This is a genomic window from Streptomyces sp. NPDC006332 (assembly GCF_040612855.1).
GTDB lineage: Bacteria > Actinomycetota > Actinomycetes > Streptomycetales > Streptomycetaceae > Streptomyces.
Genome location: NZ_JBEXRA010000052.1, coordinates 1 through 55,395, shown reverse-complemented (window position 1 = coordinate 55,395; position 55,395 = coordinate 1). Strand labels below are relative to the sequence as shown.

At 70.5% G+C, this 55,395-nt stretch carries 53 protein-coding genes and 2 pseudogenes (1 of these 55 only partly in view); 25 read left to right on the top strand and 30 right to left on the bottom strand.

The window, feature by feature from the left end; genetic code table 11:
• Positions 1 to 1,986 carry the 5' portion of a bifunctional FO biosynthesis protein CofGH gene (locus ABZ027_RS34440; RefSeq protein ID WP_356775310.1) on the bottom strand. Its footprint begins 600 nt before the window's first position, so only the first 1,986 of its 2,586 coding nucleotides appear in the window; its start codon is at positions 1,984 to 1,986; its stop codon lies beyond the left edge, outside the window.
• A 230-nt stretch (positions 1,987 to 2,216) separates the two neighbouring features.
• On the opposite strand from ABZ027_RS34440, the gene ABZ027_RS34435 reads away from it, so the two are divergent.
• On the top strand, positions 2,217 to 2,768 hold the full coding sequence (locus ABZ027_RS34435) for a hypothetical protein (protein ID WP_356775308.1): 552 nt from the start codon (positions 2,217 to 2,219) through the stop codon (positions 2,766 to 2,768).
• Positions 2,769 to 2,804: 36 nt separating this feature from the next.
• Here ABZ027_RS34435 and ABZ027_RS34430 read toward each other — a convergent pair whose 3' ends face one another.
• Positions 2,805 to 3,650: an LLM class F420-dependent oxidoreductase gene (locus tag ABZ027_RS34430; protein WP_356775306.1), complete on the bottom strand. Its 846-nt coding sequence runs from the start codon at positions 3,648 to 3,650 to the stop codon at positions 2,805 to 2,807.
• Between the two features lie 168 nt (positions 3,651 to 3,818).
• Between ABZ027_RS34430 and ABZ027_RS34425 the strand changes: the two genes are divergently transcribed.
• On the top strand, positions 3,819 to 5,363 hold the full coding sequence (locus tag ABZ027_RS34425) for a CehA/McbA family metallohydrolase (protein ID WP_356775304.1): 1,545 nt from the start codon (positions 3,819 to 3,821) through the stop codon (positions 5,361 to 5,363).
• A gap of 14 nt (positions 5,364 to 5,377) precedes the next feature.
• On the opposite strand, the gene ABZ027_RS34420 is transcribed toward ABZ027_RS34425, so the two are convergent.
• The 6 genes from ABZ027_RS34420 to ABZ027_RS34395 all read right to left on the bottom strand — a co-directional run bounded on the left by ABZ027_RS34420 (position 5,378) and on the right by ABZ027_RS34395 (position 10,054).
• Positions 5,378 to 5,788 carry a hypothetical protein gene (locus ABZ027_RS34420; protein ID WP_356775302.1) on the bottom strand — a complete coding sequence of 137 codons (411 nt, stop codon included), beginning with the start codon at positions 5,786 to 5,788 and terminating at the stop codon, positions 5,378 to 5,380.
• 13 nt (positions 5,789 to 5,801) lie between these two features.
• Positions 5,802 to 6,365, bottom strand: a complete 564-nt coding sequence (locus tag ABZ027_RS34415) for a protease inhibitor I42 family protein (RefSeq protein ID WP_356775300.1) — start codon at positions 6,363 to 6,365, stop codon at positions 5,802 to 5,804.
• An 11-nt stretch (positions 6,366 to 6,376) separates the two neighbouring features.
• The gene (locus ABZ027_RS34410; RefSeq protein ID WP_356775298.1) at positions 6,377 to 6,775 is read right to left on the bottom strand and encodes a type VII secretion target; all 399 of its coding nucleotides are present in this window, start codon (positions 6,773 to 6,775) and stop codon (positions 6,377 to 6,379) included.
• Between the two features lie 126 nt (positions 6,776 to 6,901).
• Positions 6,902 to 8,494 (bottom strand): peptidoglycan-binding protein, encoded by a 1,593-nt coding sequence (locus ABZ027_RS34405; protein WP_356775296.1) that lies wholly within the window; start codon positions 8,492 to 8,494, stop codon positions 6,902 to 6,904.
• 190 nt (positions 8,495 to 8,684) lie between these two features.
• Positions 8,685 to 9,443, bottom strand: coding sequence for a DUF2182 domain-containing protein (locus tag ABZ027_RS34400; protein ID WP_356775294.1), 759 nt, complete (start codon positions 9,441 to 9,443; stop codon positions 8,685 to 8,687).
• Positions 9,440 to 10,054, bottom strand: coding sequence for a DUF1326 domain-containing protein (locus tag ABZ027_RS34395; protein ID WP_356775292.1), 615 nt, complete (start codon positions 10,052 to 10,054; stop codon positions 9,440 to 9,442). Before ABZ027_RS34395 ends, ABZ027_RS34400 begins: the two co-directional genes overlap by 4 nt.
• Before the next feature lie 448 nt (positions 10,055 to 10,502).
• Between ABZ027_RS34395 and ABZ027_RS34390 the strand changes: the two genes are divergently transcribed.
• Positions 10,503 to 11,609, top strand: a complete 1,107-nt coding sequence (locus ABZ027_RS34390; protein ID WP_356775290.1) for an amidase domain-containing protein — start codon at positions 10,503 to 10,505, stop codon at positions 11,607 to 11,609.
• A 78-nt stretch (positions 11,610 to 11,687) separates the two neighbouring features.
• A complete protein-coding gene (locus ABZ027_RS34385; RefSeq protein ID WP_356775288.1) occupies positions 11,688 to 12,077 on the top strand; it encodes a hypothetical protein in 390 nt (129 codons plus the stop codon).
• A gap of 168 nt (positions 12,078 to 12,245) precedes the next feature.
• Here the strand turns inward: ABZ027_RS34385 and ABZ027_RS34380 are convergent.
• The 4 genes and pseudogenes from ABZ027_RS34380 to ABZ027_RS34365 form a co-directional block, all read right to left on the bottom strand.
• Positions 12,246 to 12,971, bottom strand: a pseudogene (locus ABZ027_RS34380) (transposase); the annotation flags it as partial.
• 104 nt (positions 12,972 to 13,075) lie between these two features.
• The gene (locus tag ABZ027_RS34375) at positions 13,076 to 13,357 is read right to left on the bottom strand and encodes a hypothetical protein (protein WP_356775286.1); all 282 of its coding nucleotides are present in this window, start codon (positions 13,355 to 13,357) and stop codon (positions 13,076 to 13,078) included.
• Entirely contained in the window at positions 13,354 to 13,629 is a 276-nt protein-coding gene (locus ABZ027_RS34370; protein WP_356775284.1) for a hypothetical protein, read from the bottom strand. The genes ABZ027_RS34375 and ABZ027_RS34370 overlap by 4 nt, the downstream gene beginning before the upstream one ends.
• Positions 13,630 to 13,679: 50 nt before the next feature.
• Positions 13,680 to 14,120 carry an ATP-binding protein gene (locus ABZ027_RS34365; protein WP_356775282.1) on the bottom strand — a complete coding sequence of 147 codons (441 nt, stop codon included), beginning with the start codon at positions 14,118 to 14,120 and terminating at the stop codon, positions 13,680 to 13,682.
• A 201-nt stretch (positions 14,121 to 14,321) separates the two neighbouring features.
• Between ABZ027_RS34365 and ABZ027_RS34360 the strand changes: the two genes are divergently transcribed.
• From ABZ027_RS34360 to ABZ027_RS34340, 5 genes are all read left to right on the top strand, one after another.
• Positions 14,322 to 15,173, top strand: a complete 852-nt coding sequence (locus tag ABZ027_RS34360; RefSeq protein WP_356775280.1) for a helix-turn-helix transcriptional regulator — start codon at positions 14,322 to 14,324, stop codon at positions 15,171 to 15,173.
• Positions 15,174 to 15,183: 10 nt separating this feature from the next.
• Complete coding sequence (locus ABZ027_RS34355; protein WP_356775278.1) at positions 15,184 to 15,372, top strand: DUF397 domain-containing protein; 189 nt, start codon at positions 15,184 to 15,186, stop codon at positions 15,370 to 15,372.
• 32 nt (positions 15,373 to 15,404) lie between these two features.
• Positions 15,405 to 15,800, top strand: a complete 396-nt coding sequence (locus ABZ027_RS34350; protein ID WP_356775276.1) for a nitroreductase family deazaflavin-dependent oxidoreductase — start codon at positions 15,405 to 15,407, stop codon at positions 15,798 to 15,800.
• A gap of 140 nt (positions 15,801 to 15,940) precedes the next feature.
• On the top strand, positions 15,941 to 16,621 hold the full coding sequence (locus ABZ027_RS34345; protein WP_356775274.1) for a DUF6313 family protein: 681 nt from the start codon (positions 15,941 to 15,943) through the stop codon (positions 16,619 to 16,621).
• Between the two features lie 17 nt (positions 16,622 to 16,638).
• On the top strand, positions 16,639 to 16,956 hold the full coding sequence (locus ABZ027_RS34340; RefSeq protein WP_356775272.1) for a hypothetical protein: 318 nt from the start codon (positions 16,639 to 16,641) through the stop codon (positions 16,954 to 16,956).
• A gap of 63 nt (positions 16,957 to 17,019) precedes the next feature.
• Here the strand turns inward: ABZ027_RS34340 and ABZ027_RS34335 are convergent, their stop codons facing one another.
• The gene (locus ABZ027_RS34335) at positions 17,020 to 17,463 is read right to left on the bottom strand and encodes a MarR family transcriptional regulator (RefSeq protein ID WP_356775270.1); all 444 of its coding nucleotides are present in this window, start codon (positions 17,461 to 17,463) and stop codon (positions 17,020 to 17,022) included.
• Positions 17,464 to 17,573: 110 nt separating this feature from the next.
• Here ABZ027_RS34335 and ABZ027_RS34330 point away from each other — a divergent pair, with 110 nt between their 5' ends.
• The gene (locus tag ABZ027_RS34330; protein WP_356775268.1) at positions 17,574 to 18,497 is read left to right on the top strand and encodes a zinc-binding dehydrogenase; all 924 of its coding nucleotides are present in this window, start codon (positions 17,574 to 17,576) and stop codon (positions 18,495 to 18,497) included.
• Positions 18,498 to 18,894: 397 nt separating this feature from the next.
• The gene (locus ABZ027_RS34325; RefSeq protein ID WP_356775266.1) at positions 18,895 to 19,488 is read left to right on the top strand and encodes a hypothetical protein; all 594 of its coding nucleotides are present in this window, start codon (positions 18,895 to 18,897) and stop codon (positions 19,486 to 19,488) included.
• Positions 19,489 to 19,618: 130 nt separating this feature from the next.
• Here ABZ027_RS34325 and ABZ027_RS34320 read toward each other — a convergent pair whose 3' ends face one another.
• From ABZ027_RS34320 to ABZ027_RS34305, 4 genes and pseudogenes are all read right to left on the bottom strand, one after another.
• Complete coding sequence (locus tag ABZ027_RS34320; RefSeq protein ID WP_356775264.1) at positions 19,619 to 21,070, bottom strand: aldehyde dehydrogenase family protein; 1,452 nt, start codon at positions 21,068 to 21,070, stop codon at positions 19,619 to 19,621.
• Positions 21,067 to 22,800 (bottom strand): annotated as a pseudogene (locus ABZ027_RS34315) (D-aminoacylase); the annotation flags it as partial. The pseudogene ABZ027_RS34315 and the gene ABZ027_RS34320, both read right to left, overlap by 4 nt.
• A 127-nt stretch (positions 22,801 to 22,927) precedes the next feature.
• The gene (locus ABZ027_RS34310) at positions 22,928 to 24,046 is read right to left on the bottom strand and encodes an LLM class flavin-dependent oxidoreductase (protein ID WP_356775326.1); all 1,119 of its coding nucleotides are present in this window, start codon (positions 24,044 to 24,046) and stop codon (positions 22,928 to 22,930) included.
• Positions 24,047 to 24,156: 110 nt separating this feature from the next.
• Entirely contained in the window at positions 24,157 to 24,933 is a 777-nt protein-coding gene (locus tag ABZ027_RS34305; protein ID WP_356775262.1) for a glucose 1-dehydrogenase, read from the bottom strand.
• A 202-nt stretch (positions 24,934 to 25,135) separates the two neighbouring features.
• Between ABZ027_RS34305 and ABZ027_RS34300 the strand changes: the two genes are divergently transcribed.
• Entirely contained in the window at positions 25,136 to 25,870 is a 735-nt protein-coding gene (locus ABZ027_RS34300) for a hypothetical protein (RefSeq protein ID WP_356775260.1), read from the top strand.
• Positions 25,871 to 25,994: 124 nt separating this feature from the next.
• Positions 25,995 to 26,789 carry a hypothetical protein gene (locus ABZ027_RS34295; RefSeq protein WP_356775258.1) on the top strand — a complete coding sequence of 265 codons (795 nt, stop codon included), beginning with the start codon at positions 25,995 to 25,997 and terminating at the stop codon, positions 26,787 to 26,789.
• A gap of 18 nt (positions 26,790 to 26,807) precedes the next feature.
• Here the strand turns inward: ABZ027_RS34295 and ABZ027_RS34290 are convergent, their stop codons facing one another.
• The 3 genes from ABZ027_RS34290 to ABZ027_RS34280 form a co-directional block, all read right to left on the bottom strand.
• Positions 26,808 to 27,458 carry a response regulator transcription factor gene (locus ABZ027_RS34290; RefSeq protein ID WP_356775256.1) on the bottom strand — a complete coding sequence of 217 codons (651 nt, stop codon included), beginning with the start codon at positions 27,456 to 27,458 and terminating at the stop codon, positions 26,808 to 26,810.
• Between the two features lie 165 nt (positions 27,459 to 27,623).
• Entirely contained in the window at positions 27,624 to 28,589 is a 966-nt protein-coding gene (locus ABZ027_RS34285; RefSeq protein ID WP_356775254.1) for a TIGR03619 family F420-dependent LLM class oxidoreductase, read from the bottom strand.
• Positions 28,586 to 29,842: an amidohydrolase family protein gene (locus tag ABZ027_RS34280; protein WP_356775252.1), complete on the bottom strand. Its 1,257-nt coding sequence runs from the start codon at positions 29,840 to 29,842 to the stop codon at positions 28,586 to 28,588. Before ABZ027_RS34280 ends, ABZ027_RS34285 begins: the two co-directional genes overlap by 4 nt.
• Before the next feature lie 210 nt (positions 29,843 to 30,052).
• Between ABZ027_RS34280 and ABZ027_RS34275 the strand changes: the two genes are divergently transcribed.
• Positions 30,053 to 33,040 carry a BTAD domain-containing putative transcriptional regulator gene (locus ABZ027_RS34275; protein ID WP_356775250.1) on the top strand — a complete coding sequence of 996 codons (2,988 nt, stop codon included), beginning with the start codon at positions 30,053 to 30,055 and terminating at the stop codon, positions 33,038 to 33,040.
• A 222-nt stretch (positions 33,041 to 33,262) separates the two neighbouring features.
• The gene (locus ABZ027_RS34270) at positions 33,263 to 33,445 is read left to right on the top strand and encodes a hypothetical protein (protein WP_356775249.1); all 183 of its coding nucleotides are present in this window, start codon (positions 33,263 to 33,265) and stop codon (positions 33,443 to 33,445) included.
• A gap of 109 nt (positions 33,446 to 33,554) precedes the next feature.
• Here the strand turns inward: ABZ027_RS34270 and ABZ027_RS34265 are convergent, their stop codons facing one another.
• Positions 33,555 to 35,147: a FadD3 family acyl-CoA ligase gene (locus tag ABZ027_RS34265; protein ID WP_356775324.1), complete on the bottom strand. Its 1,593-nt coding sequence runs from the start codon at positions 35,145 to 35,147 to the stop codon at positions 33,555 to 33,557.
• 109 nt (positions 35,148 to 35,256) lie between these two features.
• Here ABZ027_RS34265 and ABZ027_RS34260 point away from each other — a divergent pair, with 109 nt between their 5' ends.
• The 4 genes from ABZ027_RS34260 to ABZ027_RS34245 are packed head-to-tail and all read left to right on the top strand — an operon-like array spanning position 35,257 to position 38,658.
• Positions 35,257 to 36,414, top strand: a complete 1,158-nt coding sequence (locus tag ABZ027_RS34260; RefSeq protein WP_356775248.1) for a lipid-transfer protein — start codon at positions 35,257 to 35,259, stop codon at positions 36,412 to 36,414.
• Positions 36,415 to 36,468: 54 nt separating this feature from the next.
• The gene (locus tag ABZ027_RS34255; protein ID WP_356775246.1) at positions 36,469 to 36,888 is read left to right on the top strand and encodes an OB-fold domain-containing protein; all 420 of its coding nucleotides are present in this window, start codon (positions 36,469 to 36,471) and stop codon (positions 36,886 to 36,888) included.
• The gene (locus ABZ027_RS34250) at positions 36,885 to 37,655 is read left to right on the top strand and encodes an enoyl-CoA hydratase/isomerase family protein (RefSeq protein ID WP_356775244.1); all 771 of its coding nucleotides are present in this window, start codon (positions 36,885 to 36,887) and stop codon (positions 37,653 to 37,655) included. The genes ABZ027_RS34255 and ABZ027_RS34250 overlap by 4 nt, the downstream gene beginning before the upstream one ends.
• A gap of 37 nt (positions 37,656 to 37,692) precedes the next feature.
• Entirely contained in the window at positions 37,693 to 38,658 is a 966-nt protein-coding gene (locus tag ABZ027_RS34245; protein ID WP_356775242.1) for an alpha/beta hydrolase, read from the top strand.
• Positions 38,659 to 38,662: 4 nt separating this feature from the next.
• Here ABZ027_RS34245 and ABZ027_RS34240 read toward each other — a convergent pair whose 3' ends face one another.
• From ABZ027_RS34240 to ABZ027_RS34230, 3 genes are all read right to left on the bottom strand, one after another.
• Positions 38,663 to 39,280 carry a hypothetical protein gene (locus tag ABZ027_RS34240; protein ID WP_356775240.1) on the bottom strand — a complete coding sequence of 206 codons (618 nt, stop codon included), beginning with the start codon at positions 39,278 to 39,280 and terminating at the stop codon, positions 38,663 to 38,665.
• 51 nt (positions 39,281 to 39,331) lie between these two features.
• Entirely contained in the window at positions 39,332 to 41,725 is a 2,394-nt protein-coding gene (locus tag ABZ027_RS34235) for a PQQ-binding-like beta-propeller repeat protein (protein ID WP_356775238.1), read from the bottom strand.
• A 194-nt stretch (positions 41,726 to 41,919) separates the two neighbouring features.
• Positions 41,920 to 42,666 (bottom strand): VOC family protein, encoded by a 747-nt coding sequence (locus tag ABZ027_RS34230; RefSeq protein ID WP_356775236.1) that lies wholly within the window; start codon positions 42,664 to 42,666, stop codon positions 41,920 to 41,922.
• Between the two features lie 134 nt (positions 42,667 to 42,800).
• Between ABZ027_RS34230 and ABZ027_RS34225 the strand changes: the two genes are divergently transcribed.
• Complete coding sequence (locus tag ABZ027_RS34225; RefSeq protein WP_356775322.1) at positions 42,801 to 43,436, top strand: TetR family transcriptional regulator; 636 nt, start codon at positions 42,801 to 42,803, stop codon at positions 43,434 to 43,436.
• Between the two features lie 110 nt (positions 43,437 to 43,546).
• Here ABZ027_RS34225 and ABZ027_RS34220 read toward each other — a convergent pair whose 3' ends face one another.
• On the bottom strand, positions 43,547 to 44,026 hold the full coding sequence (locus ABZ027_RS34220) for a nitroreductase/quinone reductase family protein (RefSeq protein WP_356775233.1): 480 nt from the start codon (positions 44,024 to 44,026) through the stop codon (positions 43,547 to 43,549).
• A complete protein-coding gene (locus ABZ027_RS34215) occupies positions 44,023 to 45,228 on the bottom strand; it encodes an acyl-CoA dehydrogenase family protein (protein WP_356775231.1) in 1,206 nt (401 codons plus the stop codon). The genes ABZ027_RS34220 and ABZ027_RS34215 overlap by 4 nt, the downstream gene beginning before the upstream one ends.
• A 154-nt stretch (positions 45,229 to 45,382) precedes the next feature.
• On the opposite strand from ABZ027_RS34215, the gene ABZ027_RS34210 reads away from it, so the two are divergent.
• The 3 genes from ABZ027_RS34210 (at position 45,383) to ABZ027_RS34200 (ending at position 47,897) form a co-directional block, all read left to right on the top strand.
• Positions 45,383 to 46,552: an acetyl-CoA acetyltransferase gene (locus tag ABZ027_RS34210; protein ID WP_356775229.1), complete on the top strand. Its 1,170-nt coding sequence runs from the start codon at positions 45,383 to 45,385 to the stop codon at positions 46,550 to 46,552.
• A gap of 142 nt (positions 46,553 to 46,694) precedes the next feature.
• Positions 46,695 to 47,120 carry a pyridoxamine 5'-phosphate oxidase family protein gene (locus ABZ027_RS34205; RefSeq protein WP_356775227.1) on the top strand — a complete coding sequence of 142 codons (426 nt, stop codon included), beginning with the start codon at positions 46,695 to 46,697 and terminating at the stop codon, positions 47,118 to 47,120.
• Between the two features lie 96 nt (positions 47,121 to 47,216).
• The gene (locus ABZ027_RS34200) at positions 47,217 to 47,897 is read left to right on the top strand and encodes a pyridoxal 5'-phosphate synthase (protein ID WP_356775225.1); all 681 of its coding nucleotides are present in this window, start codon (positions 47,217 to 47,219) and stop codon (positions 47,895 to 47,897) included.
• Positions 47,898 to 47,915: 18 nt separating this feature from the next.
• Here ABZ027_RS34200 and ABZ027_RS34195 read toward each other — a convergent pair whose 3' ends face one another.
• The 4 genes from ABZ027_RS34195 to ABZ027_RS34180 form a co-directional block, all read right to left on the bottom strand.
• Positions 47,916 to 48,818, bottom strand: a complete 903-nt coding sequence (locus ABZ027_RS34195; RefSeq protein WP_356775223.1) for a GNAT family N-acetyltransferase — start codon at positions 48,816 to 48,818, stop codon at positions 47,916 to 47,918.
• 82 nt (positions 48,819 to 48,900) lie between these two features.
• Positions 48,901 to 49,581, bottom strand: coding sequence for a GNAT family N-acetyltransferase (locus tag ABZ027_RS34190; protein ID WP_356775221.1), 681 nt, complete (start codon positions 49,579 to 49,581; stop codon positions 48,901 to 48,903).
• Between the two features lie 24 nt (positions 49,582 to 49,605).
• Positions 49,606 to 50,049 carry a Zn-ribbon domain-containing OB-fold protein gene (locus ABZ027_RS34185; RefSeq protein WP_356775320.1) on the bottom strand — a complete coding sequence of 148 codons (444 nt, stop codon included), beginning with the start codon at positions 50,047 to 50,049 and terminating at the stop codon, positions 49,606 to 49,608.
• A gap of 56 nt (positions 50,050 to 50,105) precedes the next feature.
• Positions 50,106 to 50,555 carry a DoxX family protein gene (locus ABZ027_RS34180; protein ID WP_356775219.1) on the bottom strand — a complete coding sequence of 150 codons (450 nt, stop codon included), beginning with the start codon at positions 50,553 to 50,555 and terminating at the stop codon, positions 50,106 to 50,108.
• Positions 50,556 to 50,735: 180 nt separating this feature from the next.
• On the opposite strand from ABZ027_RS34180, the gene ABZ027_RS34175 reads away from it, so the two are divergent.
• Both ABZ027_RS34175 and rph read left to right on the top strand, forming a co-directional pair.
• The gene (locus tag ABZ027_RS34175) at positions 50,736 to 52,364 is read left to right on the top strand and encodes a subtype B tannase (RefSeq protein ID WP_356775217.1); all 1,629 of its coding nucleotides are present in this window, start codon (positions 50,736 to 50,738) and stop codon (positions 52,362 to 52,364) included.
• A 234-nt stretch (positions 52,365 to 52,598) separates the two neighbouring features.
• The gene (rph, locus tag ABZ027_RS34170; RefSeq protein WP_356775215.1) at positions 52,599 to 55,220 is read left to right on the top strand and encodes a rifamycin-inactivating phosphotransferase; all 2,622 of its coding nucleotides are present in this window, start codon (positions 52,599 to 52,601) and stop codon (positions 55,218 to 55,220) included.
• Positions 55,221 to 55,395 lie beyond the last annotated feature (175 nt).

Here is a 55,395-nt window from a genome sequence, read left to right as displayed (position 1 = left end):
CCAGCGGACCTCGTCGTCGAGGATCTCGGCGGCGGTGCCGGGGATCGAGTCGAGACCGGCCTCCTTCGCCGCCGTCAGCCACTCGCGGACCGACATCCCGGTGCGGGTCGCGCCGTTGACGACCTCCATGGGTGAGAAGGCGTGCACATGCATGCCGGGGACGCGCTCCTTGACCGCCTTCGCGATGTCGAAGTACGCGGTGCCGGGCAGGTCCGGGTGGATGCCGCCCTGCATGCAGACCTCCACCGCGCCCACCTCCCAGGCCTGTTGGGCTCGGTCGGCGACCTGGTCCAGGGAGAGCGTGTAGGCGTCGGCGTCGGTGCGGCGTTGCGCGAAGGCGCAGAAACGGCAGCCGGTGTAGCAGACGTTGGTGAAGTTGATGTTCCGGGTGACGATGTACGTCACGTCGTCGCCGACCACGGACCTGCGCACGTCGTCCGCCACCTGGCACAGCGCGTCCAGCGCCGGGCCGTCCGCGTGCAGCAGGGCGAGGGCCTCGTCGTCGGTCAGCCGCGTCGGGTCGTCGGCCGCGGTGGCCAGTGCCTGTCGTACGTCGGTGTCGATGCGCTCGGGTGCCATGCCGGGGGCGGCCGCCTCGCGCAGGGCGCCCCAGTCGCCGTACACCTCGTCGAAGTCGTCGCGGCGGTCGGTGGTGCGGCCGTCGGTGTCGATGGTGCGGTGCAGGTCGGTGCGGCCCGTCGACTCGAAGACCTCCTCGGGCTCCTGCCAGGGGTGGCCCGCCACCACCGCGTCCTCGCGGGCCAGGCCCGTCTCCGGGTCGGCGAGGGCCCTGACGTGCGGCAGCAGCCGCGGGTCCAGCCAGGGCTCGCCTCGCCGGACGAACTCCGGGTACGCACAGAGCCGTTCCCGCAGGGTGAAACCGGCCGCCTCCGAACGCCGCGCGAGTTCCTCGATCTGCGGCCAGGGGCGTTCGGGGTTGACGTGGTCGATGGTGAGCGGGGAGACCCCGCCCCAGTCGTCGATGCCGGCGCCGATCAGACGCTCGTACTCGGAGTCCACCAGGTTGGGCGGAGCCTGGAGGCAGGCGCTCGGGCCCATGATGTGCCGGGCGACGGCCACCGTGGCGACCAGTTCGTCGAGTTCCGCGTCCGGCATGCCGCGCATCGCGGTGTCCGGCTTGGCGCGGAAGTTCTGGATGATCAGTTCCTGGATGCCGTGGTAGGCCCGCGACACCTTGCGCAGGGCGAACAGGGAGTCCGCGCGCTCCTCGTAGGTCTCACCGATGCCGATGAGGATCCCCGAGGTGAAGGGCACGGAGGAACGGCCGGCGTCCTCCAGGACGCGGAGGCGTACGGCGGGTTCCTTGTCCGGGGAGCCGTAGTGCGGGCCGCCGGGCTCGGACCACAGCCGGGTCGCGGTGGTCTCCAGCATCATGCCCATGGAGGGGGCGACGGGCTTGAGGCGCTGGAAGTCGGTCCAGCTCAGCACGCCCGGGTTGAGGTGCGGCAGCAGGCCCGTCTCCTCCAGGATCCGGATGGAGATGGCGCGGACGTAGGCGATGGTGTCGTCGTAGCCGTGCGCGTCGAGCCACTCGCGCGCCTCCGGCCAGCGGTCCTCGGGCTTGTCGCCGAGGGTGATCAGGGCTTCCTTGCAGCCGAGGGCGGCGCCGCGGCGGGCCACGTCGAGCACCTCGTCCGGCGACATGAACATGCCGTGGCCGTCGCGGCGCAGCTTGCCCGGCACGGTGACGAAGGTGCAGTAGTGGCACTTGTCCCGGCACAGCCGGGTGAGCGGGATGAAGACGCTCTTCGAGTACGTGATGACGCCTGCCCGGCCGGCCGCCTCCAGGCCCGCGTCCCGCACCCGGGCGGCGGACGCGGTGAGGTCGTCGAGGGCCTCGCCGCGGGCCTGGAGCAGTACCGCCGCCTCGGACACGTCGAGGGCTACGCCGTCCCGGGCGCGTTTGAGGGCGCGACGCATGGAGTTGTCGGTGGGTCCGGTTCCGGGGGTCGCGGTGCTCGTCATCCTTCGAGCATACGATCACGCATTCGCCGCGAGGGGCCTGCCCGGCGAGGCAGCGGCACGCGGTTCCCCCCACTTCACAGGATGCGATCTGTCCCCAGGAGTACGATCCGCCCCCAGAATCTTAATTGTCCGAATCGTTACCGTCGTCGCCTCCAACCGTTTCGCTCTCCCCTTTGTCTCACCTGGCAAAGACGCGCAACACGTGTGAAACGGAAGGGAGTTGCTCGCCGATGAGACGACGCTGGGCAATGGTGCCGGCAGTGCTGGCGCTGGTACTGACGGGAGCGGGCACGATGTCGGCTGCCGCCGCCGCGCCGCAGGCCACCGTGTGCGAGACGGGCTGGGGCAGCATGGGGAAGTCCGAGCCGGGATCGATGGCGATGACCGGTTCCCTGACGAATGTCAGGACCGGCCGGCACGACTGTTACGACCGGATGGTCATCGACATCCCGGGCATGACGACGGCCGACCCGGCCCTGTACTGGGTCCAGTACGTTCCCGGTTTCGCCCATCCCCCGTCCCAGACCGGTATCCCGGTCGCGGGAGGGGCGGTCATCGAGATCGAGTTCACCGCGCCGGTCGACACCTCGCGGTACCACGTCGAGCTCGCGGATCCGCTGCCCGGACTCACCTTCGACGGCTACCGGACCTTCCGGGACGCGAAGTTCGGCGGCACCTACGACGGAGGGACCCACCTCGGACTCGGCGTCCGGGCCAAGCTGCCGTTCCGGGTGCTGGTGCTGCCCGGCCGACTGGTGGTGGACGTGGCGCACACCTGGTAGCCACCGAGGCCGACACCGCCAATGCCGCGACGGGCCCTACAGATACGACGCGTAGGCGTCCAGCGCCTTGAGGATCTCCGCCTCCCCCTCGGGCGGCAGCTGCACCACGACCTCCTCGATGCCCAGGTCGGCGTAGTGCGCGAGCTTGCCCGGGCTCGGGAGGACGGCGTACGGGACGATCTGGAGGCCGGACGGGTCCCGTCCGGCGTCCGCCCAGGCCGTCCGCAGCAGGGGCAGGGACTCGGACAGGCCCCGCCCGCCGATCGGCAGCCACCCGTCGGCGTACTCGCAGATGTGTGCGAACAATTTCGGACCGGCGGCCCCGCCGACCAGCGTGCGCGGGCCGACGACCGGTCCGCGCGGCCCCTGCACGGGCTTGGGGTACGCGAGGCTGGCCCGCACGCTCCCGAACTCGCCCTCGTAGGCGGTCGGCGTCTCGCTCCACAGGGCCCGCATCAGCGCCATCCGGTCCCGGACCAGCTCACGCCGGGTGCGCCACTCGACCCCGTGGTCGGCGGCCTCCTCGACGTTCCAGCCGAAGCCGAGGCCCAGGGTGAACCGCCCGCCGGAGAGGTGGTCGAGTGTCGCGACCTGTTTGGCGAGGTCGATCGGGTCGTGCTGGGCGACCAGCGTGATGCCGGTGCCCAGGCCCAGCCGCTCGGTCACCGCCGCCGCCTGGGCGAGCCCGACGAAGGGGTCGAGGGTACGGCCGTACTCGGGCGGCAACTCCCCGCCCGCCGGGTACGGGCTGGTCCGCTCGACGGGGATGTGCGTGTGCTCGGGCAGGTACAGCCCGGCGAACCCGCGGTGCTCCAGCTCGCGGGCGAGCCGGGTCGGGGCGATCGTCTCGTCGGTGAGGAAGACCGTCACGGAGATGCGCATGGCACATCTGTACCGGCTGCCGGCCGAGCTGTCCATACCGACCGGTCGGCATTGTGCGGACGCCCGCCTGGCGTACGGCATTCGGGTCCCAGGGGGCGCCATGGACCGAGACGCGCCAATTCCCCTGTCTTTCCACGGCAGTTCACCCATGTCGGGCACGGTGGAGGCATGTGTGACGACATCGACGACACCCCTGACAACGACGTCCGGCACGGCGTCGCGAGACGCGCGCTGTTCGTGACGGGAGCCGCCGCCGCGCTTACGTTGGGAAGCGTGAGCTTCGCTTCAGCGGCCGGGGCGGCCGACGCGGCACCGGAGACCAGGACCGTGCTCGGCACGCTGCCGCCCGGCTCCCCCGACTTCGTGTACGTCCCCGTCGAGGTCCCCTCGGGCGTACGGGAGATCAAGGTCGCGTACAGCTACGACCGGCCCTCGGTTCCGGCCGGCACCCCGGGCAACGCCCTCGACATCGGCATCTTCGACGAGCGCGGCACCGAACTGGGCGGCCGGGGTTTCCGGGGCTGGTCGGGCGGGGCCCGCACGGAGTTCTTCCTGCGCGCGGACGACGCGACGCCGGGCTATCTCCCGGGCCCCGTGCGGGAGGGCACCTGGCACATCGCGCTCGGACCGTACACGGTCGCCCCGCAGGGCCTGGCGTACGAGATCACCGTCACCCTGACCTACGGCGAGCCGGGCGAGACGGTGGCGCCGACGTATCCGCCGTCCCGGGCGAAGGGCCGGGGCCGCGCCTGGTACCGCGGGGACTGCCATCTGCACTCCTGGCACTCGGACGGCCGCCGCACCCCCGCCGAGATCGCGGCGCTGGCCCGGGCGGCGGGCCTGGACTTCATCAACTCCTCGGACCACAACACGCACACGGCGCATCCGCACTGGGCGTCCGCGGCCGGTGACGACCTGCTGGTCATGCTGGGCGAGGAGATCACGACGAGGAACGGCCACGTGGTCGCCCTCGGCACCGACCCCGGGACCTTCGTCGACTGGCGTTACCGGGCCCGCGACAACCGCTTCGGCCGCTTCGCCCGCCAGATCCGCCGCGCGGGCGGCCTGGTCGTCCCGGCCCACCCGCACGCCACCTGCGTCGGCTGCAACTGGAAGTTCGGGTTCGGGGACGCGGACGCGATCGAGGTGTGGAACGGCCCGTACACGCCCGACGACGAGATGGCCCTCGCGGACTGGGACAGCATGCTGGTCGCGTCGACGCGCTCCGGCGACCGTTCGTGGATCCCGGCGATGGGCAGCAGCGACGCCCACCGCGACCCGGACCCGGTCGGCTCCCCCCAGACGGTGGTGCTCGCCGACGACCTGACCCGCGAGGCGATCCAGGAGGGCATCCGGGCGGGCCGCTCGTACGTGGCCGAGTCGAAGAAGGTGTCCCTCGCCTTCTCGGTGTCCGGCGGCCGGGGCGAACACGCGGGCATCGGGGAGCGGCTGCGGGCCGGCCGCGACACCCCGGTGACGGTCCGGCTGGAGGTGACGGGCGCCCCGCGCTGCGTCGTCCGCCTCGTCACCGACCAAGGCGTCCTGTTCACCGGCGAACCGCTGCCGGTGGCGGGGTCGGGGGTCGTGGAGTGGCGTACGACGCCCTCGTACGCGGCGTACGTCCGCGCGGAGCTGCGGCACGAGACGGCGGCGGGGCCGGTGCCGGGGGCGCTGGCGGCGTTCACCAATCCGATCTTCCTGGGGCGCGGGTAGGCGGCCGCCGGGCCTCAGCTCTGCTGGGCGCGGGCCCTCTCCAGGTGCTTCAGCTCGATGATCGTCGCGACGGCTCCCAGCCAGCGGGCCGTCGCCTCGTCGGCGGGGGCGCCGCCCGCGAGCTGGGTGGCGGTTTCCAGCCAGTCCCGTACGACCCGCGCCGCCTCGGGACGCGGCAACGGCTCGGGCAGCTCCGCTGCGTACGCGACGCCTCCGGCCCGGACCACCTCGGCGAGGAAGGCCACCGAGCGCGGCTGGGTGTGGAGCCGGTCGAGGGTCACGGCGGCGGCCGCGGCGCCGTCGCCGAAGAGGGCGGTACGGCGGGGGCCGGCGTCGGCGGTGAGGCCGTAGCGCAGGAGGACCGGGACGTCGAGCGCGGCCAGTTCGTCGTCGGTGCGGTCCGGGTGCTGCGGGCTGGCGTTCATGAGGGTCCTCGGCTCAGCTGACGGTGACGGTGTAGGTGACCCGCTCCGGCTCGGGCGGGGCGGCGGACCCGCTCGGTGACGGTGCCGGGGAAGTGGAGCCGGTCGGCGTCGGCGCCTGCGTCGAGGGGGTCGTGCCGCTGCCGTCGCCCTCGCAGGGGGCGTTGAACGTGCAGTGCATCAGCACGATCTCGGTGCTGCCCTTGCCCGTGGCCTCGAAGGTGAAGGTGAGGCTGCTGCCGGCGCCGGGCACCGGTTGGTCGCCGGATTTCGACTCGCTCTCGCGGCCCTGGCTGCGGACCACCGAGGTGTCGGGCTTCGGATCGACGAGATACCAGTGTTCGCGGGTGGAGGCGTTCTCCTCGACGGTGAGCGTGAAGCGCTCCCCGACCTTGGCGGAGATGCTGCGGTCCCCGGTGGGGTGGCTGATCGGCTTCTCCGTATTCGTACTCTTACCCGTACCCGTACCCGTGTCCTTCCCCCCGCACCCCGTGGCGAGGGCGAGGAACGCGACCGCGGTGACCACCGCCCAACTCCGGGAGGTGGGCGCCGTACGCCTCGTCGTATTCGCTGGTGCCACCGGACAACCTCTCAGTACTGGGACAGAGCAGAGGGCCGCTCGGCGTAGGTCGGCATCGTGGTCAGGGCGCTGTCGCCCACCTCGACGCCACTGGCCTGGGTCTCGACGAGGCCGTCGCTGTCGGAGTACGCGCCCTTGGCGAGGCTCACCTTGTCGGCGAGCTCGTGCAGCGCGTCCTCGATGGTTCGGGCCTCCGCCGCCCAAGCCCCGGCGTAGGAGTTGAACGCCGCCGCGGAGTCGGCGCCGCCCAGCGTGTCCGTGTCGTAGCAGGCCCTGGAGTCGATCGCCATACGGATGGTGCCGGCGTCGTCACCCGCGTCGTTCAGCTGTTTCGCCTGGCCGGTGAGCCCGCTCTTCTTCACGCCGAAGTCCGGTGCGGACGTGGAGTCCTGCGCGGCGGTCATCGTCATCCCCCCGTTTCCCCCGTTGATCACATCGGCGGGAGGCTAACACGCGTCGCGAACGCGAACCTCCACAGATCACACGCCCCGCACGCGGCTCCCACACGATCCCCGCGGCCCTGGGCGCGCCGCCCCCTACTGCGGGACGTAGACGCTGTACGCGTCGTTGAGTTTGCCGTCCGACGCCTTGCCCATGTGGCCGTTGATGAAGTCGTCCTCGCTGACCCAGGTGGTGGTGCCCCAGGGGTTGTAGATCTGGAGCATGTCGCCCTCCTGGCCGATGATGGTCATCGCGTGGGCGCCGTCGGCGCTCCTGACGTCGACCGGGACCGGCTTCCCCTCGGCGACCGACTTCTCGACGTCGGTCAGGACCTCCCGGCGCTGGTCGGCGTTGTTCATGTCGTGGCGCTGGTAGTCGTCGCCGGTGGCGCCGCCGATCGCGTCGTCGGCTATGCGTTCCTGGCCCTCGGGGCCCATGCCGCCCCAGTTGGCGCCGCCGTCGCCTTCGGTGTGCAGCCGGTGCTGTTCCTCCACCAGGCGCTGCCGGAAGGCTCCGGGGTCGTCCTCCTGGCCGCTGGGTCCGCCGGTGAGTTCGAGGGCGTAGAGGGGGTCGACCATGGCGCGCGCGGTGACGGTGGACGAGGCGACGCAGGTGCCCTCCGAGCCGTCGCCGCCCTGGATCCACTTCTGGCCGTCGAAGGTCTGGTCGTCGGTGTTGGCGTTGGACCCGTTGGCGTTCGTGCCCTCGTTCTTGAGGCTGTCCCCCTGGGTGTTGATCGGCGACAGGTGCCGTTGCAGCCACGCCGGGTCCTTGCCCTGGATCTTGTAGGCGAACTCGTCGATCTCGTCGACGCTGTTGCCCGCGGCGAGGGCCTTCATGAGATAGGCCTTCTCCTGCGGCGACTTCGTGTTCGTCATGAGGAGTTCCATCCGGTCCCGGTCGGCCGGTGAAAGGTTGTCCATGGCCCGGCCCGAGCGCTCCAGCTCGTTGGCCGTGAGGATCTCGTTGTACTCGGCGGCGGCGCCCTTCGCACCGCTGGCGTCGGCGAGCATGAGCCGGTCGACCGGGGACAGCTCGTCGGAGTCCATCTTCCCGGCGCGGGCCTCGGAGGCCCACTTGTTCAGGTCCCGGGCGGCGACGCGGCGGGCCTCACCGGCGGCGAGGACGGCCTTGCGCATCTCACCGACACCGTAGGAGGCGAAGTGGGCGGCGTTCTTGCGGTCCCACTCCTCCTCGTCGTTCTCGTGCAGGTTGTCGAAGAAGCCCTCGCGGTCGCTGCCGATCTCGTTCAGCGCCTGCTGCAGCTTCCCGCGGCCGCCGCTGTCCTGGCTCTGGGCGTCCCCGATCGCGTCGGCCAGGGTGATCAGCGCCCGGGAACCGCCCGCGAACGCGTCCGCCATGTCCGACACCGCCCGCCCGACGGCACTCACCGCGTCCGAGGCGAGGACACTCGTGTCGCCGGCCCAGGCCTCCGGCAGCCCCTTGCGGGCCACCTTGTCCACCCGGTCGCGCAGGGTCATGACCTCGTCGAGCTGGTCCCGGTACCGCCTGCCCAGCGCTTCCAGCGTCCCCGGATCGCCCTCTATCGGGGGCTCGGAGAACGCCAGCTCGATCAGGTCCAGCAGATCGTTCTTGGTCCCGGCGTTCAGCATCCGCTCACTCAGCCCGGCCAGCCGCTCCGCACGCTCGGCCGCGGACTCGTTCGCACGCCGCAGGACTTCCGCCATCGCCGGCCCCGTTCCCCCGTTGTCGTCCCGGCGACACGGTGCACGGGACACTGAACATGATCATGCCCACGGGACGCTAACACGCGCCGGAAGCCCTCCCTCCGGCAATCACACGCTGCGCACACGGCTCCCACACCGTCCCCCTGAGGGGGCGGCGGCTGGTAGAGAGGAGCTGCGTTGCTGCCCGTCCTCACATCCCGTCCATACCGCCGCCGGTGAGGCCCGGGGCGAGCGCCGGGACCCAGAAGACGGCGACGGCCAGGACGATCGAGGCGATCCCCACGACACGGGCCAGCAGGCGACCGGGCGGAGCGAGTTTCTCGGCGGTGATCACGGCGGCCAGGGCCACCATGGCCCACAGGTTCATCACACCGAACGCCGCCAGCAGCAGCATCAGCGACCAGCAGCAGCCCAGGCAGAAGGCCCCGTGGTGGGCTCCGGCACGCAGATCGCGCGAGGCCCTCGGATACGAGGCGTAGCGCAGCATCAGGCCGAGCGGCGAACGGCACCTCGCCAGACAATGGTCTTTGAGAGGCGTGAGCTGGTAGAGGCCGCTGACCCCGAACACGGCCGCGGCCACCGCTGCCCCCGCCGCGGGTGGCAGGCGCGCCGCCTGGCCGAGGCCGACGGCCAGCGCATACGCCGGCAGCCCGGCCGCGGCCCAGACGAGCAGGTAGGCGACCGTGAAAACGACCATGCGCGATGCCCGGTGCACGGTGATGGTGCGTGCGTACAAGGCGGCGACGGGTGCCGTGGCGGGCAGCATCATCGCGGTCATCATCAGCGTCCACACGGCCAGGAAAGCGGCCAGGCCCAGGCCCATGGTGCCGGGCATCGCCGACATGCCGCCCCAGCGCGTCACCATCCAGACCCAGGCGGCGGCAGCCACGACCAGCAGCAGCCCGGCGGGCGCCACCCGGATGCGGACGGTGACCGGCCCACCGGTCATCCGGACCACGTGAAGGGCGCGTAGTGTCCGTTGCCGCCCGTGAAGTCCCAGGACCGGCCGTATACGCCATCGCCCGTCGCCCGAGTGTTCCGGGCGATCGTCAGTGTGCTGTTCACCGGGTGGAACATGCCGGTCAGGCGCATCACCGGACCGTCCTCGCCGTACTGCGGGGCGATCTGGTCCTCGATCTCGATGTCGATGGCGTCGCCCACCCGCGCGGCGTGCCGGCGGCCGTCGTCGCGGTAGTCGATGGGGACGCGCTCCACGCCGAGGACCTCGCCGATGAGGGGAGCGAGCCCCGCCATCGGCCCGCCCACCTGGCCCGAGAAGACCTTGCCCAGCGCCTCCGCCTGGCCGTCGTCGGCTGAGGCGTCGACGTACAGCGCCACCTGCCAGCCGCCCTCCGCCATCACTCGTGGCCCGTCGACGAAGACAGCCACGCTGCGGTCGGAAACGTCGACGTCGTCCACGTTCCCGCTGTCCACGTGGAACGCGAAGGTCACCTGGCAGCGCTCGTGGTCGGCCGGCGCGGTGAGGCCCGAGGTGGTGCAGGGGCACACCACGTCACAGTTACAGCTCTCCAGGTACGTGCCGTTCAGATTCCAGGGCATGACTCTTCCTCCCTGTGGTGCGGCCCCCGGGGTCCAGGGGATGCATCGACAGGGCCCGCTCCGCCCCGGAGCCGCTCCTCTCCAGGCTATTCCTGACGGCCCCTATCGCGCAGATCCGCTGTCTGTGCAGCTCAGCGGCCTGGCACCGAGCCGTGGGAGCACCCGCGACCTCGGATGCGTCACACCTGTTCATCGCGCCCGTCGCCGCCCTGGACACAGTCCACCGGCTCGGCTGGCCCGGCTGGCGACGCCGCCACCAAGCCCGATCCCAGACCAGCCACTCGGCGGCAAGCCGCTCAAGCATGAAGATCACAATCTACGGCCGGAATATTAGCTGAGAATCTGCCATTCCACAGTCAAAACCAGTCGAACGGGCCACTCCAGGCATCATCTGTCACTGTCTGGATGATAAACATCCCGGAGCAATTGCCTTGCTACGTCGCTAGTGATGCTCGGCACCTCGGCGACGGCAGCTCAAAACGGAAGAACGTCGGCAGCAACCGCCCTTTCTGCTGCTGAGACTGAAGATTTGACGCAAGCCGCAGAAGGTTATCTGCAGCTCCGGACAGACGCAGTAACGGTGAATCATGCTGGGGTGCGAAGATTTTCCCAGATTGCCGCGACTCAATCGATGATCGCTCGCACTGACTGGGAATTGGTTGAACTTGAGGAGAAGGGGGAGAGGTACGAGAAAGTTGACGGCGGATACACGAAGGCTGAGGTCGATGTCACTGTCAATGGTGTAGAGAGGGCTGGGGACAACGCCACTCTTAGCCTCACCGAGGATGGGCGTCTCTATATGCCCTTCACGGCTGAACAGATCGCAGAAGGGGCGCCAGAGTACGAAGAATACTCGCTGCCTCACACCCTGAAGTTCACCCTTGGCCCCGCTGGAAGCTGGCTCCTCGCGGAAGATAAGGCGGAAATCGGCTCAGGGCCAACCCCCAGCACACAACTCAGCGAACCCGAAGCGCTGGACGACGGCGGGGGCGTTCCGGAAGAAGAAGAGGGCGGCAAGGGATCAACTAGCTCCGCAACTGAGGCTTCTGGCAGCAGCGCGAAGGTTACGGCCGACTACAACTACTCGAAGATGATCGACTACGCCAATAAGTACTGGAAGAATCCCAACAACGATGACTACAGAACCTACGGCAATGACTGTACCAACTTTGTGTCGCAGATCATGAAGGCTGGCGGATGGAAGATCGTTGGACCAACCTACGCATCTCTAAGGAGGCAAAACACGAAGTGGTTTTACACCATCTATGTCGATAGAACTAGCTTTACATGGGCTGGCGCGGAGAACTGGTACTGGTTTGCAACTAAGCATTCGAAGCGCACTAAGATTCTCAGCAACGTATACCACATGGAGCCGTCCGACGTCCTTCAGGCGGATTGGGACCGAAACGGCAACATCAATCACACGATGTTCGTGACCAAGAAGTACGACGGTGTCCCCTATCTCACGTATCACACCACCAACACGCACAACAAGAGCTTCAAGAAAATCCACGCTGACCATAGAAACGCATGGTGGTACGCGCACCGGACGTGAGACTCTCCCCGGGGGCGGCGCGTCATGGTTCAAGGAGGCAGGATGCACCGGCGGTGCCTTGTAGTAGCGAGTCTGGCGGTGGCAGCCCTTCTGTCGGGCTGCAGTTCTGAAACCCCTAAAGACAGGGAACAGGACGCCCGCCATGCTGTCGAGTCCTATGTGAGTGCCTTGAATTCCCGAGACGAGGGCAAGCTGATCGCGGTGGGCGGTGTTCCTGACGACTCGCGCGCCCGCCGCGAGGCTCGCGAAATTCTCGCAGCCAAGGGCGGTCAGGAGCTGTCGATCACGAGCGTGAAGATCGACTTCGACATGGGGGATTCGGCCGGCTCGGCAAAAATCATTGCGAAGAGCAACTCAGGCAAGGCCATGCGCGATTCCTTCAGCGTAGTGAAGGAAGGTGGCGAGTGGCATCTTTCCATCTTCGCCGACCGGCCTGCGCCATCCGGTAAGTCCACGTCATCCGTGTAAGGCCCCTAACCTCAATCTTTCGTGACGGTCTGCCGAATCCGTCGGCAGACCGTTTCGCGTTCTGTGTCTTTGGCGGGCAGGCCGGTAGCCCGACTAACGTGTCGGGTGGGCGCGGGTTCCACTGCTCCGGAGACGTGGTCCTGCTCGCAGAGACGGGAAAGCTACTGGTCAGACTGGGTTGGGCAGTTGGTCAAGGTGTCCGAGGGCGCTGGTGACGACATGGGTCCATGGCCAGTGGTGAGCGAGGCGGAAGACCTGGCGCCAGTCGGTGGTGACGAGTTGGCCGGCCGAGCTGAACAGGCCGAGCCGCAGGCGTCGGGGCTCCCAGAGCCGGGCCTGGCCGTTCAGTGCAAGCATCAACATCCAGGCCAGCAGGTCGAGTGGGATCTGGACGATCTCCAGCTAGACCCTGTTTTGCGCGGTGTCGTGCAGGGGCAGGTTCCGCAGGCCGGTAGCGCGGGCAGCCCGAACGCGGTCCTCGGCCCGTGCCCGCAGGCGGTGGCGGAGTTCGGGCTCGGCGATGGGCTGGCCGGTGGTGTTGGTGGCGAAGCGCGTGATCCGCATGCCGTTGGCATCCGTGATCCTCAACTGGGCACCGAGGTGCAGTCGTTCCTTCCGGACGATCATCCGCATGCCCTTCGGCCAGCCGTCGTGCATGCCCTCGGTGAGTTCGGCGCCCCAGGCCCCGTCGCGGATCTATACGTCCGGCTCGACGGCCGGCGCCCATGCCGAGAGTGGCACCGTGAGTACGGCCTGGTGCACTGCGTCGGTGATGGTCGTGTCGACCGAATACGACAGCCACCGTCCGCGTTTCGCGAGCCAGACCACGAACTCGTGGGCGCCGCCCGCGGAGTCGGTGCGGATCAGCGTCCGGCGCCCGCGCCGAACACGTCTACCTCGCCACCTCGGCCCTCGCTGGAGTCGGAGGCGTCCGCGTTCGTGCCGTCTACCTCCAATACTTGTGATCCACGGTCTCGTGCCACATGGAGCACGTGAGTTCAGTCCACCATCTGTGGATCACGGAAGTAGTAGACGACCGTGACTCCCATGCCGTGCGTGTGCGTGTAAACGATCATGATCGCCTCGGCCGAGTCGTGGGCGAGGGAGGTCGTATATGTGTATTCCACGGACGGAGGCCGCCAGCCGGGGATCTCGCGGCCCGCCCTCGGATCGCGGCGGATCACCACGAGCGCCTCCCAGACGACTTCCCGCTCCCCCTCCGTCAGGTCGCCGAACGCCTTCCTCGCGGGCTCGGCCTCCTCCAACGGGCATTCATTCACGTGCCGCCGCCTCCGGTGCGGGCCTCTTCGAGAGCAGCCATGATCTCGGGCGAGTTTCTGATCATGACGCGGTGCCGGTACGCCCGGACCACAGCCGCGGCGCCCTCGAAGTCGTTGGTCGGAGAGTCTCCTATGGCAGTCGCCAGCTCCTCCTCGAAGTGTTCCCGGTCGCCCGGGAAGCCGTAGCGGCTGAGCGCACCGCGCAGGTCGTCCACGGTCCGGATCTCGGGCAGCGGCATCGCTCCCCAGCCGTGCTCGGGCTGTGCGCTCATGATCTGCTCCTGATGCAAAGGCATGGCTCCGCCTCCCAGTATGGCCCGCATCACCACGTCGTCGCCGGGCCTCCGCATTCGGCCCACAACAGCTTGCCGCCCTTCGACACGCCCAGGTCGCTGAGCACTGAGGCGCCCCACGCGTTCGCGCAGGCTCGGACGAGGTGCAGGCCGCGGCCGTCCTCCGCGTCCAGCGGGGGCGTGGGGCTGTCCCGGTCCGAGAAGCCCGGAGGCACCCGCGGGTCCGCGTCCCACACGGCCACCCGCAGGCGGCCGGGCTCCGCCGAGCGGACGCGGAGGGCGTACGGACCCTCGGTGTGGCGATGCGCGTTGGCCAGCAGTTCCGCCGCGAGCAGCTCTGCGGTGGGGGTGAGCTCCGGCATCTCGTGGGCAGCCAGGATCAGCCGGAGGGCACCTCGCGCGATACCCGGTGCGCGCGGATCTTGCGGGAGATGCAGGGTGTAGTTCCAGGACGGGGATACGGTGGCCATCGGAAGTCTCCGGCCACTGAGGGGAGTTGGACAGATGCCTGGTGTCTCCGCCGTGGCGTCCCACGGTGCGCTTCCAGGTGGGGCGCCTGGGAACGAAGATAGGGCCTCGCAAATGTAATTTGCCTATGTTCGAGATACTTCCCTTGCATTTCCCTCGTGTGAGTGACCCGCCGACGGAACACGCGTCCTAGAGGAGTTCACGTGCCTGCCAGACCCCCTCTGACGGCTCGCCGTCTCCGACTCGCTGTTGAGCTGCGCAAGATGCGCGAGCGCTCGGGCATGACGGCGACCGAGGCCGCGCGCACGCTCAGCACGAGCCAGGGGCAGCTCAGCAATGTGGAGTCGGGCCGGTTCGGCGTGAGTGCGGACCGCGTCAGAGCGCTGGCCCGGATTTACTCCTGTCCTGACCAGGCATTCATCGAGGCACTGGTCGGCATGGCAACCGACAGGACGCTCGGCTGGTGGGAGTCCTACCGTGAGGTGCTGCCGTCGGGACTTCTCGACCTCGCCGAGTTGGAGTACCACGCCACCGCCGTACGCACCGCGTACACCTCCCATATGCCGGGGCTGCTCCAGACTCCTGATCACGCGCGAGAGATCTTTCGGCACGTCATCCCCGCTCCCACACCGCCCGATGTTGAGCACCGCGTCTCGCACCGGATCAAACGTCAGGGCGTGTTGTACGGGCCGCACCCGACTCCGTACAACACCGTCGTGCACGAGGCAGCCCTGCACATGGGGGTCGGCGGCCAAAGTGTGGCTCGCGCCCAGCTCCGGCATCTGGTCGACATGAGCGAGCAGAAGCACATCACCATCCGCGTACTCCCGTTCGGCGTGGGCGCGTTCCCGGGCTCCGGTCAGTCCATCAACTACCTGCACGGGCCCGTGCCTCAGCTCGACACCGCGCAACTCGACCAGTTCCACGGCCCTGTTCTTCTCGACGCCGAAGCTCACCTGCAGAAGTACCGCCACCTCCTCGACAACGTGGAGGCCATCGCCCTCAGCCCCGAGAAGTCCCGGGATCTGATCCATTCCCTCGCCCAGAACCTCTGAAGGAGCCGACATGTCCCCGCAAAGCTGGCAGAAGTCGTCCTACTGCCAAGAAGGTGACGCGTGCGTCCATATATCGACCCCCGCGCCGACCTCAGTCCACCTCACCGAAAGCGCCGACCCCGCCAAGACCGTCCTCGCCACCGACCCCGCCGCATTCGGCGCCCTGCTCCAAACCCTCAAGGCGTCCAAGAGGCCTTGAGCAAGCACCACCACCCCAGGAGCCCCGCCATCGTGTCCCGCCCGTCCGAGCTGAAGTACCGCGGCGTCACCGCCTTCCAGCGCCGCATCGGCAACCCGATCCTCCGTCGCCTCGCGATCCAGACCCTCCTGGAGACCACCGGCCGCACATCCGGCCTGCCCCGCCGCACCCCGGTGGGCGGCCGACGGGTCGGGAACTCCTTCTGGCTGGTATCGGAGTTCGGCGAGCGATCGCAGTACGTCCGCAACATCAAGGCGGATCCGCGGGTACGGGTGCGAATCCGGGGCCGCTGGCACATCGGCACGGCCCACCTCCTGCCCGACGACGACCCCATCGCCCGCCTCCGCACCCTCCCCCGCTACAACAGCGCGGCGGTACGGGTGCTGGGGTCGGGGTTGCTGACCGTGCGGGTGGATCTGGAGGAGTGACCCGGTACGACCGCCCGTGGCCCAATGCTTACGCGTCCGAGCCGGCAATCCGGTCCAAATTTCCGACCTCCGTCGCGCATGAGACATGACGGTCACGGCGATATTCACGATACGTACGTAAACATCACCGGGGGGTGCCGTTGACGGTCAGCGTGATTCCGCCGAACGACCTGGATCCGCCGCCCGGCACAAACCCCTGGCGGTTGACGCGTCGGCTCTGGCGGTCCAGGAAGGCGCTGTCGGGCATCACCCAGTGGTTCATCGACCTGGGGGTGCCGGTCGTCGCGGTGCTCGCCCTCGTATGGATCCTCGCCGCGCGGGCGGAGACACCGCTGGACGTCTACAAGGCGGTGACTCTGATGGACTCACCCGAGCGCAACTGGCTCTGGTCCCTGTCGCTCATCGGCTGGCTCCTGGTACCCGCGATCATCGGTGGTGTGGCCGGTGAAGTGATCGCGAACCGCATCAAGAACGTGAAGTCGCTGCCCACCGGCAAGATGTACAAGCGGCGCACGCTCGGCCGGCGGATGCGTTTCCCGTACCCGATAGACGACCTCACCCGCTACCCGCGCGCCGACCCGACCACCGACGTCGGGAAGGGCAAGCGGGAATTCGCCTACATCTTCGTGCGCGTCGCCCACAACAACGACTGGCGACTCGCGCTGAACCACTGGGAGATCGCCGTCCGGGACGCCATGTGCACCGAGGAGTACGCGCAGTTGGACCGGCACGAGTGTCTGCGCGCGGCGCAGAGCTTCTCACTCATCCACCTCCGCGAGCCCGCCGTGCTCGGACTGTGCCTGGTGTGCAACGCTCGATGACAACGAGAAGGTGACTCATGCCCAACAAGAGTGCCGTGGAACTCGCCCGCGCCTCCCTTGCTCTTGCCTATCCCCAGGCGAGCGACGAGGAACTGACCAGGGCAGCCGAACTCGTCGTGCGCTGGGGGGCGGAGGGAGTGGGCCGACGGCTCGATCCCAGCCACGCGGAGCGCCTGCACCTAGACCTATTGGCCGCCCTCGGCGAGAACCCGGACGAAGTCGAGCGCCGGTACTACTCCGAGGCGCGTCCAGCCCGCACCCGCTTCTGGACCCGGCCCGACCGGGCCCCCCGTCTACCGGTCCGCGATCCGGATCCCGGCCCCGGACGTGGCTGAACAGCACCCGCACTCACCCGGCCAAACGATCTCGGTCTCCGGTGCCCTCAACGTGGAGCGGCGCTAAGCGTCGTACACCCGGGTCAGCAACTCCATCAGCTGCTGACCCTCCGCTGCACTCAGCGGCGCCAACAGCTCGGCATTGGCCCGCTCCGCCAACTCCGCGCAACGGTCCAGGGTCCGCACGCCCGCCGGCGTCACCGTCACCGCGTTCTTGCGGCGGTCCAGCGGATCGGGTGCCCGCAGCGCCAGCCCGGCTTCCTCCAGGTGATCGAGCAGGAGGACCATGTCCTTCGCATCGAAGCCCAGGCGGCGCACCAGATCCGCCTGGGCCACCGGCCCGTACTCGGACACTGCCGCGAGAACGGCGTGATGCGGAAGCTTCAGCCCTTCCTCGGCGATCGCCTCGGCGACCAGGCTCCGGCCGCGCTCCGCTACCCGGCCTGCCAGCCAACTCGGCTGGGACTGGATGTGCGCCAGGGCACGCAGGCGTTCGGTGGGAGGCATGGAAGCAGACTATCCCCAATTCATTGGACTTCCCAACGAGTTATTCCTACGCTTGCAGCCCATTGGGAATCCCAATGGTTTGGAGGCCCAGCTCACACCCGGAGGTGTTCATGCGTCGCGTCCGCTATGAGGTGAACGGCGGCCCCGAGGTCCTCTTCACCGAGGAGGCCCCTGTTCCAGAGCCCGGCCCGGGTGAGCTGCTCGTCTGTACCGAAGCGGTCGGCGTCACGCTGCCTGCCGTACGGAAAGTGCGCGAGGGCACCGAGCCAGGCCCTCTAGGTGGTGAGATAGCAGGCACCGTCGCCGCTGTCGGTGAAGGCGTCACCAACTTCTCCACGGGCGACCGCGTCACCGGTCTCTGCTTCTCCCACGCCTACGCCGAACTGGCCCTCATCCACAAGACAATGGCCTCCCGTATCCCCGACCGGGCGACCGCCACCGACGCCGTGGCCTTGGTCCGCAGCGGCCTGGTGGCGCGCGGCGCCTACGAGGCCGGCCGCCCCCAACCCGGCGACGCCGTCCTGGTTACCGCAGCCGCCAGCGCGGTCGGCACCCTCGCCCTGCAGTACGCGAAGGCAGGCGGGGCCTCCCGCGTAGTCGCGGCCATCAGTACCGCGGACAAGGCGGAGTTCGTTCGCGCCCTCGGCGCCGACGAGGTCGTGCTCTACAAGGACGGATCCTGGGGCGACCCGGTCGACATCGTCCTCGACGGGGTCGGCGGAGAACTCCTCGGCCCCGCGGTGCGAGCCCTGGCCCCCCGCGGCCGTTTGGTCGCCTTCAGCTCGGGCGGAGGCGCGATCGACGCGTACGAGTTGCTGGTCCGGGGCGCCTCGGCCACCGGCTTCCAGATGGCGGCCATCGCCCGAGGCGAGCCCGAGGTGTACGCGCGCTGGCTGGACGAACTGTGGGATCTCCACCGCGACAACACGCTATGCCCCCGCGTATCCGCTGAAATCCCGCTCACCGAAGCAGCTCGCGCCCACGAGATCATCGAGTCCCGTCGCAACCTCGGCAAGGTCGTCTTGGTCCCCTGAGGCTAGGCAGGACCGCGACACACGGACCCAGGCCGCACGTCCGGTCAGACTTCACCGAGCCGCGGGAAGGCGGGGGGTCCTCGGTGAGGCGACCGTACGTCGAGAACCAGGCCGGGATCGCCGCCCCAGGCAGCGTCTCGGCCTCGGTGCCGGGGTCGGTGCCCGCGGCCGCCCAGACACGCAGGGACAGGGCGAGGAGGCCCTCCAGGTCGCCGACCGGAGCCAACTCCCCGATTTTCGCGGTCAGTTCCGGGTCTTCAAGCGCGGGATGCCCGGTCACCCCCGGCACCAGCAGCACGAGCCCCGCCACCCGGTCCGGGTCTCATGACCCACGCCCAGGCCCGTAGCGTGGCACTGCGAGCACTCGGTGCGGTTCGATCCGGCGCAAGGGGAACCATTGGGGCTGATCTACGGCTACGACATCTACCTGCGCCCCCAGAACGTCGCCAGGGCGTTGGCCAATCTGGCCGAGTTGGCGCCACCGACCCGTGCCGTGCCGCCGCTTGGGGTCACACTGCCTGGCGGTGACCGGCTCGTCCTCCCGTTCACGTCCCACTTCAAGAGCGAGCCGGTCGACTGCTCCTTGAGCGGCACGATCGAACTCGACACGTCCCTCATGTTCGACGTCGATGACGCACTGCGGGAGTACGCGCAGACGGGCGGCCCTGAACCTGAGGCGGACGGGCGCATCCAGATCGGGTACGTCTACGCGACGATCCGGTTCGAGTCCTTCCTGCACCCTGGTTACGCATCGGTGGAATGCTGGGCAGCGACATCGAGGATGAGCCGCTTGTTCGCGCGGTCGACCAACATCAGGAAGGCGTTCACCGACCTCACCGCCGTCAGCGGCGGAGTGTGCTGCCTGTTCGACACCGGCGACGGTGGCCCCGAGCAGGTGTGCTGGCTCAACGGTGAAACCATCAAGGAGATGGTCCCCGGCCCTCGCTTTCCAGATCAGCGAGCACTTGTGGCGACTTGGTCCGCCCCCTAGAGATGAGCACCGCTTTCCCTTGACCAGGTCTAGCGACAGGGCACCTGGAACGGTGGGCGCGGGTCGCGGGCGGGTGAGTTCGGTCTCCGGTGCGGTGTTCTACCTGTAGCCAGAAGTCGGCAGCCGCACCTCACCCCGGCCACACGATCGCCTGCACCTCGCTGTAGGCGTGCAGCGCGTACGACCCCACGTCCCGCCCGACGCCGCTCTTCTTGAACCCCCCGAACGGCGCCTCCATGTTGCGGCCGACCGTGTTGACGCCCACCCCGCCCGCCCGCAGTTGCCGGGCGACGCGGAAGGCGCGGGCCACGTCCGTCGACCAGACGTAGTCGATGAGGCCGTAGTCGGTGTCGTTGGCCAGGTGTACGGCCTCCTCCTCTTCCTCGAAGGGGACGACCGAGACCACCGGGCCGAAGATCTCCTCGCGGGCCACCCGCATCTCGTTGGTGCAGTCGGCGAGGAGGGTCGGGGCGACGTAGAAACCCCGGTCCAGGGGCGGGCGTTCACCACCCGTGACCACCACCGCGCCCTCCTTGCGGCCGAGTTCGACGTACGACTCCACGCGGTCCCGGTGCGCCGCCGAGATCACCGGGCCGACGACCGTGTCCCGTTCACTCGGGGCGCCCACCTTCAACCGGCGGGCGTAGGCTGCCAGTTGCTCGACCAGGCGGTCGTACACGCCCCGCTGGGCGAGGACCCGCGTCGGCGCTGTGCAGATCTGGCCGCTGTAGAAGGAGAAGGTCGTGCCGATGCCGGCCACCGCCGCGTCGATGTCCGCGTCGTCGAGGACGACCGCCGCGCCCTTCCCGCCCAGCTCCATCAGCTGGCGTTTCATGTCCCGGCCGCACACGGAGGCGATGCGCTGTCCGACCGTCGTGGACCCGGTGAAGCTCACCATGTCGACGTCGGGGGAGGCCACGGCCTCCTCCCCCACCTCCACCGACTGGCCCGAGACGACGTTCACCACCCCGCGCGGCACCCCGGCCGCCTCCAGCGCCTCGGCCATCCGGTAGACGGAGAGCGGGTCCTGCGGGGCCGGTTTCACCACCACCGTGTTGCCCATGGCGAGGGCGGGGGCCACCTTGCCGGCCGGGTTCGCCCACGGGTTGTTGTACGAGGTGACGCAGGTGACGACCCCGACGGGCTGCCGCACGGCCAGCGCCCCCATCACCGCCGCCCGCCCCATCGGCCCGCCCTCGTTGATCTGCGGCGGGATCGCCCACTCGGCGGGCTCCACCCGCGCGTAGCGCCGGAAACGGGCGGCGGCGACCCCGACCTGCATGGCCCGCGCCGTCGCCGTCGTCGCGCCGGTCTCCGCCCGGGCCAGTGAGGTGTACGGCTCGACGTGGGCGCGGATGACCTCCGCGGCCCGGCCGAGCATCGCCGCCCGTTCCTCCGGCGCGGTACGCGACCACGGACCGAAGGCCTCGCGAGCCGCGGCGCAGGCGGCGCGCACCTGATCCCGCGAGGCCTCCGGCGCCCACCCGACGATTCCCTCGGTCGCCGGGTCGACCACCTCGTAGTAGCCGCCCTCCGGCTCCACCCACGCGCCGCCGACGAACAGCCGCTGTTCCTCGGTCACCTCGTCGCCACCGTCCGGGTGTCCCGCCCCGAGCGCAGCACCTTCCCCGGCACCGCCCCGCTCACCACGTCGTCGCGGATCGCCTCGACCCCGTTGACCCACACGGCCCGTACTCCGATCGCCTTGGAGTCGAGCCGCGGGCTGTCACCCGGCAGGTCGTGCACCAAAGTGGCCGTACCCGCGGCGATCCGTTCCGGGTCGAAGAGGACGAGGTCCGCATGCCAGCCCTCCCGCACCTGCCCCCGTTCACGCAGCCCGAACAGCCGCGCCGGATCGTCCGTCAGCATCTTCACCGCCTGCTCCAGGCCGACCAGCTTGCGGCCGCGCAGACAGTCACCGATGAAGCGTGTCGTGTACGGCGCCCCGCACATCCGGTCCAGATGCGCGCCCGCGTCGGAGCCGCCGAGCAGCACGTCCTCGTGCTGCCAGGTCTCGGCGCGCAGCGCCCAGGACGCCGGGTCGTTGTCGGTCGGCATGGGCCACAGGACCGTACGCAGGTCGTCGGCGGCGCAGATCTCCACCAGGCACTCGAAGGGCTCCTGCCCGCGTTCCGCGGCGATGTCGCCCACCACCCGCCCGCTCAGACCCCGGTTCGTCTCGCTGTACGTGTCGCCGATGACGTACCGCCCGAAGTTCGTCAGGCGGCGGAAGACACCGGCCTCCTTGGATCCGGCGCGCCGCAGCATCCCGGCCCGTATGTCGGGGTCGCGGAGTTTCTCCACCCGCTCCGGGACGGGCAGGGCGAGGATCGGGCCCCACCCCGGGATGAGGTTCAGGGCGCAGAACGTACCCAGGGACATGTTCATCGGCGTGAGGATCGGCATGGTCAGGGCCACCACCCTGCCGCCCGCCTTGCGCGCCTGTTCACTCGCGAGCAGCTGCCTGGGCACCCGCTCCGGGACGGACGCGTCGATGGTCAGGACGTTCCAGTTCAGGGGGCGTCCGGCCGTCGCGCTCATCTCCACGAACAGGTCGATCTCCGCGTCGCTGAACTGGTCCAGGCAGCCGGCGACGATCGCCTCGATCTGGGTGCCCTCGTGTTCCCCGACGGCCCGCGCGAGGGCCAGCAGTTCGGCGGGGCGTGCGTGCCGGGAGGCGACCGGTCGGCCGTCACCGTCGGAGTGGGTGGACGACTGGGTGGTGGACAGACCCCAGGCGCCCGCGTCCATCGCCTCGTGGAACAGCCGGAGCATCCGCGCGAGTTGCTCCTCGCTGGGCTGTCCGCCGACCGCGTCCGGCCCCATCACATACCGTCGCAGCGCGCAATGTCCCACCATGAAGCCCGCGTTGACCGCGATCCGCCCCTCCAGGGCGTCCAGATACTCCCCGAACCCGTGCCAGCTCCAGGGCGCCCCCTCCTCCAACGCGACCAGGGACATCCCCTCCACCTTGGACATCATCCGACGGGTGTAGTCGGCGTCCTCGGGCCGGTCCGGGTTCAGCGGCGCGAGTGTGAATCCGCAGTTGCCCGCGGCGACGGTCGTCACGCCGTGGTTGAGGGAGGGCGTCGCGTACGGGTCCCAGAACAGCTGGGCGTCGTAGTGCGTGTGCGGGTCCACGAAGCCGGGGGCGAGGACGAGCCCGGTGGCGTCCTCGGTGGTCCGGGCTTCCTCGGAGATCTTCCCGACGGCGGCGATACGGCCGTCCCGGATGCCGACGTCAGCGGTGTACGCGGGGGCGCCGGTACCGTCGACGACGGTCGCGCCTTTGATGACGTGATCGAGCATGACGCTCGCCTCCTTCGTTTCCGGTGCAGTGGGCGCGCCCGTTTTTTAGGGGCGCGGGGAACTGCGCGACCAGCCACGACGAGCCCGCAGCCGCAATCGCCCCACAGCCCCCCCACGGCCCCCGCGGCGACTAGGCGGACTGACGGAACCGCGACGTCCGATGCACAGGATCCGTATCGATCTTCGGAATCACGTGCTCCCCGACCAACCGGATCGTCTGCAGCGTCTCCTCCTTCGGCACCCCCACCGGCAACCCGAAGCTCAACTGATCCGCCCCCGCCTGCTCCCACCGCTTGCACTGCGTGAGCACTTCGTCCGGGTCCCCGCAGATCAGCAGCTCCTCCGCGATGAGCAGCTCGATGAACTCCTCGTTGTACTCCGGCAGGGTCTCCGGCCACACCGGAAACCCCTCGGGACGAGGAAACGTGTCGTGGTACCGGAAGACCAGCGACGGCAGGTAGTGCAGCCCGCCGTTCACCGCGATCCGCACCGCCTCCTCGTGGGTGGGCGCGCAGATGGCCGTGGTCGTCACCATCACGTTGTCGTTGACGAAGTCACCGATCGGCTCGGCGTCCACGACCGCGGTCTTGTACTGCTCGAGGACCCACTCCATGTCGGAGACCTTCTGCACGCTGAAGCCGAGCACCCCGAGCCCCTTGCGGGCGGCCATGGCGTACGAGGGCGGCGACCCGGCGGCGTACCACATCGCCGGGTGGGACTTCCCGTACGGCTTGGGCAGGATCTTCCTCGGCGGGAGCTGCCAGTGCTTGCCCTGGAACCCGGGGTACTCGTCCTGGAGCCACATCTTGGGGAACTCGGCGATGGTCTCTTCCCAGATCTCCTTGGTGTGGTTCATGTCGGTGATGCCGGGGAGGAACCCGAGGATCTCGTGCGAGCCGGCCCCCCGTCCGCTGCCGAACTCGAAGCGGTTCTCGGTGAGATGGTCGAGCATGGCGACCTTCTCGGCGACCTTCACCGGGTGGTTGACCTGGGCGAGCGGGTTGAAGATGCCGGAGCCGAGGTGGATCCGGTCGGTGGCGTGTGCGAGGTAGCCGAGGAACACGTCGTTGGCGGAGAGGTGCGAGTACTCCTCCAGGAAGTGGTGCTCGGAGGCCCAGGCGTACTTGAAGCCGGACCGGTCGGCCTGGATGACGTACTCGGTCTCCTCCATCAGCGCCTTGTGCTCGGCGAGCGGGTCGGTCTCGGCGCGCTTGCCCACGTATCCCTGTACAAAGAGCCCGAATTCCACGGAGGTCACCGTCCCCACGGTCGGTTCCGAACGGTTATTTCTGACGGATCGTCAGATCGATGGGGTCAGACTGTTCCACCGGCCCCTGGGAGTCAATAGCTGACGACCCATCAGACGACGTTCACGCCCGCCAGCCAGCCCCCGTCGATCACGAAGGGCTGGCCGGTGATGTAGGAGGAGTCGTCACCGGTGAGGAAGAGCGCGAGCCGCGCCACCTCCTCGGGCCGCCCGATCCGCCCCAGCGGCACGAGCTTGCGGTAGAAGCGGTCCAGGGCCCGGGACGCCTCCTCGGTGTCCGCGGCTCCGGTCGGGTCCAGGTGGGCGGGGTTGGACATCGCGGTGTCGATGGCGCCCGGGCACATCGCGTTGACCCGGATGTTCCGGGCCGCCAGCTCCAGGGCGGCGACCCGGGTGAGCCCGAGGATCGCGTGCTTGCTGGCCGCGTAGGCGCCCACGGCCGCCATCCCGGTCACGCCGGTGTAGGAGGCGGTGTTGACGATCGTGCCCCCGTCGGCCATCCGGGCGGCCACCGCCTTGATGCCGAGGAAGCAGCCGACCTGGTTGACCTCGACGACCCGCATGAACTCGTCGAGGGGGGTGTCGAGAAGGGTGTTGAAGCGCAGGATGCCGGCGTTGTTGACGAGCCCGTCGATACGGCCGTACGCCTTCTCGGCGGCGGCGACAGCCGCCTGCCACCCCGCTTCCTCGCGCACGTCGAGATGGACGTACAGCGCGCCCAACTCCTTGGCGAGGTCCTCTCCCTGGTCGTCGAGCACATCCGCTACGACCACCCGCGCGCCCTCCGCCACGAACAGCCGGGCCTCCTGCTCTCCCTGACCTCGTGCCGCGCCGGTGACGATGACGACCCGTCCGTCGAGCTTGCCCATGCGGAACCCCTTCGCATCGGTGGAGGTCAGCATCGTACCGCCGGGTCTGACGATGCGTCAGATACTGCGCGATGTGTGCGGGAGCACACACCAAGTGACCGAGGAGTAGGGATATTTGACCCTGTCGCGGACCGACGGGTGACGCCAAAATCCTCCACGACCAGGTAAAGCGAACACCAAGGAATCCCAGGGACGGGACGACATGGCCAAGAGGCGTCTGAGGAACAAGAAGATCCGGCTCGTGGCGATCGGTTCGGCGCTCGCGACCGGCGGCGCGATCATCGCTCTCCTTCCGTCGGCGAACGCGGCCGAGGAGAAGACACCCGAGCAGATCGTCGCGATGTGCGAAAGGTCCAAGGTGATCAACGGCGAGAAGCGGTCGGTGAGTGATTTCGGGGGCAGCTTCGGCGATGGTTTCGCGGCCGACAACTGCACCTACGTCGAGACGAATTTCGAGTCGTTCGACGGACCCACGGAGAAGGCCTCGATCGACTTCCCGAACTGCGAGCCGAACGCCACCGAACCGGCGAAGGTGTCGATTTCCTGGAAGTCCACCGTGGCCCAGGGGTCGGGCAAGTACACGGCGACCCAGCAGGGCGCCGGCGGCGGGCTCTTCGGCTTTCTGAGCGGGTCCTGGCTCAAGCACAAGGGGACGACCGACCTGACCGTCAGGTCGGTGACCGCCGGCGACACGGAGAACCGCGAGGTTCCGGTCGGCAAGGTCCTGCACATGGAGTTCACGCCGAAGATGCAGCGCATGACCGGCGAATGGCGGGTGCGGATCGACGCCGACCCCGGAGGCTTCGTCACGAACCCCACACCGGAGCAGAACTTCGTCGCGTCGGAACTCGTCGAGGGGCCCGCCATCCTGCCGGGCGCCGCCGGAGCCGCAGGCATCGCGGACGGGGTGGCCAAGCCCGTCCTGACCGACTGCTGAGCCCTCCCCCGCCCCCCATCACCTCGTCGCAGCCCCATCGAGCTGCGGAAACGCATTCAACTCCCTCCTATCCCACGCATTCAACTCCCCCCTACCCTCAGGCTCCCCCGCAAGGAGACGCACCATGACGACCCGCACCGGCCGCAAGGGACATCACCGGAGCAAGAAGAAGCGCATGGTCATCGCCATGGCTCCGGTGGTGGCCATCGCGGTGGCCATTCCGCTGATGAATCAGGCGGGTGCCGCCACCCCCTCCGAGGTGACCAAGGACTGCGCGGAGAACGCCGCAAAGCTGGACAACTGTGAATTCGTCGACGTCCAGTTCAAGAGAAACAGTCTGGGCGCCAACAAGCGCGTCTCCACCCCGACCGACAACTGCGGTTCCACCAGTGCCCTGTCGAAGAGCTTCAGCGTGTCCACGTCGGTGACGCGGTCCATCACACTGGAGGACGGGTTCACCGCTTCCGCCGACTCGAAGCTGGGAAACTCGTTCTTCGAGATCGGCGCCAAGTTCAACACGACGGAGTTCACCCTCAAGCGCGACGACACGGGAACCGGATTCGACTTCTCCCGGACCGACACCGTGAAACCCAACCACGTCGGGTTCTTCATGTGGTCGGAGAAGCGAACCGACGTGAGCGGATTCCTCAGGGCCACCTACAAGGAGGAGCAGAACGGCCAGAAGGTGTTCTTCTCGCCGAGCGAGGGCGGCACGAGCGTGCACGTCTTCTATCCGCAACTCCTGAAGAACGGCACCCCCGACGGCCGCCTCTGGCTGCGCAACGTCGAGTGCGGAACTCCCCAGGCCAACGGAATCCAGAACTCGGAGAACAGCATCAGGACGGAACCCGGATTCGGTGAGGGCGGCGACAATGTCACCGACGTCGAGATCCCGCTGAGCGAGATCCCGGCGCCCTGACACTCCCCCAGGACGTTCTCAGGTGCGAAGCACGGGCGTGGCTCCCAGCCACCGCAGGACCGCGTCCGTGCCGCCCCGGGCGTCCAGCTTGGCGTAGATGTTGCTGAGGTTGTTGCGGACGGTCTTCTCGCTCAGCCGTAACCGCAGCCCGATCTCCTGGGCGCCAAGACCGGTCGACAGCAGCTCCATGATCTGTTGCTCTCGCGGCGAGAGCAGGGCCCGCAGCCGCTCCATCGCGTCGCCGGCCGCGGGCATCCGCAGGGCCCCCTCCCGCAGGGCGGCACACGCGCTCGGTGAGAGGTAGGTGTGCCCGACGGTCGCCGCCATGGCCGCCGAGGACAGCATGTGGGCGCAGTAGTCCCCCTCGACCAGATAGCCCGCCCCGCCCCGGAACACCTCGACCACCGTCTCGGTGTCCCGGCGTGGACTGACGACGATCACCGGGGTGCTGCGGGTGTCGAGGGCCTCCAGCAGCACCGGGAAGGACACTCCCGGCTCGTCGCAGCGCAGCAGGACGACGTCCGCAGCGCACTTCCGCAACTCGCGATACGGCGGGGAGTCCCGCAGGACTCTGTCCACGTACGGATCGTCCGGGGCCGGCCAGTCGTCGTGCGGCCAGGTGCCCTCGGTGCAGGCCAGGGCAACGGAGAGTCGTTCGGAGGATCGCACTGCACGGGCCCTTCCGCCGGAACTATCACGTCCGTACGTCTGTACGTACGCGACCCGGCGTGGGCATGTTCAAAGATTCAAGAAGAAAAGCTCCAGCTGTCTGACAGGTTGCTCCTCCGATTCCGGCGGCAGGCCCCGTCACGACTCCTACCGCGCGGGCCACCCCTACGAATCCGCCAGCAGCGGCCCCACCTCCGTGCCGAACGCGGCCATCTGGTCGGTGAGTTCGGTACGGCTTCGGCTGCGGAACCTGACCTGGATCTGGTCCACGCCCATCGCGCGGTAGGCCCGCAGGGACTCGGCGAGAGCCCCGGGCGGGCCGCTGAGCGTGCGCCGGCCGACGTCCCAGGCCGGGCTGTCGACGTACAGCGGCTCGGCGATGGCGCCGACGACGAAGGGCCCCTGGATCGCGTGCTCCGCGCGGATCTCCCGGATCCGTGCGATCTGCGCGGGCAGCCGCTCCCGCGGGTCCCCCTGCGGCAGCCAGCCGTCCCCCCGGAGCGCCGCCCGGCGGACGGCGGCGGGCGAGGAGCCGCCGACCCACAGGGGGACGCGGGCCTGGGCGGGCCGGGGGCGCTGGCCGAGGTCCTGGAAGTCGTAGAGCTTGCCGTGGTGTTCGGGGTACTCCTCGGGTCCGAGGGCCCCGCGCAGGGCGTCGAGCGACTCGTCGAGCACGGCCCCGCGCCGGTGGAAGTCGACCCCGAGCGCCTCGAACTCCTCCGGCACGTGCCCGGCGCCCACCCCGAGGATCAGCCGCCCGCCGCTCAGGTGGTCGAGGGTCGCGTACTGCTTGGCGCCGATCAGCGGATGGCGCAGACCGACGACGGCGACATGGCTGAGCAGCCGGACGCGTTCGGTGGCCGCGGCCAGGAAGGCGAGGGTGGCGACCGGGTCGTACCAGACCGTGCTCATCGCGGGCGCGAGCCGGCGCGGGACGGCGACGTGGTCGCAGCAGGCGACGTACGAGAATCCGGCCCGCTCGGCGGCCTGGGCGATGTCGACCAGGTCGTCCGGACCGGCGTCGGCCTCCCACGGCTCGGCGTAGAGGGTGCTCTGGGACTGGACGGGGAGCTGGATGCCGTAGGAGAGGCGGGGGCTCGCCCGGTGGGCCGGGGGCAACGTCCCTGTCACCGGGAGCCGTCCCAGAGTCCGTCCGGGGTGAGGCCCAGCAGCTCGATCGCGTTGCCCCGCACGATCCGCTCCACCACATCAGGGTCGAGGTGCCCCATCTGGGCCTCACCGACCTCGCGGGACTTCGGCCAAGTGGAGTCGGAGTGGGGGTAGTCGGTCTCGTACAGGACGTTGCCGACGCCGATGGAGTCGAGGTTCCTGAGGCCGAAGGCGTCGTCGAAGAAGCAGCCGTAGACGTGTTCGGCGAAGAGTTCGGACGGCGGGCGGTGGACTTTGTCGGCGACGCCGCCCCAGCCACGGTTCTCCTCCCAGACGATGTCGGCGCGCTCCAGGATGTAGGGGATCCAGCCGATCTGGCCCTCGGCGTACATGACCCTGAGGTTCGGGAAGCGTTCGAACTTGCCGCTCATCAGCCAGTCGACCATCGAGAAGCAGCAGTTGGCGAAGGTGATGGTGGAGCCGACGGCGGGAGGGGCGTCGGCGGAGGTGGAGGGCATACGGCTGCTGGAGCCGATGTGCATGGCGATGACGGTGCCGGTCTCGTCGCAGGCGGCCAGAAAGGGGTCCCAGTCGTCGGTGTGGACGGAGGGCAGGCCGAGGTGCGGGGGTATCTCGGAGAACGCGACGGCCCTCACGCCCCGGGCGGCGTTGCGCCGCACCTCCGCCGCCGCCAGCTCGGCGTCCCACAGGGGGATCAGGGTGAGCGGGATGAGGCGGCCGTGCGCCGTCGGCCCGCACCACTCCTCCACCATCCAGTCGTTGTAGGCCTGGACGCAGAGCAGACCGAGCTCGTGGTCGCTCGCCTCGGTGAAGGTCTGGCCGCAGAAGCGCGGGAAGGTCGGGAAGCAGAGCGCGGACTGGACGTGGTTGACGTCCATGTCGGCGAGGCGCTGCGGGACGTCGTAGGAGCCGGGCCGCATCTGCTCGTAGGTGATGACCTCCAGCTTGATCTCGTCCCTGCTGTAGCCGACCGCGGTGTCCAGGCGGGTCAGGGGGCGGTGCAGGTCCTCGTAGACCCACCAGTCGCCGATCGGGCCCTCGGTGCCCTGAGCGCCCATCACGGGCTTGAAGCGGCCGCCGAGGAAGGTCATCTCCTTCAGGGGCGCGCGGACGATCCGGGGCCCGGTGTCCAGGTACTTCTTCGGAAGCCGGTCCTGCCAGACGGTGGCGGGCTCCACGGTGTGGTCGTCGACGGAGATGATCAGCGGCAGCGGGGTCTGCGTGTCCGTGGCGGTGTCCATGGCGGTGTCCATGGCGCTGACGGTAGCGCTGATCTGACGATCCGTCAGCTCTGTGGGCGGGGCCGTCTTGGGGGTGATTTCCGCGCGAGTCCGTGCGAAGAAGGCGTGAGGGCCTTGTGATATCCCGCGTGCCTGCCTGTGATCACACTCTCCACAGCTGACGCATCTGCCATGAACAAGGCAAACTGGCGGGGTTGCTCAGGATTTCCAGGGGGGACGGCGATGGACGGTGTACCGCGAGTGCCGGAGGTACCGCGCGTGCCGGAGCAGAGGCGTCCCGGCTCCGCGGACCGGGCGGGGGCGGAGACGGTGTCGTTGCGCTTCGGCGTGCTCGGACCGGTGCGCGCCTGGCGCGACGAGGAACCGCTGAGCACCGGCTCCCCCCAGCAACGCGCCCTGCTGGCCGCCCTGCTGCTGCGCGAGGGCCGGACCGCGACCGCCGCGGAGCTGATCGACGCCCTGTGGGGCGAGGAGCCGCCCTCGCGGGCCCTGGCGGCGGTACGGACGTACGCCTCCCGGCTGCGCAAGGTGCTGGACCCCGGGGTCCTGGTGAGCGAGTCCGGCGGGTACGCGGTGCGCGGGCTTCCCGAGGGCGCGCTGGACGTGACGGTCGTCCAGGACCTGGCGACCGAGGCGGAGAAGGCACGCGGCGCCGGGGACCTGTGCCACGCCCGTGAGGTACTGGGCCGGGCGCTCGCCCTGTGGGACGGCGAGGTGCTGGCCGGGGTGCCGGGCCCGTACGCGGAGGCGCAGCGGGTCAGGCTGGAGGAATGGCGGCTCCAGTTGCTGGAGACCCGCCTGGACATGGACCTGGAGCAGGGCTGCCACGCGGAGGCGGTGTCCGAACTGACCGCGCTGACCGCGGAGCACCCCCTCCGGGAACGCCTGCGCGAGCTGCTGATGCTGGCCCTGTACCGCAGCGGTCGTCAGGCGGAGGCGCTGGCGGTGTACGCCGACACCCGCCGGCTCCTGGCCGACGAACTGGGCGTGGACCCGCGCCCGGGCCTGAGCGAACTCCAGCAGCGCATCCTGCAGGCGGACCCGGGCCTGGCGGAACCGTCCGCGAAGAAGCCGGAACCCGACGCCGTACCGGTGCGCCCCGCCCAACTCCCGGCCACCGTCCCGGACTTCACCGGGCGGGCGTCGTTCGTCACGGAACTCGGCGAGGTGCTGGCCTCCGCGGAGGGCCGGGTGATGGCCGTGTCCGCGCTGGCCGGTATCGGCGGCGTCGGCAAGACCACCCTGGCGGTGCATGTCGGCCACCAGGCGCGCGGTGCCTTCCCCGACGGTCAGCTGTACATCGATCTCCAGGGCGCCGGATCGAGGGCGGCGGAACCCGAGACGGTCCTGGGCACCTTCCTGCGCGCCCTGGGGACCCCGGACTCGGCCATCCCCGACTCGCTGGAGGAACGGTCGGCGCTGTACCGCTCGGTCCTGGACGGCCGCCGGGTGCTGGTGCTGCTGGACAACGCGCGGGACGCGGCCCAGATCCGCCCGCTGCTGCCGGGCACCGAGGGCTGCGCGGCCCTGATCACCTCCCGGGTCCGCATGGTCGACCTCGCCGGGGCCCACCTCGTCGACCTGGACGTGATGTCCCCGGACGAGGCGCTGGCCCTGTTCACGAAGATCGTCGGCGAGGAACGGGTCAGCTCCGAACGGCAGGCGGCGCTGGACGTGGTGGCGGCGTGCGGTTTCCTGCCGCTGGCGATCCGTATCGCGGCGTCCCGGCTGGCCGCCCGTCGCACCTGGACGGTCTCGGTCCTGGCGGCGAAGCTCGCGGACGAGCGGCGGCGCCTGGACGAGCTGCAGGCCGGCGACCTCGCGGTGAAGGCGACCTTCGAGCTGGGGTACGGACAGCTGGAGCCGGTCCAGGCCCGCGCGTTCCGGCTGTTGGGCCTGGCGGACGGCCCGGACATCTCGCTGGCGGCGGCCGCGGCGGTGCTGGACCTGCCGACCAACGACACGGAGGACCTCCTGGAGTCCCTGGTCGACACGTCGTTGCTGGAGTCGGCGGCGCCGGGCCGCTACCGCTACCACGATCTGGTCCGGCTCTACGCGCGTGCCTGCGCGGAACGGGACGAGTGGCCGCCGAGCGAGCCGGCGGCGGCGATATCCCGGTTGCTGGACTTCTATCTGGCGACGGCGTCAGCGGTCTACGCGATCGAACGGCCCGGCGAGCGGGTCCTGGACCATCTGAGCCGGGTCGACTACCCGGGGCTGACGTTCACCGACCGGGACACGGCACTGGACTGGCTGTTCAGCGAGGCGAGCGCGCTGCTCGCGGCGGTGCAACAGGCGGGTGGCGAGGGCCTGGTGAGGCGGGCGGCTGATCTGCTGGTGGTGGGGATCGACCTCGGCGAGTCGGGCGTCAACTCACGCCAGTACGTCAGATCCTGCGCCGCGGTGATCACGGCGGCGCGGCAGGCCGGTGACGCCCTCGCCGAGGGCCGGGCCCGCCTCATGCACAGCCATCTGCTCGGCATCGCCGGTCAGTTCGCCGACTCCAGCCTGGAGGCCGGCCGGGCCCTGAAGCTCGGGCTCGTCGCGAACGACCCGGTGGTCTGCGCCCAGGCGCCCAACCAGCAGGGCATCATCGCCCTGTACGACGGGCGGCACGACGAGGCCGAGGAGCACCTGACGAAGGCGCTGACCGCGTTCCGCGACGACCGGAACAACCCGGGCGAGGCCAGCGCCCTGTGCAACCTGTCCCGGGTGCACCTGGCGACGGAACGTACCGACAGTGCCGTCTCGCTGGCCCGGCAGGGGGTCGCCCTGTACGAGCGGGACGACACCGGTATGGCGCTGCGGCTCGCCAACGGCAAGTACGCGCTCGGGCTCGCTCTGACCAGCCTCGGCCGGACCCGGCTGGCACTGGACACGCTCACCGAGGCCCTGCACATGTTCCAGGCCGCCCGGCAGCACCTGTGGCACGGCATGACGCTGTTCCGCATCGCCGAGGTCCACCTGGCCGAACAGCGGGCCGCGCAGGCCGCGGCCAGTGCCGAGCAGGCGCTGGTGGTGCTGCACGGGATCGGCGGCGACTGGCGCCGCGCCAACGTGCTGACGGTGCTGGGCCGGGGCCTGCACGGCATCGGTCAGACCGACCGGGCCAAGGTCTGCTGGCAGGAAGCCCTGTCCACCTTCGAGAAGTCCGGATCACCCGAGGCCAACGACGTGCGACAGCTCCTCGCCACCGCTCCGGTCGCCTGAGAACGGCGAGCCGGGCGCCGCGTTCATCATTCGTTTATCGCCATCCGGCACTCTCATGAGTGCCGGACCGTCGTGTCGGGGGGCAGACGGCACGGCACCAGGGTCGTACCACTAAGGTGAACGGCTCTGTGACGCCCGCCCGGCGGCCCGCGGGGGAGCTGCCGGGCGGGTTCTCATCAGTCTCGTTCGTCCTATGTCCCACGTCCCAGAGGGAGCAGTTTCATGGCCGACAACAACGGCGACGTCAAGCCTGACGACTTCCACGCCACCGGCGAGGAGACCGTCGTCGCAGCCGCGGACTCCGAGAAGAAGAAGACCGACATCACGACCAAGGACTTCCACGCCACCGGTGGCGACACCGTGAAGCCGGACGACTTCCACGCCACCAGCGAGCCGTCCAACTGAGCTTTCACCTCACGGGGTTCGACCGCGGCGGCGCGGATAGGGGGAGCCGCCGCGGTCGATGGCTCGCGGGGGCGGGCGCGGTACGGGTGGGCGTGGGGGCGCCTGCCGGTCAACCCGCCCGCCCCCGCAACGCTCCCTTCACCACCTTCCCGCCGGCGTTGCGAGGGAGCTCCGGCAGGAACTCGACCGTTCTGGGGACCTTGTAGTTCGCCATCTCGCGGCGGGCCCAGGCGATGAGGTCGTCGCCCGTCACCACCGACCCGGCCCGCCGCACCACGTACGCCCTGCCGACCTCACCCAGGCGGGCGTCCGGGACGCCGATCACCGCCACGTCGGCGACGTCCGGGTGCAGGCCGAGGAGTTGCTCTATCTCCGCCGGGTAGGCGTTGAAGCCGCCGACGATGAACATGTCCTTGATCCGGTCGGTGATACGCAGGTTGCCGGCGTCGTCCAGGACGCCCACGTCTCCGGTGCGCAGCCACCCGTCCTCGCCCAGCACCTCCGCGGTGGCCGGCTCGTCCCGGTAGTAGCCGCGCATCACGTTGAAGCCCCGGACCAGGACCTCGCCGGGCACACCGGCCGCGACCGCGGTGCCCTCGGCGTCCACCACCCGTACCTCGGTGCCCGGGATCGCCCGTCCGGAGGTGGACGCGATCACCGACGGGTCGTCGCCGCGGCGGCACATCGTGACGATGCCGCTCGCCTCGGACAGACCGTAGGCGGTCAGCACGGTGTCCACGCCCAGTTCGCCGCGCAGGCGTTCCACCAGCCGCAGCGGGACCACCGCGGCGCCGGTCACCACCAGCCGCAGCGCCGACAGGTCGTGCGCGTCACGGGCCGGATGGTCCAGCAGTGACTGGTGCAGGGTGGGCGGGCCCGGCAGCACCGACACCCGTTCCGCCGCGATGTTCGCCAGCGCGGTGTCCACGTTGAACACCGGCTGCGGGATCATCGTCGCGCCCCGCATCAGGCAGGCGATCACGCCCGCCTTGTAGCCGAAGGTGTGGAAGAAGGGGTTCACGATCAGGTAGCGGTCGCCGTGCCGCAGACCCGCCAGGTCGGTCCAGATCCGGTACGCCCGCAACGTCTGCGCGTGGGTGATGACAGCGCCCTTGGGGCGGCCCGTCGTCCCGGAGGTGAAGACCAGGTCGGAGGGCTGGTCACCGTGCACGGCCTCGGCGCGGGCCCGCACCCGCGCCGGTCCCACCTCGTCCCCGGCCGCCAGGAACTCCTTCCAGGTACGGAAGTCGGCCGGGGCGTCGTCGGACAGGACCACCACCTGCTCCAGCGCCGGCAGGCCGGGCAGCGGGCCGGAGCCCGCCCCCTCCCCCGCCGCCCGCCGCAGTGACGCCACGTACGACGTCCCGAGGAACGTGCCCGTCACGAACAGCAGCCGGGCCCCGCTCCTGGCCAGCACGTCCGCCGCCTCGGCCCCCTTGAAGCGGGTGTTCAGCGGCACCAGGACCGCGCCCGCCGACACCGCGCCCAGGGCCGAGACGATCCAGTCGAGCGAGTTGGGGGCCCAGATCCCGACCCGGTCGCCCGCCCGCAGCCCGTTCGCGACGCACGCCGCCGCCGCGCGTTCCACCCGGGCGCCCAGTTCGCCGTACGAGATCCGGGTACGGCCGTCCACCACCGCCTCGGTGTCCGGGTACCGCTCGGCCGCCGACCGGACCAGGCCCGGGATGCTGCCCCACTCCATGTCTCCGCGCACAACCAGCCTCCTGAACCCGGTAGCTGACTGCCCGTCAGATTAGCGGTAGCCTGACGGCCTGTCAGCTCGCCCGTCCGTCTGCGGAGGTGTGCGCACCATGACCGGAGGCCCAGGACTCAAGGACGCCACCGCCATCGTCGGCATCGGGCAGACGCCCTTCGCCAAGAACCTCCCCGAGGACGAGCGGACCCTCGCCTGCCGCGCGGTCCTCGCCGCCCTCGACGACGCCGGGATCGCCCCCGGCGAGGTCGACGCGCTCGCCTCCTACACCATGGAGGAGACCGACGAGGTAGAGCTGGCGAAGGCCGTCGGCTTCGGGGACCTGACCTTCTTCAGCAAGGTCGGGTACGGAGGCGGCGGTTCGTGCGCCACCGTCGCCCACCTCGCCTCGGCCATCGCCTCCGGGCAGGCCACCGTGGGGGTCGCGTGGCGGTCGAGGAAGCGCGGCAGCGGGCCGCGCCCCTGGACCAACACCGCCGTCCAGCTGCCCACCCCCGCCCAGTGGACCCGGCCCTTCGGCCTGCTGCGGCCCGTCGACGAGATAGCCGTGCTCGCCCGCCGCTACATGCACGAGTACGGCGTGAGTCGCGACCACCTCTTCAACGTCGCCCTCGCCTGCCGCAACCGCGCCAACCAGAACCCCGACGCGATGATGTACGAGCGCCCCCTGACCCGCGAGATGTACATGTCGTCCCGGTGGATCAGCGAGCCCCTGTGCCTGTTCGACAACTGCCTGGAGACGGACGGCGCGCTCGCGTGCGTGGTCGTCAGCAGCGAGCGTGCCCGGGACTGCCGCCGGAAACCCGTGTACGTCCACTCCGCCGCCCAGGGCCTGCCCGCCCAGCACCACGGCATGGTCAACTACTGGAACGACGACCCGCTGACCGGCCCGGCCTGGACCGCCGCCCGGCACCTGTGGAAACACGCCGACTTCACCCCGCAGGACGTGGACGTCGCCCAGATCTACGACGCGTTCACGCCCCTCATCCCCCTCTCCCTGGAGGGCTACGGGTTCTGCGGCCGCGGAGAGGGCGGGGCGTTCACCGAGCAGGGCGCCCTGGAGACCGGCGGACTGCTGCCCCTCAACACCGGCGGCGGCGGACTCAGCGAGGCCTACGTGCACGGCTTCAACCTCATCAACGAGGGCGTCAAGCAGCTGCGCGGGGCGAGCACCGCGCAGCTGCCCGGAGCCTCGACCTGCCTGGTCACCGCCGGTGAGGGCGTGCCCACCTCCGCCCTGCTCCTGAGGGCGTGACGACGTGCGGACCCCGGACCCCGGCCCCCCGGACCCTGAGGAGTTGACCCCGCCATGCTGACCCCCGTCACCGACACCGACGGCGCCCCCTTCTGGCAGTACGCCGCCCAGGGCGAGCTGCGCGTCCAGGCCTGCGCCGACTGTGGTGAGCTCCGCTTCCCGCCCCGGCCGTGCTGTCCGCACTGCCGGTCCTTCACGAGCGAGTGGCGCCCGATGTCCGGACGGGGCCGCGTCTGGTCGTACGCCGTTCCGCATCCGCCGCTCCTGCCGGAATACGCGGCGCGGGCGCCGTACAACGTCGTGGTCGTCGAACTCGCCGACGCGCCGCGCATCCGGCTGGTCGGGAACCTGGTCGGCGCGGCCGGGGATCCTCTCGACTCCGTCGATCCGCACGGCATCCGGATCGGCGCCCGGGTGCGGTTCGTCGTCGACCCGGCGACCGGGCTCCCCCAGTGGGTCCTGGAGCGGCCGTGACCGTGACCGTCAGCCCCGACCAGGACACCGGCGTCGCGGTCGTCACCCTCGACCGGCCCGAGCGACTCAACGCCATCGACCTCCGCACGGTCGAGGAACTCGAGGGCGTCTGGCGGGAGTTGAGGTTCGACGACGCGGTGCGGGCCGTCGTGCTCACGGGCCGCGGGGAGCGCGCGTTCTGCACCGGGATCGACCGGGACGCGGCCGTGCCGCAGCCGGGGTCCCCCTTCATGGCGGACGATCCGCTGCTGCGGATCGGGCCCAAGACGAACGACCTGTTCAAGCCCGTCGTCGCGGCCGTGCGGGGGATGGCCTGCGGCGGGGCCTTCTACCTTCTCGGCGAGTGCGACTTCCTCGTCGCGGACACCACGGCCACCTTCTTCGACCCGCACACCACCTACGGCATGGTCAGCGCGTACGAGGCGGTCCTGATGGCCCGGATGATGCCGCACGGGGAGGCCGCGCGCACCGCGCTCATGGGGACGGCCGAGCGGATGTCGGCGCGGCGCGCCCACGACATCGGGCTGGTCACCGAACTCACCGAGCCGGGCGACGCGTTGGCAGCCGCAACCGCCGCAGCCGCGGTCATCGCCGGGTACCCGGCCGAGGCCGTGCAGGGCACCGTGCGCGCCCTGTGGGCCGCCAAGGAGGGTGCCCTGGCACAGGGGTTCGCGCAGGCTCCGCATCTGGTGGCGCTCGGGAACCTGCCGGCCGAACGGCAGGCCGGGCTGTTCCGGGCCCGGCAACGGGAGTTCAGGTTGCGGTAGCAATATGCGTGTATCACGCAGGTGTACGCTCGCGGGCATGGTTGAGCACCGCATGATCGACGTGAACGGCATCCGTCTGCACTACGCGGAGGAGGGCACGGGACCGCTCGTCGTGCTGCTGCACGGCTTCCCCGAGTCCTGGCACTCCTGGCGCCACCAGTTCGGCCCGCTGGCCGCGGCCGGGTTCCGGGTGGTCGCACCGGACCAGCGCGGTTACGGCCGCAGCGATCACCCCGAGGACGTGGACGCGTACAGCATCCTCCACCTCGTCGGGGACGTGGTCGGGCTGATCCACGCGCTGGGCGAGGAACGGGCGTTCGTGGTGGGCCACGACTGGGGTGCGCCGGTGGCCTGGCACACCGCGCTGCTGCGGCCGGACGTGGTGCGCGGGGTGGCGGGGCTGAGCGTGCCGCCGCCGTTCCGTGGGGAGCGGCCGCCGCTGCGGGCCATGCAGGAACTGTTCGGCGGGCGGTTCTACTGGAACTACTTCAACCTGCCGGGCGTCGCCGACGCCGAGTTCGCCCTGGACACCCGCGCGACCCTGCGCCGGCTGCTGTTCTCCGCCTCCGGCGACGCCCCGAACGCCGGTGGCCACGAGGGTGCCCTGGTGGACCTGGAGCGGGGCTGGCTCGCGGACATGACCGACCCCGAGGTGCTGCCGGCCTGGCTCACCGAGAAGGACCTCGACGAGCTGACCGAGAGCTACGCGAAGGGCTTCACCGGCGCCCTGAACTGGTACCGCAACCTGGACCGCAACTGGGAACTGACCGCCGCCTGGCACGGCGCCGTCGTCACCCCGCCCGCGCTGTACATGTACGGCGACCGCGACCTGGTCCCCGCCTTCCCGGGCACCCCCGAACTGATCGACCGGCTCCCGGCGTTGATGCCCGACCTGCGCCGGGACCCGATCGTGCTGCCCGGCTGCGGCCACTGGACGCAGCAGGAGCGGCCGGACGAGGTGAACGAGGCACTGGTCGGCTTCCTCACCGAGCTGAGCGCCTGACCGCTCAGTTCGCGAGTTCGGCTTCCGGGTCGACCTGGCAGTGGTCGACCGACCCCAGCAACTGGTCCCCGAGCTTCACCTTGGTGTTCGCCCTGCCCTTCGCCGGCACGGTGACGGTGACGGAGATGTTCTTGAGGAGCTCCGTGCCCTCGGCGTCGTAGAAGGTGACCCAGGCCTGGAAGTCGGCCTCGCGCTTGTTCGGGTTGGTGATCTCGACCGTGGCGTACGGAGTGGTCGCGGTCGCACAGCTGACCAGCTTCGCCGTGCCGTCCTTCAGCGCCGTGCCGGAGCCGGTGCTGGAGGAGGTGGGCGTGGAGCGGTAGCCGGGGCGCCGGTTGTAACCGCTCCCGCTCCCGCTGCCGCCGCTGGTGCTGCTGCCGTAGCTGTCGCCGCTGGTGCTGCTGTCGTACGTGGAGTCGTCGTCGGAGCCGTACGAGCCCGACGAACCGCCCGACGTCGACGACGAGCTGCCGTGATTCTGGCTGGAGCTGCTGCAACCGCCGCCGTCACTGCCGCTGCTGCTGTGACCGCGGCCGTGACGGCCCGTCGAGAACCCCGTCAGTGCGAGTACGACCATGGCCAGAACGGCCGTGAACTTGAGTGTGCGCCCCCGTGAATGCATATGGTCACTCTAGCCACTCACACGATCACTCACGCAAACTTCGTGGAGCTCTCAGGCGGTCCTGGCCGTTCCGGTCCCCTTCTCCGCGTCCAGGGCGTACACGCACCGGTCCTTGCTGCACGCGTACACGACCCCGTCCTCGACCACCGGGGAGCCGGTGATCTCGCCGCCGGTCGCGAGTTTCCAGCGCAGGCGGCCGTCGTCGGCCTTGAGCGTGTACAGCAGGTGGTCGGTGGAGCCGAAGTGGATGCGGCCGTCCGCGACCACCGGGGCGCCCACGATGTCGCCGCCCGCCTGGAAGCGCCACTTCGGGGTGCCGGTGACGGCGTCCAGGGTATAGAGCCCCTTGCCGCTGCCCACGTGCACATGGCCCGCGGCCACCAGTACCGAGTCGACGGACGAGCGGGCCTCGGTGGCGATGCGCCAGCGGTCGCGGCCGTCAGTGGCGTCGAGGGCGTACACCGTGCCCAGGTAGTCGGTGAGGTAGATGCCGCCGCCGGTCACCGCCGGGCCCGGCACGAAGGTCGGCGGGCACAGGAAGACCGCCGGTGCCTCGAAGTGCCAGCGGACATGGCCGCTGCCCACGTCCAGCGCCAGCACCCGGGCCCCCGCGGACACGTACACATAGCCGTCGCCGGCCGGCGTCAGCCGCACCGGCACCCCGCCGCAGGTGGCCGTGTCGCCGATCGGGTACGACCAGCGCTCGTCGCCGGTGCGGGCGTCCAGGGCCCGCACCCGGGCGTCCTGCCAGACGTACACCGTGCCCTCGTGCAGCGTGGGGCCCGCCTCCGGGGACTCGAAGTCGGTCTGGCAGCCGGTGATCTCCCACAGCTTCTGTCCGCCCGAGGCCTCCCACGCCTGGACGCCGCCGCCTCGGGTGCCGGTGATCACGGTCCCCCGCTCGGCCTTCAGGGAGTACACCCAGGCGTCCGTGGACAGCCGCCACAGGTCGCCGCCCTCCCGGGCGTCCAGGGCGAACAGGGTGGGCCCGTCGGAGGCGTGGATACGGCCGTCGGCGACCGCCATCGACCAGGCCACGTCACGCGTCTTGAAGCGTCGGCGGCCGGTGGCCACGTCCAGGGCGTGCACCTCGAAGGAGGTGACGTAGACCAGGTCACCGGCGACCGAGGGGGTCCCCCAGACGTCGTTGGACATGCGGAAACGCCAGGGCCGCCAGCCGCTCGGGCTCTCCGGCGCGGGCGCCGGGACGGCGGGTACGGCGGGGCCCACGGCAGGCTCTGTGCCGTTGACGCCGGGGCGGGGCCTGGACCAGGAGGCGACCAGGCCGGCCTCCGGCGGAGGCGCCTTGACGGCGGCGGCGCGGGCGTCGGCGACCCGTGGGCCGGGCCCGATCGGCACCTGGGCGCCCGCCAGCCGGACCGGTCCGGTGTCGGGGCCGGCGACGGGACCGGGCGGCGCGGACAGCGGGGACGGCACCGGGCCGGGGCCGGGCGCCGGGACGACGGGGTCGTGGGACGGCGGGGGCGGCACGGGGGCGAGGCGGCCACCGCCGCTGCGAGCGCCGCCCTGCGCGGCCGGCACCACCGTACGGCCACCGCGCCGCGACTCGATCAGGCCGACCGCCCGCTCGGGCAGCCACGCCGAGGCCGTACCGCTGTCGTCGGAGCCGGAGCCGAAGAGGTGCGGGGCCAGCTGGGCCTGGAGGTCGGCGGGGTTGGGCCGGGCCGTGGCCTCCATCTGCATGCAGGACTCGATCAGGGGGCGCAGCTCGTCCGGGAGACCTTCGAGGTCCGGACCCTCACGGAGCAGCATGAAGACGGTCTCGACCGGGTTGGCGCCGTGGAAGGGCGGGTGTCCGGTGGCGGCGAAGACCAGCATGGAGCCGAGCGAGAAGACATCGCTCGCGCCGGTCACGCTGCGGGAGTCCTTCGCCTGCTCCGGGGACATGTAGGCGGGCGTGCCGACGGCGACGTTCGTCATCGTCAGACGTGTGTTCGATACGCCGGAGGCGATACCGAAGTCGATCACCCGGGGCCCGTCCTCGACGACGAGCACGTTGGAGGGCTTGAGGTCACGGTGGACCAGCCCGGCGCCGTGGATCGACTGCAACGCCTCCGCGACCCCCGCCGCGAGCCAGCGCACCGCCTGGGCCGGCATCGGCCCGCACTCGTTCACTATCTCTTCCAGCGAGGGCGCGGGAACGTACGCGGTGGCCAGCCAGGGCACGGCCGCACGAGGGTCGGCGTCGACCACGGCCGCCGTGTAGAAGCCGGAGACCGCGCGGGCCGCCTCCACCTCCCGGGTGAAGCGGACGCGGAAGAGCTGGTCCTCGGCGAGCTCCGTCCGGACCGTCTTGATCGCCACCCGCCGGCCGGACGCCGAGCGCGCGAGATAGACCAGCCCCATGCCGCCGGCACCCAGCCGTCCCAGCACCTCGAACGGCCCGATCCGCCGCGGATCGTGCTGCGTCAGCTGATCCACCACTTGCCTGCCACCTCCCCGTACGAGCCGCGTCACCCATGTACGCGGCCCCGTGCAGCGTCTCACCACCGCACCGCCATGGCGGCACGCACCCTGATTCTTCCTGGCCGGAGCGCTGCTGGCGAACCCGAGGACAAATGGGATGTCCCGCCTGAATATGGATGGTCCGTAGCCGCCCGTAGCCGCCCAGTACCCCCCTAGCGCTCCAGGACCGCGAAGGACGCTCCTTGATTGTCCGTGACGACGGCCACTTTTCCGTACGACGTCTCAAAGGGCGGAGCCTGGACCCGCCCGCCGAGCCGCTTCACCGCCTCGAGCACCTGTTCACAGTCCGCCACCGCGAAGTGGACGAGGAAGTGCGGCGGCATCTCGGACGCGAAGACGGCGGCGACCAGGGCCCGGCCGAAGTCGGGGTGGGCCTCCGGCCCGAAGAGGGCGTCCTGGAAGAGGCCGCCGTAGAAGGCGTCGGCGGACTCGGTGTCCCGGGCGTACAGCTCGGCCCAGGCGAAGGTGCCCGGCTCGTGGCGCCGGCCGAAGCCGGGGTGGGTGCCCGGCTGCCAGAGGCCGAACACGGCCCCCTCCGGGTCGGTGACCAGCGCCGCCGTGCCCAGCTCACCGACCGGGACGGGCGCGGTGACGACCTGCCCGCCGGCCGCCCAGACCCGGTCGGCGAGGCCCTCGATGTCCGGGGTGGCGAAGTACACCGTCCACACGCTCGGCAGGCGGCCGTCGGTCTTGCGGGCGAGCGCGGCGACGGGCGCGCCCCAGCTGCGGGCCCATACGGCGCCCCCGTACGCCTGCGGCGGGTCCTGAAAGGTCCATCCGAAGAGCTCCCCGTAGAACCGCTTGCCCGCCTCGACGTCCGGAAGCTGCGCGTCCACCCAGCAGGGGACGCCCTCGCCGTAGACGTCCTCTCCGTACCCCGATGCCCTGTTTTCGGCCATGTCGCCAAAGTAGCGGCGACTGCCGCACGCCGCAGACCAGGAACAGCTGCCTCCAGGCCCCCGCGCACCCCATTTGCAGTCGGCCGAATCGCGCTCCCATCACCCCTCGGTAAGCTGACGTCATGACAGGACAAGTGCGTACCGTCGACGGCCGGGTGGCCGGCCGGCGTGGGCAGGCGACCCGACAGAAGCTGCTCGACTGCCTCAGCGAGATGCTCAGCTCCTCCCCGTACCGGGACGTCAAAGTCATCGATGTCGCCCGGAAGGCGGGCACTTCGCCCGCGACCTTCTACCAGTACTTCCCGGACGTCGAGGGCGCCGTCCTGGAGATCGCGGAGCAAATGGCCGCCGAGGGCGCCGAGTTGACCGATCTGGTCGCCGGCCGCTCCTGGGTCGGCAAGGCCGGCTGGCAGACCGCGCAGGAACTCGTGGACGGGTTCCTGGATTTCTGGCGCCGCAACGACGCGATCCTCAGAGTCGTCGATCTCGGTGCCGCCGAGGGAGACAAACGGTTCTACAAACTCCGGATGAAGATCCTCAACTCGGTCAACAACTCCCTCTCGGACGCGGTCGCGGAACTGCAGTCCAAGGGCAGGGTCGACAAGGACGTGAACCCGGCGGCCGTCGCCGGTTCGCTCGTCGCGATGCTCGCGGCCGTCGCCTCGCACCAGAAGGGATTCCAGACCTGGGGAGTGAAGCAGGCCGAACTCAAGCCGAACCTGGCCCTGTTGGTGCACCTGGGTGTGACCGGCAGGAAGCCCACGAAGTAACCCCCGCCGACACCGACGACGTCAGCGGCGACGTCCTTGGTGCGGCCCCAAGTCCTGTCACGCGGGCGGCAGCTCACCCAGGTGGGCTGCCGCCCGTCGCGCTGCCCGGGTCATCCCCCGGTGACCCTCTCGACCCTGAAGAGCCGGATCTCCCGCTCCACCCGCTCCTGGTATGTGGCGTACGGCGGCCAGAAGGCCACCACCGCCTCCCACGCGGCCGTCCGCTCCCCGCCCTCAAGCAGCAGGGCCCGGACGGGAACGTCCCGCCCCTTCCAGCTGACCATGGCGTCGGGATGGGCGAGCAGGTTGGCCGTCCAGGCGGGATGGCCGGCGCGTCCGAAGTTGGAGCCGACCAGGATCCAGCTCGCCCCGTCCCGCTCCGGCATGCAGGCGAGCGGGGTCCGCCGGGCCAGCCCGGTCCGAGCTCCGGTCGAGGTCAGGACCACGCCCGGCAGCATCCGGGCGCTGAGCAGCACCCGGCCCCGGGTGAGCCGGTGCACGGCCCGGTCCAGGGCGGGCACCACATGGGGGGCCACCTTGGCGAATCCCGGCGTCGACGACACCTTCTGGATCATTCGGACACCGATCACACCCGTACCTCCCGTCCCGTGAAGAGCTGGGCCGCCTCGGCGGCATGCGCCCGCAGCCTGTGCGCCGGTCCGAACAGCAGCTCGTCGCCCGAGGCGCGCTTGAAGTACAGGTGCGCCTCGTGCTCCCAGGTGAAACCGATGCCGCCGTGCAGCTGGATCCCCTCGGCGGCGGCGCCGCGCAGTGCCTCCAGAGCCTGCCCGAGGGCCAGCCCCGCGACCCTCCGTTCCCCCTGGGCGGTGGCCCAGGCCGCGTAGTACGCCGCCGAGCGCGCCGCCTGCGTCTGGACGTACACGTCGGCGAGGCGGTGCTGCACCGCCTGGAAGGAGCCGACCGGCCGCCCGAACTGCTCGCGCTGCCGGACGTACTCCACGGTCCTCGACAGCATCTGATCGGCGGCCCCGACCGCCTCACAGGCGACCAGGGCAGCCACCGTGTCACCGGCCCGGGCGAGCGCGGCGGACACGTCCGCGCTCCCGTCGCTCCCGTCGCTCCCGTCGCCCAGCAGCTCGGCCCGGACATCGCGCAGTTGCAGCCGCGCCTGCGGCCGGGTCGCGTCCAGCGCGGTCTGCCGCACCCGTACCAGCCCGTCGGCGTCCCCGGACACCAGGAAGAGCAGGGTCCGCGACCGGGCGAAACCGCCGGCGTGGGCGGCGACCAGGAGCAGCCCCGCGTGGTGGCCGTCGAGGACCTGGTCGACCTGCCCGTACAGCCGCCACCCCGCGTCGGCCTGCCGGGCCTGCACCCCGCCCGCGCGTCCACCGCCGGCCCACCCGCCCCCGTTGTCGCCGGTCAGCGCGAGGGCGGTGGCGAGGCAGGTGCCGGGTACCGCGAGCGCGGCGGTGAGCGCGCCGGAGGCGATGCGTGGCAGCAGCGCGGTGCGCTGGGCCTCGGTGCCCAGGGCCAGCAGCAGGGGTACGGCGAGCCCGGCGGTGGCAAGCAGCGGGGAGGGGGCGAGGAAGCGGCCGGTCTCCTCGCAGGCGAGGGCGAGTTCGGTCACCGAGCAGCCGACGCCGCCGTAGGTGTCGGGGAGCGCGAGCCCGGGCAGGCCGAGCTGTTCGGCGAGGGCGGCCCACAGGGCGGGATCGTGTCCGGCCGGGGTGTCCACGGCGGCCCGCACCTCGGCCGGTCCGCAGCGGCCTTGCAGCAGTGCGCGCAGGGTGCGGCGGATCTGGTCCTGCTCGGCGGTGAAGTCGGTGTCCATGGGGGCCCTTCTCCATATCTGACGGTGCGTCATATTAGGGCGACGCGGACGGGATGCCCAGCCCCACGACACCTGCCGCCCCGCACCAGATCTGATGTACCGTCAGATTCATGCGAGCAGATTCATGCCGAGCAGATTCATGCCGAGCAGATTCATGACGCGTTCCCGGAAGGTCGCGATCGTCGGCGTCTCCCTCTCCGACTGCGGCCGCGTGGACGACGCGACCCCGTACGCCCTGCACGCCCAGGCCGCCCGCCGCGCCCTCGCCGACGCGGGACTGGACCGCTCGGTCGTCGACGGCTTCGCCTCGGCGGGCACTGGCGTCCTGGCCCCGGTCGAGGTCGCCGAGTACCTGGGCCTGCGTCCCACCTGGGTCGACTCCACCTCCGTCGGCGGCTCGACCTGGGAGGTGATGGCGGGCCACGCGGCGGACGCGATCGCCGCAGGCCACGCGAACGCGGTACTCCTTGCCTACGGTTCCACCGCACGCGCGGACATCCGGGCGGGCCGCCGGACCGGTGACCTCGCCTTCGGCGCGCGCGGCCCGCTCCAGTTCGAGGTGCCCTACGGCCACACGCTGATCGCCAAGTACGCGATGGCGGCCCGGCGCCACATGCTGGAACACGGCACCACCATCGAGCAGTTGGCGGAGGTCGCGGTACAGGCGCGGGCCAACGCCGCCCTGAACCCCGAGGCGATGTTCCGCGATCCGATCACGGTGGACGACGTCCTGTCCGGCCCGATGATCGCGGACCCCTTCACCAAGCTGCACTGCTGTCTGCGCTCCGACGGCGGGGCGGCGGTGCTGCTGGCGGCGGCGGAGTACGTGGCCGACTGCCGCACCGCGCCGGTGTGGGTCCTCGGCACCGGAGAGCACCTCTCACACTCCACGATGTCCGAGTGGCCCGACTTCACCGTGTCCCCGGCGGCGGTGAGCGGACGGCTCGCCTTCGAGCGGGCCGGGGTGCGGCCCGCGGAGATCGACTTCGCGGAGATCTACGACGCGTTCACGTACATGACCCTGGTGACCCTGGAGGACCTCGGCTTCTGCGCGAAGGGCGAGGGCGGGGCCTTCGTGGAGAAGGGCCGGCTGCGGGTCGAGGGCGGGGAGCTGCCGGTGAACACCGACGGCGGCGGACTGTCGTCCCAACACCCGGGGATGCGGGGGCTGTTCCTGCTGGTGGAGGCAGTGCGGCAGCTGCGGGGGGAGGGCGGTGACCGTCAAGTGCGTGGTGCGGGTGGGCGGTTGCCGCGGCTGGGGGTGGCTTCGGGAACGGGTGGCTGGTTCTGCTCGTCGGGGACGGTCGTGCTGGGGAGAGGCTGAGCGGCGCGGGAACAGGGGGCTCGGGGCCGGCGTTGTGGTGCGGCAGTCGGCGCGGCACCTTGTCCACCACAGGGTGACGCAGTTGTCGGCGCAGCTGCCGTCCATGCCGGTCCACGCCCGAACTCACGGAGGAGACCCACCCATGGCCCTGACCCGCGAAGAACGTGCAGAGTTCCTGGCCGAGCCGCACATCGCCGCACTCGCGATCGACGCCGGAGCGGGGCGCGCTCCGCTGACCGTGCCGATCTGGTACCAGTACGAGTCCGACGGCACGGTGTGGATCATGACGGGGCGGGAGTCCCGTAAGAACGAACTGATCAGCACGGCGGGCCGGTTCACCCTGATGGTCGACCGGCTGGAGCCCACCATCCGGTACGTCTCCGTCGAGGGGCCGGTCCTCGCCACAACCCCCGCCACCATCGAGCAGCTCCGGGAGATCTCCGCGCGCTACCTCCCGGCCGAGAAGGTGGACGGGTACGTGGACACCGCGTGGAAGGAGCACGGCGAGCAGGTCGTGATCCGGATGCGGCCCGAGCGCTGGGTGTCGTCGGACCTGGGGACGGTCTGAGCGCGAGGAGATTGAATGCGGGCGGCCTGCGTGCGGGCGGCCTGCGTGCGGTCTGACGCGGTGCGCGGGGCGCGGGGCGCGCGTGACAATCGGGGCATGAGAACGGATCTGCACGAGCTGCTGAGGTCACTGCGGGTGTGGGACCCGGAGGTCACCGCGCTGCCCTTCTTCGACCCGGGCACCACCCCCGACGACCCCCTCGACCTCTTCGCCGACTGGTTCGCGGAGGTGGTCGCGGCGGGCCAGACCGAGCCGCACACCATGTCCCTCGCGACGGCGGACGAGGAGGGCCGGCCGGACGTGCGGATCGTCATGCTGCACGGCGCCGACGCGGACGGCTGGTCCTTCGCGACCCACGCCACCAGCCGCAAGGGCGCCCAGCTGACGGCCCGCCCGCACGCCGCCCTCGCCTTCTACTGGCCGGTCCTGGGCCGTCAGGTGCGGGTCCGTGGGCCCGTCACCGCCGCCCCGTCGAAGGAGGGTCAGGCGGACCTGCACGCCCGCTCCACCGGCGCGCTGGCGGCCGCCCTGACCGGACGGCAGAGCGAGCCCCTGACGTCCCTCGACGAGCTGGCGCGCACCTCGCGGGACGCCTGGGAGCGGGCGCAGCGCGAGCCGGAGGCCCCGGTGACCTCGTGGACGCTGTACCGCCTCCGGCCCCGCGAGGTGGAGTTCTTCCAGGGGGACGAGCGACGGCAGCACGTACGGCTGGCGTACCGGCGGGAGCCGGGGCAGGACGGGGAGGGCGACTGGACCCGGCAACTGCTGTGGCCCTGAACGCGCCACTACCGGCGGCTACCGCACCGAGCCGCCCGCCACCGAGTCCCCCGCCGCCGACTCCCCCACCGCGACGTCGTACACCGCGAAGTCACTGACCGGCCGGTACCCGATCCGTTGGTACAGCGCGTTGCTGGTCGGGTTCGCCAGGTCGGTGAAGAGCAGCACCTCGTCCGCGCCCGCGTCCCGCGCCGCCCGGCTGACCTCGGCGGTGACGGCACCGGCGTATCCCTGGCCGCGCAGCTCGGCCGGGGTGTAGACGGGCGCGACCCGGACCTGACCGGCGATCCGCGGGGTCACCCCGGCCATGGCGACGGGGGTGCCGTCCGGGGTCTCCCAGAAGGTCGCGCCGCCGTAGGCGATGCGGGCGTCGGCCCAGGAACCCGCGTCGATGCCGGGCTCGCCCACGGCCTCCATGAACTCGTCGTACCACTTGGCGAGTTGGGGCTGGTCCGACGCGGTGGCGATGCGCGCCCGGCCCGCCGGAGCAGGCTCGGGAACGGTCAACGTGTCCAGGCGGTACAGCCGTTGGCGCTCACGGAGAGAGACGGTGGCGCCCGTACGGTCCTGCCAGGCCGTGGCGAAGGCGGCGGCGGTCTCACGCTCCCCACCGACGCCGGGGACCAGGTGCCCGAGTCCGGCCAGGTGGGCGGCGAGCGAGTCGGCCCCCTCGGTGGTCAGCGCGGTGACCTGGAGCGGGTACGGCGGGGTCTGGAGGTAGGCCGCCCGCACGACGCCGTCGCGCTCCAGGGTGCCGTAGACGGGAGGTTCGTCGCCGTACGCCCCGGGTCCACGTCTGCGCACCGCCTCGGTCACCGACAGCATGACGGTGTGCGCGGCGGGCCGGGAGCGCAGGAAGTCTCCGGCGCGGTCGAGGAAACGGTCGAGGTCTTCGGTGCGGTGCCAGTGTTCGGGGCGCATGCCCCATGGTCACGCGTCGGAGCCGGTAACGCCCGTGATTTTCCGCCGGGTTGCGTGTCCGCCTGGTTGGGTTTCTCCCCGCCTACGACGCCTCCGGCTCCGGCGCCACCTTCGGCATCGGGTCCGTCGCCAGGCGTGCGTGCAGGTGCATGTCCCGGAACGCGTCATGGCGGCCCGCCTCGAACATGGCGCCCCGCAGCGTCCCCTCGTACCGGAATCCGCACCGCTCGGCTATCCGGCAGGAGGCCTCGTGGCCGAGGGCGTGGTCGAGTTCGAGGCGGTGCAGGCCGAGCTCGGTGTGGGCCCAGCGGACGGCGAGGGCCAGGGCACGGGTGGCGACCCCACGGCCGCGTGCCTCGGGCAGCACCCAGTAGCCCACGCGGGCGTAGCGCAGGTCGGGGTGGATGGCGTTGACGCCGACGTGCCCGAGGGTGGTACCGGTGTCGGCGTCCGTCACGCGGTACGACGCCGAGGTGCCGTCCGCCGCCTGGGCGGCCTTGGAGCGCAGTGACCCGCGTGCGCTGTCGGCGTCGGTGATCGGCGTGATCGGCGTGTTCCAGCGCCGGAAGTCCGGATCGACGCAGCCGCGCAGCCAGTTGTCGACGTCGGCCTCGGAGTCCGGGTCCCAGGCGCGCAGACGCAGTCCGTGCCCGAGCAACTCGGGGAAGGGGAAAGGGATGCGGAGGGGGACGGAGAAGGGGGCGGGGCCAGAGGCGGGGTACGGGTGCGGGTGGGCGTTCTGTTGGTCGTCGAGGTGGGCCATGCAGGCCATTGAAGCCGGTCGGCGTCACCCACGCGGCCGGAATACCGGCACGACCGGCGTCCCGTCCTGGCAACCGACGCCCACCCCGTCCTGGAGAGCGGCCCGACCATGGACACCGGCCCCGTCCCTGAAGGCGACCTCCAGCTCCATCCCGGCCCGAAGGTCCCCGTGCGGGCACTCCACGACCTCCGTCATCATCCGCGGGCCCTCGGCGAGGTCGACGACGGCGGCGACGTACGGGGTGCGCCCGCCGAAGGGGGGCAGGTCGTTGCGGTGGACGACGGACCAGGTGTAGAGCGCGGCCCGGCCGCTCGCGGGCTCCCAGACGACGTCCTCGCTCCAGCAGTGCGGGCAGAACTCGCGCGGGTAGTGGTGGGCCCGGCCGCACGCCCCGCAGCGCCGCAGCAGCAGCCGGCCCTCCGCGGCCGCGTCCCAGTAGGCGCGGGTGAAGGCGTCCGGCTCGGGCATGTCGTACCGCTGACCGGCGGCGCTCCCGGGCGGGCCCTGACGCGGAACCGCGGCGCTCACTGGAACAACCCCAGGGCTGCGTCCAGGGACCAGTCCTGCCACGACATCCCGAACAGGCCGACCAGGGAGATGAGGGCCATCATCGAGTTCTGCCCCTGCTCGGCCCAGTCGTGGATCATGAGGGTGAAGTAGAGGACGTTGAGCAGCAGACCGCCGACCAGGGCGATCGGGGTCAGGAATCCGAGGATCAGCCCTAGTCCCAGGGCGAGTTCGGCGTAGGCGACGACGTACGCCATCGTCCTCGGGCGTGGGGTGACCACCACGCCGAAGCCGCTGCGCACCGCCGTCCACCGGTGCTTGGCGGCGATGTCGGCCGCCCAGGTGATCCCGCCGCCCTCGAACCAGGTGCTCTTGTCCTTGTGCCGCCAGCTCTCCAGCCACCACAGCCCGAGCCCTATGCGCAGGACGGCCAGCCACTGCGCCCCGGTGAGCCAGATCGTGTCCATGAATCTGACGGTACGTCAGATGCCTGGTTCCGGGAACCCCGTGCGCCCCGACGAGGAAACGCTGTGCGCCCGCCATGAAGCTGTGGGTCCGCCATGAATGCCCCAGGATTGTTGGCAATTTTGTTCGCACTCCGGCTACGTTCCTCACCACGCCAACCGAAACAGTGAGGGAGTCGCACCGTGAAGCACAGGTCAGTCACGCGCAGGTCGGTCGTCTTGGGCATCGGCGCCGGAGCCGGTGTCGCGGCGGTGGGCGGCATCGCGGTGAACGCGCGGGCCTCCGACGCGGCGTCGGGCACGTCGTCCACCTCGGACTCGCTGGTCTTCGACCCCGACGGCTACACGGAGCTGACGACGACCGTCACGGACACCGACGGCGACGACCACACCGTCAAGTACCACTTCTGGAAGGCGATCACCTACGTCGCCAAGCCGGTCGACGAGAAGTACCAGAGCCTGAACGTCAGCGTGCCGGTCGAGATCGACGGCGTGGCGGTGGACGCCTCCGACGCCCCGATCCTGCTCGCCAACACCGTCGGTGGATACATGCCGTCCACGGTCACCGAGGCCACCGGGATCGGCGCGTCCGGCGCCCCGGTCGGCGGGGGCGGCACGGGCGGGGTTCCCGGCGGCGGCTCCTCGACCGGCCCCGCGCCCAGCGCCTCCGCCCCGGGCGCCAACGGGAACACCAACGCCAACGGCGGCGCCATGAACACCAACCAGTACCTGGCCCTGGGCGCCGGGTACGTCGTCGTCGAGCCCGGCGCCCGCGGCCGTACGCTCAAGAACTCCGCCGGCGAGTACTACGGTGTGGCCCCCGCCGTGATCGTCGACCTCAAGGCCGCCGTGCGGTACATCCGCTTCAACAAGGGCCGTATCCCCGGCGACACCGACCGGATCGTCTCCGTGGGCACCAGCGCGGGCGGTGCGGTGTCCGCGCTGCTCGGCGCCTCAGGCGACAGCAAGCTCTACGACAGCCTCCTGAAGGAGATCGGCGCGGCCGACGCCTCGGACGCGATCTTCGCGACCGGCGCCTGGTGCCCGATCACCGACCTGGAGCACGCCGACAGCGCCTACGAGTGGAACTGGGGCGGCAACCCGCTGAAGACGGGCGAGAAGGTCGACCAGTCCGTCTCCAGGGAACTGGTCGCGCAGTTCGCCGAGTACCAGGCCGGTCTCAAGCTGAAGGGCCTGCGCGGCTTCGGTCCGCTGACCGCCCGCACCTACGACACGTACCTGGTCGAGCAGTACCTGCAGCCGTCCGCCACCCGGTACCTCGCGGCGCTGTCGGACACCGACCGGGAGACCTACCTCGCCGCCAACCCGTTCATCTCCTGGTCCGGCGGCAGGGCGACCTTCACGTGGGACGGCTTCCTCGCCCACGTCGGCGCCCGGAAGAAGGACGTTCCGTCATTCGACGCCTTCGACCTGTCGACCGGCGAGAACAACCTGTTCGGCGCGGGCACGACCGGGGCGCGGCACTTCACGGCGTACGGCGCCCGGAACGACACCACGGGCCTCGGCTCCAAGCGGGTCGCGAGCGACATCCCCGAGAAGCTCAACCTGATGAACCCGATGTTCCACCTGGCTCGCAAGAACCCGAACCGCTCCCGGCACTGGTGGATCCGCCTCGGCACGAAGGACTCCGACACCTCGCTGACGGTCTCCGCGAACCTGGCCGCAGCCGCGGCGGGCCTCGGCGACGACGTCAGCCACCACTACTACTGGGACGAGGGCCACGGCGCCAACACCGACCCGGGCGACTTCATCACCTGGATCGCCAAGGTCACCGGCCACAGGGCGAGGTGACGCCCCGGCAAGAGACAGCGCACGGACAAAGACAAAGGCAAGGAGATCTGCCTCTCCTTGCCTCTCTCAACGTATAGCGCACCGGGGGGCTTGCCACAAGACCCGGGTGGTGCCGCAGAATCGTCGGCCGAGGCCACAACCTGCGGAAATGGGGCACGACGTGCGCATGTTACCGACGCTGATCCGACCGGCCGTCGCGGTGCGGCGGGACACGACCGTCTCGGAGGTGTCGCGATGACCGAGCAGTACGTGGTGGATCTTCAAGCGGTCGACGAGACGCGGGTCGCGGTCGTCGGCGGCAAGGGCGCGCACCTGGGCGGGCTGTCGCGGATCGAAGGCGTCCGGGTGCCGGGTGGCTTCTGCGTGACGACTGACGCCTTCCGCCGGGTCATGGCGCAAGCACCCTCGATCGACGAGCTGATCGATCAGCTGTCGCGCGTGGACCCGGACGACCAGGAGGCGATCCGCACGCTCAGCGCGCGGATTCGCCGGACCATCGAAGACGTCGCCGTCCCGGACGATCTCGCGTCGGCGATCACCCAAGCGCTCGCCCGGTTCGGCGAGCAGGCCGCCTACGCGGTCCGCTCCAGCGCGACGGCGGAGGACCTGCCGACGGCCTCCTTCGCCGGCCAGCAGGACACGTACCTGAACGTCGTGGGTCCCACGGCGGTCCTCCAGCACGTCAGCCGGTGCTGGGCCTCGCTGTTCACCGAGCGGGCCGTGATCTACCGGAGGCGCAACGGCATCGACCACCGTACGGTCCACATGGCCGTGGTCGTGCAGCAGATGGCCTTCCCCGACGCGGCCGGCATCCTGTTCACGGCCGACCCCGTCACGGGCAACCGGAAGGTCGCCACCGTGGACGCCGGCTTCGGCCTCGGCGAGGCCCTGGTCTCCGGCGTGGTCAACCCGGACGTCTTCACGGTGCGGGACGGTGAGGTCGTCGCCAGGTCGATCGCCGCCAAACAGCGTGCCGTGCTCGCCTCGCCGACCGGCGGTACGCGGGAAGTGGCGATCGACTCGCGGCGGCAGGAGCAGCCGGCGCTGACGGATGCGCAGGTGGTGCGGCTGGTGCGGCTCGGGCGGCGGATCGAAACGCACTTCGGCCGTCCGCAGGACATCGAATGGTGCCTGGTCGACGATGACTTCCAGATCGTGCAGAGCCGGCCGATCACGACACTGTTCCCCGTCCCGGAGACCGGCGACGAGGAGAACCACGTCTATGTCTCCGTCGGTCATCAGCAGATGATGACCGACCCCATGAAGCCTCTGGGGCTGTCCATGTGGCAGCTGACGGCGATGGCGCCGATGCACGAGGCAGGCGGGCGGCTGTTCGTCGACGTCACCCGGCGCCTGGCCGCACCCGCGAGCCGCGCCGCTCTCCTGGACCTGGTGGGGAGGGGCGATCCGCTGGTCAGGGACGCGCTGGAGACCGTCCTCGACCACGACGGTTTCGTCCCGTCGCTCCCGGACGCGGCACCCCCGGACGCGGCTCCCGGCAGGCCGCCGACCGGTGGCGCGCCCGCCCCGATCGAGACCGATCCGGCCATCGTCACCGAACTGATCGAGCGCAGCAGGTCGTCCATCGCCGCCCTGGAGCGCGACATCGGCACGAAGAGCGGACCGGCGCTGTTCGACTTCCTGCTGGAGGCCTTCCAGGAGCACAAGCGCGTCCTCGGTGATCCGCTGAGCATGCAGGTGATCATGGCGGGGATGGAGGCCACCTGGTGGCTCAACGACACGCTGCGGGAGTGGCTGGGCGAGAAGAACGCCGCTGACACGCTGACGCTGTCCGCCCCGGACAACGTCACGTCGGAGATGGGCCTCGCGCTGCTCGACGTCGCGGACGTGATCCGCCCGCATCCGGAGGTGGTGACGTTCCTTCAGGACGTCGAGGACGCGGACGACGACACCTTCCTGGACGAGCTGACGAAGCGCGCGGGCGGGACCGAGGCGCGCGACGCGATCGAGGCCTACCTCGACCGGTACGGCATGCGCTGCGTCGCCGAGATCGACATCACCAGGCCCCGTTGGCGCGAGCGCCCCGCCACGCTCGTGCCGGTGATCCTCGACAACGTCAGGAACTTCGAACCGGGCGCCGCCGAGCGGCACTTCGAACAGGGGCTGCAGCGGGCGCGGCAGAAGGAACAGGATGTGCTGTCCCGCTTGCGGGACCTGCCGGACGGGGACCGGAAAGCCGACGAGGCCAAGCGGATGATCGACCGGGTCAGGACCTTCATCGGGTACCGGGAGTATCCGAAGTACGGCATCGTCAGCCGCTACTTCGTCTACAAGCGGGCCCTGCTCAAGGAGGCCGAGCGCCTCGTGCGGGCAGGTGTGCTTCCTGACCGGGAGGACGTCTACTACCTCACGTTCCAGGAATTCCACGACGCCGTGCGCTCGAACCAGGTGGACAACCTGCTCATCCAGCAGCGCAAGGACGCGTTCCGGTCGTACCAGGCGCTCACCCCGCCCCGGGTCCTCACGTCGGACGGCGAGGCCGTCTCCGGTGCGTACCGGCGCGACGACGCGCCGGCCGGGGCGCTGGTCGGCCTACCGGTCTCCGCCGGGACCATCGAGGGGAGGGCCCGCGTCATCCTCGACATGTCGGACGCCGTTCTCGAAGCGGGCGACATCCTGGTCACGACCTTCACGGACCCCAGCTGGTCGCCGCTGTTCGTCGGGATCGCGGGCCTGGTGACGGAGGTGGGCGGCCTGATGACCCATGGCGCGGTGATCGCCCGGGAGTACGGACTGCCGGCCGTCGTGGGCGTGGAGCAGGCCACCCGGCTGATCCGCGACGGTCAGCGGATCCGCGTGCACGGAACCGACGGCTACGTCGAGATCCTGCCTTGACCGGACCACCACCGCGAAGTCCCGCCTGTTTCGCGCCCAGGTGGGCGCCCACCTGGGCGCCCACCTGGGCGGTCCCAGTCCTAGGGCCTGTCGTTTGGATCACGCCGCAGACGCGGGGTCTGGCACGCACATCTGCCGCGTTGTCGTCGGTTGCCGACGCTCCGCGTCGACGCCC

What these genes read in the sequence shown, in the direction of transcription:
- ABZ027_RS34215 (WP_356775231.1), bottom strand. Translation starts at nt 45,228, where the DNA reads ATGGACACCGACTTCACCGCCGAGCAGGACCAGATCCGCCGCACCCTG.
- ABZ027_RS34230 (WP_356775236.1), bottom strand. Translation starts at nt 42,666, where the DNA reads ATGGCCGAAAACAGGGCATCGGGGTACGGAGAGGACGTCTACGGCGAG.
- ABZ027_RS34330 (WP_356775268.1), top strand. Translation starts at nt 17,574, where the DNA reads ATGCGTCGCGTCCGCTATGAGGTGAACGGCGGCCCCGAGGTCCTCTTC.
- rph (WP_356775215.1), top strand. Translation starts at nt 52,599, where the DNA reads ATGACCGAGCAGTACGTGGTGGATCTTCAAGCGGTCGACGAGACGCGG.
- ABZ027_RS34305 (WP_356775262.1), bottom strand. Translation starts at nt 24,933, where the DNA reads ATGGGCAAGCTCGACGGACGGGTCGTCATCGTCACCGGCGCGGCACGA.
- ABZ027_RS34255 (WP_356775246.1), top strand. Translation starts at nt 36,469, where the DNA reads ATGCTGACCCCCGTCACCGACACCGACGGCGCCCCCTTCTGGCAGTAC.
- ABZ027_RS34335 (WP_356775270.1), bottom strand. Translation starts at nt 17,463, where the DNA reads ATGCCTCCCACCGAACGCCTGCGTGCCCTGGCGCACATCCAGTCCCAG.
- ABZ027_RS34370 (WP_356775284.1), bottom strand. Translation starts at nt 13,629, where the DNA reads ATGAGCGCACAGCCCGAGCACGGCTGGGGAGCGATGCCGCTGCCCGAG.
- ABZ027_RS34425 (WP_356775304.1), top strand. Translation starts at nt 3,819, where the DNA reads ATGTGTGACGACATCGACGACACCCCTGACAACGACGTCCGGCACGGC.
- ABZ027_RS34245 (WP_356775242.1), top strand. Translation starts at nt 37,693, where the DNA reads ATGGTTGAGCACCGCATGATCGACGTGAACGGCATCCGTCTGCACTAC.
- ABZ027_RS34195 (WP_356775223.1), bottom strand. Translation starts at nt 48,818, where the DNA reads ATGCGCCCCGAACACTGGCACCGCACCGAAGACCTCGACCGTTTCCTC.
- ABZ027_RS34240 (WP_356775240.1), bottom strand. Translation starts at nt 39,280, where the DNA reads ATGCATTCACGGGGGCGCACACTCAAGTTCACGGCCGTTCTGGCCATG.
- ABZ027_RS34280 (WP_356775252.1), bottom strand. Translation starts at nt 29,842, where the DNA reads ATGGACACCGCCATGGACACCGCCACGGACACGCAGACCCCGCTGCCG.
- ABZ027_RS34190 (WP_356775221.1), bottom strand. Translation starts at nt 49,581, where the DNA reads ATGGCCCACCTCGACGACCAACAGAACGCCCACCCGCACCCGTACCCC.
- ABZ027_RS34430 (WP_356775306.1), bottom strand. Translation starts at nt 3,650, where the DNA reads ATGCGCATCTCCGTGACGGTCTTCCTCACCGACGAGACGATCGCCCCG.
- ABZ027_RS34395 (WP_356775292.1), bottom strand. Translation starts at nt 10,054, where the DNA reads ATGCCCTGGAATCTGAACGGCACGTACCTGGAGAGCTGTAACTGTGAC.
- ABZ027_RS34265 (WP_356775324.1), bottom strand. Translation starts at nt 35,147, where the DNA reads ATGGAGTGGGGCAGCATCCCGGGCCTGGTCCGGTCGGCGGCCGAGCGG.
- ABZ027_RS34390 (WP_356775290.1), top strand. Translation starts at nt 10,503, where the DNA reads ATGCTCGGCACCTCGGCGACGGCAGCTCAAAACGGAAGAACGTCGGCA.
- ABZ027_RS34205 (WP_356775227.1), top strand. Translation starts at nt 46,695, where the DNA reads ATGGCCCTGACCCGCGAAGAACGTGCAGAGTTCCTGGCCGAGCCGCAC.
- ABZ027_RS34180 (WP_356775219.1), bottom strand. Translation starts at nt 50,555, where the DNA reads ATGGACACGATCTGGCTCACCGGGGCGCAGTGGCTGGCCGTCCTGCGC.
- ABZ027_RS34300 (WP_356775260.1), top strand. Translation starts at nt 25,136, where the DNA reads ATGGCCAAGAGGCGTCTGAGGAACAAGAAGATCCGGCTCGTGGCGATC.
- ABZ027_RS34185 (WP_356775320.1), bottom strand. Translation starts at nt 50,049, where the DNA reads ATGCCCGAGCCGGACGCCTTCACCCGCGCCTACTGGGACGCGGCCGCG.
- ABZ027_RS34405 (WP_356775296.1), bottom strand. Translation starts at nt 8,494, where the DNA reads ATGGCGGAAGTCCTGCGGCGTGCGAACGAGTCCGCGGCCGAGCGTGCG.
- ABZ027_RS34270 (WP_356775249.1), top strand. Translation starts at nt 33,263, where the DNA reads ATGGCCGACAACAACGGCGACGTCAAGCCTGACGACTTCCACGCCACC.
- ABZ027_RS34260 (WP_356775248.1), top strand. Translation starts at nt 35,257, where the DNA reads ATGACCGGAGGCCCAGGACTCAAGGACGCCACCGCCATCGTCGGCATC.
- ABZ027_RS34340 (WP_356775272.1), top strand. Translation starts at nt 16,639, where the DNA reads ATGCCCAACAAGAGTGCCGTGGAACTCGCCCGCGCCTCCCTTGCTCTT.
- ABZ027_RS34365 (WP_356775282.1), bottom strand. Translation starts at nt 14,120, where the DNA reads ATGGCCACCGTATCCCCGTCCTGGAACTACACCCTGCATCTCCCGCAA.
- ABZ027_RS34355 (WP_356775278.1), top strand. Translation starts at nt 15,184, where the DNA reads ATGTCCCCGCAAAGCTGGCAGAAGTCGTCCTACTGCCAAGAAGGTGAC.
- ABZ027_RS34420 (WP_356775302.1), bottom strand. Translation starts at nt 5,788, where the DNA reads ATGAACGCCAGCCCGCAGCACCCGGACCGCACCGACGACGAACTGGCC.
- ABZ027_RS34200 (WP_356775225.1), top strand. Translation starts at nt 47,217, where the DNA reads ATGAGAACGGATCTGCACGAGCTGCTGAGGTCACTGCGGGTGTGGGAC.
- ABZ027_RS34435 (WP_356775308.1), top strand. Translation starts at nt 2,217, where the DNA reads ATGAGACGACGCTGGGCAATGGTGCCGGCAGTGCTGGCGCTGGTACTG.
- ABZ027_RS34210 (WP_356775229.1), top strand. Translation starts at nt 45,383, where the DNA reads ATGACGCGTTCCCGGAAGGTCGCGATCGTCGGCGTCTCCCTCTCCGAC.
- ABZ027_RS34400 (WP_356775294.1), bottom strand. Translation starts at nt 9,443, where the DNA reads ATGACCGGTGGGCCGGTCACCGTCCGCATCCGGGTGGCGCCCGCCGGG.
- ABZ027_RS34295 (WP_356775258.1), top strand. Translation starts at nt 25,995, where the DNA reads ATGACGACCCGCACCGGCCGCAAGGGACATCACCGGAGCAAGAAGAAG.
- ABZ027_RS34410 (WP_356775298.1), bottom strand. Translation starts at nt 6,775, where the DNA reads ATGACGATGACCGCCGCGCAGGACTCCACGTCCGCACCGGACTTCGGC.
- ABZ027_RS34275 (WP_356775250.1), top strand. Translation starts at nt 30,053, where the DNA reads ATGGACGGTGTACCGCGAGTGCCGGAGGTACCGCGCGTGCCGGAGCAG.